Below are 56496 nucleotides of genomic sequence, written 5' to 3' on the forward strand. Positions count from 1 at the left end.
CCCGATGTCCTGTCGCTGTCCATCACCGTCAGCGGCGGCAACAACGCCGGCCAGGGCGGCTCGGTCGGCGTCGGCTCGCGCGCCATGAAGCTGGGCACCACGCACTACCTGCCCTACGAGGTCTACAGCGACGCCGGCATGACCAGCGCCTACCCCACCAGCGCCAGCGCCGTCGGCGTCACGCTGCCGGGCACGGGCGTGGCCCTGCCGCTGCCGATCTTCGGCCGCATCAACAAGACCAGCACCGCCGCGCTCACGTCTGGTACGTATACCGATGTGCTGCAGGTCACATTGAGCTGGTGACTTATCCACATATTCGGGCGATCCCCAGCACAAAAGTAAGCGAAACTGTTTCAAAATCTGCTCACTGCTGCAGAAGGAGATCCATGCGCTTCGCGGGTTTGCTGGCGACGCTGGTGTCCGGCACGGTCCTGGCACTGATGGGAAGCGGCGTGTCGCGCGCGGCTACCCAGGTGCCGACCACCGCCAATTTCCTGGTCAGCGCGACGGTGTCGTCGGGCTGCTGGGTGGTGGGCAACGTGTCGCAGACCAGCGGCATCGGCTTCGGCAAGCTCGACTTCGGCAGCCACCCGGCCGTCCAGGCCGGCAACTACGACGCGTCCATCGGCATGGCGGCCAGCCCTGCGCAGGTGCAATGCACGCCGGGCGCCACCGTGACCATGACCATCGACGGCGGCCAGAATGCCCAGGGCAGCCAGCGCCGCATGCGCTTCGGCAGCTACTACCTCCCCTACACGCTGACCACGCAGCCCGCTGGCGGCACCGTGGTCGCACCCGGCGTGGGCGTCTCGGTGGACGCCAGTGCCGGCCCCACGCTGGTGCCGGTCTACGGCCGCGCCACCGCGCCCGGCGCCGGGCTGCCGGCCGGGCAATACACCGACACCCTGCAGGTCGTCTTCAGCTGGTAGGAGAGCCGATGTTCCGTTCCATCCCCTTGCACAAGACGCTGGCACCGGCGCTGTTTTTGGCCGCCTGCCTGGCCGGCGGCGCCGTGCAGGCCCAGTCCTCGCTCATGATCTGGCCGCTCGACCCGGTGATCGAGGACGACCAGCGTGCCGCCGCACTGTGGCTGGAGAACCGCGGCACGCAGCCGATGTCGCTGCAGATCCGCGTGCTGGCCTGGAGCCAGAGCGACCGGACCGACGGCTACGCCAGCCAGGAAACCGTGGTGGCCAGCCCGCCCATGGCCGTGGTGCCGGCCGGCCAGCGCCAGCTGGTGCGCCTCATGAACACCCGGCCCGCACCCGAGGGCACCGAACTGGCCTACCGCGTGCTGGTGGACGAGCTGCCCAGCGCCGACGGCGCCGAGGACAGCCAGCGCCAGGGCAGCGCCATGGGCATCAAGCTGCAGATCCGCTACTCGGTGCCGCTGTTCGTCTCGGGCAAGGACCACTGGACCAAGCCGCGCGCCGACAAGCAGCGCGACAGCGCCAGCGCCGCCAGGCCCGAACTGCGCTGGCGCACCGAGCGCGGCATGGACGGCCACTACCTGTTCGTGCGCAACGACGGCCGCGCCCACGCGCGGCTCACGGCGGTGCAATGGGCGCGCGACAGCAACACGGTCACCATCAACCCCGGCCTGCTCGGCTACGTGCTGCCGGGTGCCGAGATGCGCTGGAAGCTCGAACAGCCGCCGCCGCCGGGCCATGTGCCGCAGGCGCGCGTCAACAACGCCGAGGCTGTGACCGTGTTCACGGCGCAGTAGCGGCGGAGCCGATGCATGTACTTTCGCCCTCCACCGTCCTGGCGGCCGTGGTGATGGCCTGCACCAGCGCATGGCCGCAGGGGCTGCCGCCCCCGCCGCTGCCCGGTGCGGCCGCCGCGCTGGGCGGTGCCACGCTGTACCTGGAACTGGTGGTCAACCAGCAGGCCACCGGCCAGGTGGTGCCCGTGCTGGTGAGGGACGGCAGCTACTACGTGGCCGCCGACACGCTGCGCGCGCTGCACGTGCGCACGCCGGCCACGGGCAGCCAGATGGTGGCGGTGGACCGCATCGAGGGCCTGGGCGTGCGCTACGACAGCGTGGCCCAGCGGCTCGAACTGATGCTGCCGCCGGCCTGGTTGCCCGACCAGCAGCTGGGCACGGGCGGCCCGGTCGGCCGGCTGCGCCCGCTGGTGGGCAGCGGCTTCCTGCTGAACTACGAGATCTACGCCAGCAACCCCGGCCGCGCGGAGGCCAGCACATCGCTGTGGACCGAGCAGCGCTGGTTCGGCGACTGGGGCCTGCTGTCCAACACCGGCGTGGCGCGCCACACGCGGTCCGGCGGCGGCGGTGCCGGCAGCGATGGCGCGGGCTTCGCCGGCAGCCAGGGCTACCTGCGCTACGACACCAGCTGGCGCTACTCCGACACCGACAACGTGCGCACCCTGACGGCCGGCGACCTGATCACGGCCACGCTGCCCTGGGGCAGCGCCGTGCGCATCGGCGGCATCCAGCTCGCGCGCAACTTCGCGATCCGGCCCGACCTCGTGCCCTACCCGCTACCCACCTTCTCGGGCCAGGCGGCCGTGCCCTCGGCCGTGGACCTGTTCATCAACGGCCAGCGCGCCGGCCGCGAGAACGTGCAGCCGGGGCCGTTCACGCTCAACACCATGCCCTTCATCACGGGCGCGGGCGAGGCCGCCGTGGTGACCACCGACGCGCTGGGCCGCCAGGTGCTGACCACGGTGCCGTTCTACGTGGCCAGCACGCTGCTCAAGACAGGCACCGACGACTACGCCGTGTCGGCCGGCGCGCTGCGGCGCGGCTACGGCGAGGACAACTTCGGCTACGGCCGCGCCGTGGCCAGCGGCAGCTGGCGCTACGGCTGGAGCGACGCGGTGACGCTGGAGGCGCGCGGCGAACTGGCGCGCGGCCTGGCCGTCGCCGGTGCCGGCGCGGTGGCCACCATGGGCCGCTACGGCGTGGTCAACGGCGCGCTCGCGCACGGCGGCGACGGCGTGCAGTGGACCGCCGGCTACCAGTACAACGCCCAGCGCTTCGGCCTGGCGCTGCAGCACACGCAGCGCACCGCCGGCTGGCGCGACCTCGCGCGGCTGGACCGCGGCGACAGCGCCGGCGGGTCCCGCAGCAACACCCAGGTGACCACCAGCCTGTCGCTGGGTGCGATCGGCGCCGTCGCCGTCGGCTACTTCGACGCGCAGACGCTGGACGGCACGCGCACCCGCGTGGCCACGGCCACCTACTCGCGCGCGCTCGGCAGCGACAGCTTCCTCTCTCTGAACCTGAACAAGGCCGTGGGCGGCGACGACTACCTGGTGCAGCTGCAGTGGACGCTGCTGCTCGGCGACCGCGGCGCCGTGAGCGTGGTGGGCACGCGCGACCGCAGCGGCTTCGGCCGCCAGCTGCAGTACAGCCGCACGCCGCCACCGGCCGGCGGCCTGGGCTGGAACCTCTCATACGCCAACAGCGCCGGCCCGGACGACTACCGCCAGGGCAGCATGACCTGGCGTGGCGACTACCTGCAGCTGCAGGGCGGCGCCTACGCGCAGGGCGGGCGCAGCTCCACCTGGGCCGGCGCCAGCGGCTCCATCGTGGCCATGGACGGGGGCTGGTTCGCGGCCAACCGCATCAACGACGCCTTCGCGCTGGTGTCCACCGGCGTGGGCGACGTGCCGGTGCGCTTCGAGAACCAGGTGATCGGCCGCACCAACGCGCGCGGCCACCTGCTGGTGCCCGGCGTGAACGCCTACTACCCGGCGCGCTTCGAGGTCGACATCCTGGACCTGCCCGAGGACATGCAGGTCGCGCAGTCCGAGCAGCGCGTGCTGCTGGGCGCCGGCAGCGGCGCGCTGTTGCGCTTTTCCATCCAGAAGGTGCGCGCGGCCAGCATCACGCTGGTGGACCAGGCCGGCCGGCCGCTGCCGGTGGGCCTGTCGGTGCAGCACCTGGGCTCGGGCCGCAGCGCCACGCTGGGCTGGGACGGGCAGGTCTACCTGGAAGGCCTGGCGCAGGACAACGAACTGCTGGTGCGCGGCCTGGGCTTCGAGAGCTGCCGCGCCCGCTTCACGCTGGCCGACACCGCATCGGGCGTTTCCCGCGTCGGCCCGCTGGTGTGCCAGCCCCTGCCCTCCACGGCGCTCGTCGGCCGCTGGCCCTAACCCTGTGCGCCCCACCATGCAACGCATCCTCCTTCCCACCCTGCTGGCGCTGGCCGGCCTCGCCCCGCTGGGCGCGCAGGCCTGCACCATGACCGAGACCGGCGGCCTGCTGACCAGCGTGGCCACCCAGCGCGTGGCGGGCGGCCCCACGGTCACGACCTCGGCCAACTTCAACTTCAGCTGCTCGGGCGTGGTGCTGGCGCTGGCGAACGGCACCCCCACGCTCAAGGGCCAGCTGCAGGCCAACACCACCGGCCTCACGCTCAAGAACACCACCAACAGCAGCCTGCAGATCCCCTACCAGATCTACAGCAACAGCGGCTACAGCACGGGCTACGCGAGCGGCGCGCTCGTGGTGGACCTGAACGGCGCCAACCTGGTCGGTCTGTTGACCACGGGCAGCAGCACCAACGTGCCGCTGTACATCGCCACCACGCCGGGGCCCAACATCCCGGCGGGCGTCTACACCGACACCGTGCAGGTCACGTGGACCTACGCCAACATCTGCGAGGGGTTGATCGGCGCGCTCGGCGCGTGCGTGGGCTTCCCCAACAACGGCACCACCACCAAGTCGGTGACGATCTCGCTGACCGTCAGCAACGACTGCACCATCACCGCGCCGCCGGTGAGCTTCGGCAGCGCGCCGCTGCTGGCCGGCTTTCCCACGGTGTCGCAGAACATCAGCCTGCAGTGCAGCCGCAACATGGTCTATACCGTGGGCCTGTCGGCGGGCAGCTATTCCAGCGGCGCGCGGCGCCGCATGGCCTCGGGCACCTCGCGCCTGGCCTACGACATCTTCAAGGCCGACAACACCGTCTGGGGCAGCGCCGGCACCGACCGCGCGCCCGGCCCGGCGCCGGCCACGGGCACCAGCGTGCAGACCATTCCCTACACCGCGCGCATCTACCAGGACCAGGCCAACCCGGCGCCGGGCACCTACACCGACAACGTGGTCGTGGATGTGAGCTTCTAGATGTCAACGCACGAAGAACAGCGCCACGCTGGCGCCCAGGCCCAGCACCCAGACCAGGCTGCGCAGCGTGCTGCGGTCGCGGATGTAGAGCGACACGTAGACCACGCGCAGCAGCACGTAGGCCAGGGCCAGCGCGTCGACGCGCGCCTGCGCGGCACCGAACTGGTGGGCGGCAAGCACGCCGGCCATGAACAGCGGCAGGCCCTCGAAGCCGTTGGCCTGCGCCGCCAGCGCGCGCGCACGCCAGCCGCCCTGGCGGGCCGCCCAGTCGCGCGGCGCGCTGTTGTCGCCGGGGCCGAAGGCACCGGCCTTGGCCACCCAGGCCGTGAAATAGGGCAGCGCGGCGGCGGCCAGCAGGCACCAGTAGGCCAGGGTCAGGTGGCTGGTATGCATCGTGCAGGTTCTCCGTGGGTTTCTGACGGCCCGCGATTGTGATCGCCCGGACCGGACGCACCGCCGCCATGACCGCCGACATCCGAATTTTTTGAGAGGGGGGACACATGCACATCGCCATCCTGGAAGACGATCCCGTGCAGCGCGAGCTGCTCACGCTGCTCGTGCAGCAGGGCCGCCACACCTGCAAGGGCTTCGAGACGGCCGCCGGCTTCCAGGCCGGCGTGCAGGCCGAGACCTTCGACATGGCGCTGATCGACTGGATGCTGCCCGACGGCAACGGCGGCGAGGTGCTGCAGTGGGTGCGCAAGACGGTGGGCTGGCAGCTGCCCTGCATCGTGATCACCGCGCGCGAGGAGGAACCCGTGACGGTGGCGGCACTGGAGGCCGGCGCCGACGACTACATCGTCAAGCCGGCCAAGCCGCTGGAGCTGCTGGCGCGCATCACCGCGGCATCGCGCCGCGCCCGCCCGGGCACGCTGCCGGTGCTGCGCGCGGGCGAGTACGAGATCGACATCACCCGCCAGCGACTGTCCATGGCCGGCCAGACGATGGAGCTGACGCAGAAGGAGTTCGACCTGGCGGTGTGCCTGTTCCAGAACATGGGCAAGCTGCTGTCGCGCGACTTCCTGCTCGACAAGGTCTGGGGCGTCTCGACCGAGGTCGACGCGCGCACCGTGGACACCCATGTCAGCCGGTTGCGGCGCAAGCTGCAACTGGACGGCACGCACGGCTGGAAGATGGTCTCGGTGTACGGCTTCGGCTACCGCTTCGAGCGCGTGGACGGCTGATCAACCCAGCCGCTGCGCGACGCCGGCGACCAGGGCGTCGAGCTCGGTCCGCAGCGCGGCCAGCGGGGCCTGCAGCTCGTCTTGCGGTGCGCCCTTGGCCAGTGCCGCCTCCATCGCCGCGCTCATCTCGCGCAGCCGGCCCGCGCCGATCATGCCGACGACGCCGCGCAGCCCGTGCAGCGCACGCGCCAGCCCGGCGCGGTCGCCCTCCTCCAGCAGCCGCGACAGCGTGGCGCCGGTGGCCGCATAGTGGGTCACGAACTGCTGCAGCACGCGCAGCAGGATGTCGCTCTGGCCGGCGGCGTACTCCAGCGCCTGCGGCAGGTCGATCAGCGCGGCCATGCGCGCCACGGTCTCGGCCGAACTCGCCGTCGCCGTTGCTCCCGCAGGTGCGGGCGCAGGCGTCGAGGTGGGTGCGGGTGCGGGGGCCAGGGCCGGCCGCGGCGCCGGCTCCGGCACCGCCGGCACCGCGGCCTGCGGCTGCCCCAGCGGGGCGGGCGGCCGGCTCTCGCCGAGGCGGGCGGGCAGCCAGCGCAGCAGCGCGGCATGCAGCTCGCGCGGGTCGACGGGCTTGGCCAGGTGCTCGTTCATGCCGGCATCCAGGCAGGCCTGGCGGTCCTCGGGAAAGGCGTTCGCGGTCATCGCGACGATGGGCAGCTGCGCCAGCGCGGGCTCGCGGCGGATGCGCCGCGTCGCCTCCAGGCCGTCCAGGTGCGGCATCTGCACGTCCATGAGCACCAGGTCGTAGGGCCGGCTGCGCACCATCTCCAACGCCTGCGCGCCATCGCCGGCCACCTCCACATGCACGCCCGCGGCGTGCAGCAGCTGCGTGGCCACCTCCTGGTTGACGAGGTTGTCCTCTGCCAGCAGCACGCGCGCGCCGGCCGTGCTGGCCAGCAGCGTCTGGGGCCGGGCCTGGGTGTCGACGGCGCCGGCGTCGGCCACCAGCCGCAGCAAGGTGTCGCGCAGCAGCCCGGCCGTGACGGGCTTGGCCAGCACCGCGCCGAAGCCGGCGTCGCGCGCCAGCTGGTGCAGCGAGGCGCGGTCGTGCGTGGCCAGCAGCACCATGGCGCGCGGCGGCGCGATGGCGGCCAGGCGGGTGCCGGCCTGCAGGCCGTCCATGCCGGGCATGGCGCTGTCCAGCAGCAGCAGGTCGTAGGGCCGGCCGGCCTGCAGCGCCTGCTGCGCCTGCGCCAGCGCCTGCGTGCCGTCGGGCGCGGTGTCGGCCGCCAGGCCCAGGCCGCGCAGCATCTCGGCCACCGTGTCGCGCGCCTCGGGCAGGTCGTCCACCACCAGCGCGCGCAGGCCCAACAGCGGCGTGGGCTGCGGCACCGGCACCGCCTGGGCGATGGGCAGGCGTGCCGTGAACCAGAAGCGGCTGCCACGGCCCGGCTCGCTCTCGGCCCCTGCCTCGCCGCCCATCTGCCCGGCGATGCTGCGCGTCAGCGCCAGGCCCAGGCCGCTGCCGCCGTGGCGCCGGGTGCTGGTGCCGTCGGCCTGGGCGAACGGCGTGAACAGCCGGCAGAGGTCTTCGGCGGCGATGCCGATGCCGGTGTCCTGCACGGCAAAGCGCAGCAGCAGCGCGCCGCCTTCCTGCGCCAGCAGCTCCACGCGCAGCATGACCACGCCGCGCTCGGTGAACTTCACGGCGTTGAACAGCAGGTTGAGCAGGGCCTGCAGCAGCCGTGCGGCGTCGCCGCGCAGCAGGTCGGGCACGGGCTCGGCGTGCAGCACGAGTTCGATGTCCTTCTCGCGCGCGGCGTCCACCACCGCGGCGCAGCTGCGCGCGAGCAGGCCGTCGAGCGAGAAGTCGGCCTGGTCCAGCCGCAGCTGGCCGGACTCGATGCGCGACAGGTCCAGGATGTCGTTGAGCTGCTGCAGCAGCTGGCTGGCCGCGCCGACGATGCGCACCAGCTGCTGCTGCTGCGCCGGGTCTTCGATCCCGCGGCGCAGCAGGTGGGCGAAGCCGAGGATGGCGTTGAGCGGCGTGCGGATCTCGTGGCTCATGTTGGCCAGGAAGATGGTCTTGGCCTGGTTGGCGGCGTTGGCGCGGTCGCGCGCCTGCTCCAGCTGCTCGTGGCGTTCGCGCAGCAGCTGCTCGGCCTGCTTGTCGCGCGTGATGTTGGTGGCCAGCACGACGAAGCCCTTGACCTCGCCCTCGCGCCGGTCGGGGATGTACTGCACGCGCGTGTCGGCGCGTTCGCCGCGCACGCTGTACTCGGTCTGCTCGAACTCCTGCGGCTCGCCGGCCAGCGCGGCCGCGACGCGCGGCAACACGCGCTCGGCGAAGGCCGCGCCGCGCACCTCGACCAGCGTGCGGCCGATCACGCCCTCGGCGGTCTCGCCGAACCATTCCCGCTGCGTGCGGTTGACGAAGCGGCAGCGCAGGCCGCTGTCCCAGTAGACCAGCCGGCCCGGCACGTTGTCGGCCACCAGGTGGGCGAAGCGCTCGGCCTCCTGGAGCTGCACGTTCAGGTCCTGCATGCGCTGTTCGGCCTCGGTGCGGGCCTGCAGCATGCCGCTCAGCTCGCGCGTGCGGGCCTGCACCTCGTGCTCGAGCTGCTCCAGCGCCTGGCGCTGGGTCTGCCGCTGCACGGTGACGTCGGTGAACGAGCAGACCACGGCGCTGACCGCACCGTCCGGGCCGCCGTGCACGGGCTCGGCGTTGACGCACAGCCACTGGCACCGGCCATGGCGGTCCGTGCGGGCCACCAGCACATCGCGGCGGGCCTGGCCGTCGGCCAGCACGCGCCTGGAGGGCGCTTGTTCGAGATCCAGCGGCTGGCCCTGCGTGTCGTGCAGCACCAGGTTCCACTGCTCCGGATGCGTGCCCAGCATGGAATCGGCCCGCAGGTCCAGCAGGCGCTCGGCTGCCGGGTTGACCGCGGTGACGAGGTGCTCGGCATCGAAGGCGATGACGCCCTCGTTGAGCGCTGCCAGCAGCGAGCGGTGGAACTGCTCGCTGCGCGCCACCGCCAGGCTGGCCTCGCGCGCATCGTGCACGTCGCTGCTGGTGCCGAACCAGCGCGTCGGCCGGCCCGCCGGGCTGCCCACCGCGCCGAAGCGCACGCTGCACCAGCGGTAGCTGCCGTCGGCGTGGCGCAGCCGGAAGTCGGACAGACGGTCGGTGCCGCTGGCCTGCAGCTCCCGCCATTCGCGCAGGACGGTCGGGTTGTCGTCCGGATGGATGAGCCCGAGCCAGCCCGAGCCGAGCAGTTCGCTCACGGGCTTGCCGCTGAACCGGGCCCAGCGTTCGTTGAGGTATTCGGATTGCGCGTCGGCATCGCAGATCCAGACCATCTGCGGCAGCAGGTCCAGCATGTGGCGGTGCTCGTCGGCGTCCGCGCGCAAGGCCGATTCGAGCTGGCGCCAGCGCCGGTCCCAGCGCCAGGCGGCGCCCAGGCCCAGCAGCAGCAGCCCGGCCAGCGCGAACCAGGCCAGCACATAGCTGCGCCGCTGGTACGCGCGCAGCTGCGCCAGCCGGGTTTCGCCCTGTGCATCCACGCGATCGGCCTCCGCCAGCAGCGCCGCCAGGGCCGCGCGGCCGGGGCCGGCGTCCTCGCCGCTCCAGGGGGAGCGGGCCAGGTCGGCGCCCGCCCACTGCGCATGGAGCGCCTGGGCCTGCTCAGCCAGCGCATTGGGCAGGTCCAACGGCGCGCCGGCCAGGCGCTGGCCCAGCACGTCCACGCGTTCCAGCGCGTGCAGCCATGCGGAGCGCTCGGCCGGGTCCTGCGGCGCACTGCGCTCGGCACTGCCCGCCTGCAGCCAGGGCGCCAGCTCGGCCCGCACCACGGCCAGCTGCCGCAGCGGGCGCATCTGCTGCTCGAAGCGGTCGGCCTGGAAGCGGTCGATCGCCGCCACGGCCAGGGAAGCCAGCGCTGCCACCAGCCACAGCGCCGCAGCCGCCCGCAACAGGCGCCGCGGTGTCGCGGGCGGCCGCACGCGGGCCAGCTCGGGAAACGGGCCGTGGGTACGAACGGACTGTGGCATGCGTGCAGAACCTCCAATGAGGGGATGCCGGATTGGGCCCGAGACCGGCGGCGCAAATGTGGCACAACTGTGTTGTGCCGGGCGCGGGTCCGGCCGGGGTGGCAGCGTGGGTGCGCCAGCCCGCGCCACCGGCTCGCCAGGCCGCCGTCCTGCGCAACCGCGATGGACCGGCGCCCTGGCGGCGGCGGCCGCGCCGCGTGCTACAAACCCACCCTTTTCCCACCACCCCAGACACGCCCGAGGCGCCCCCGCATGAAACTGAAGATGGCCGAAAACTCGCTGTTCGCGATCCTGCTGCGTTCGCGCTGGTGGATCAGCCTGGCGATCGCCTGCGGCTTCGTGCTGGTCAGCGCCGCACTGCTGCCGCGCGAATACGCGCTGGCCGGCGCGCTGGGCGGGGTGCCGTTCGCCATCATCGGCGCCATCGCGCTCAAGCGGCAGTGGGGCGCGCCGAGCGCCACGATGGTCGAGGCGCAGCTGGCGCGGGCCGCGGGCATGCCGTGGAACGAATTCGCCGCCGCGCTCGAATCGGCCTACCGCAAGGCCGGCTACACGGTGCAGCGCACCACGGGCGGTGCCGACTTCGTGCTGGAAAAAGGCGGGCGCACCACGCTGGTCAGCGCCAAGCGCTGGAAGGCCGCGCGCCAAGGCGTGGAGCCGCTGCGCGAACTGGACGCCGCGCGCCGCGCCAAGGACGCCGACGCCGCGGTGTTCCTCGCGCTCGGCGCACTCAGCGAGAACGCGGATGCGTTCGCCAGGCAGGCGCCGGTCCGCGTGGTCCAGGGCGCAGACCTGGCCGTGCTGCTGCAGGCCGCCTGAGCGCCGCGTCTAACCGCCCGCCGCGTCCGGAGCGTCGGCCGCGCCGCGCTGCGGCTGCTTCTTCTGCTTGCGCGCGGCCTGCTTGGCGGCCCGCTCCGCATCTGCCGCCTCGGCTTGCGCGCGCCAGGCGGCGAATTCCTCCAGCGTCTCCAGCGTCACGCGGCCCCAGGCGCCGCTGCGGAAGTCGTGGATGGCGATCTCGGCGGCCTTCTGCAGGTTGGGCCGACCGCCCGCCAGCAACGGCGCGCGCTTGCGGCCGATCTCGCCCAGCACGGCTTCGTCGTTGAAGCCGGAGATGTCGGCCAGCTTGTAGCGCTCGCGCAGCCGGTCCGGGTGGTGGGCCAGCATCTGCGTGAGCAGGGCCAGCGCCACCTCCTCGTCGTCGTAGGCGTTGCGGCCCACCGCGCCGCTGGCGGCCAGCAGCTCGCCGCTCTGCGCGATGGCGATGCGCGGCCACAGCATGCCGGGGGTGTCGTAGAGATAGAAGTCGTCCTCCAGCACGATGCGCTGCTCGGTCTTGGTGATGCCGGCCTCGTCGCCGGTCTTGGCGGCGCGCTTGCCGCGCAGGCTGTTGATCAGCGTGGACTTGCCCACGTTGGGAATGCCGCAGACCAGCACGCGCATCGGCTTGGCCATGCCGCCGCGGTTGGGCGCCAGTGCCCGGCAGGCCGGGGCCAGCGCGCGCACCGGCGCGGCCATGCCCGAATCCAGCGCGATGGCGTTGGTGCCGACCTGGGCCTGGTAATGGGCGAGCCAGCGCGCGGTCTGCTCCGGGTCGGCCAGGTCCTGCTTGGTCAGGAGTTTGAGCGCGGGCTTGCCCTGGGTCAGCTCGGCGATCAGCGGGTTGGCGCTGGAGCCCGGCAGGCGCGCGTCCAGCAACTCGATCACCACGTCGATCTCGGGCAGGCGCTCGAGGATGGCCTTGCGCGTCGAATGCATGTGACCGGGAAACCATTGGATGGACATGCGGGCGGACTCTCTCGGTGCGGATGGCGGGGCCGGATTGTCGGCCATTCGGATCGGCCGCTGCCCTGCCCGCCCAGCGTGCGCGCCATGCACGCCACGCACGCCCTTGGTGCGCAAACGCACCCGACCTGCGCCATGCGCCCCCGGAATCGCGGGTATTTGCCGATATTTCTGCTGGCACGGGATCTGCATGATGTCAGCTGTCGACAGATGACAGCCAACACTTCCGGAGAACCCGTGGAAACAGCAGAACGCATCGCCCCGGCCACCCCTGCCGCCGGCCGGCCCGCCAGCGCACCCGCCATGTCGGCGGCCGAACGCCAGGTCCGCAACGACCTCGCCGCCGCCTACCGGCTCGTCGCCCTGTACGGCATGGACGACAGCATCTACACCCACATCTCCGCGCGCGTGCCCGGCACCGAAGACCAGTTCCTGATCAACCCCTTCGGCATGCTGTTCCGCGACATCACGGCGTCCTCGCTCGTGAAGATCGACCTCGACGGCAACATCGTCGAGCCGGGCGATCACGACGTGAACCCGGCCGGCTTCACCATCCACAGCGCCGTGCACGCGGCCCGCCACGACGCCGTCTGCGTGCTGCACACCCACACCGTGGCGGGCGTGGCCGTGTCGTCGCTGGCCGGCGGCCTGCAGCCCTGCAACCAGTGGGCGCTGCAGTTCCACAACCGCGTCACCTACCACGCGTTCGAGGGCATCGCGCTGAACCTGCAAGAGCGCGAGCGCCTGGTCGCCGACCTGGGCCCCACCTCGCGCGCGATGGTCCTGCGCAACCACGGCCTGATCACGCTGGGCCGCACCATCTCCGAGGCCTTCATCCTCATGCACAACCTGGAGCGCGCCTGCCGCGTGCAGGTCGCCATCCAGAGCACGGGCCAGGCCATCCACCCGGTGCCCGAAGAGGTCTGCGAGCTGACCGCGCGCCAGTACGAAAGCGGCGACACCAACCGCCTGGCCGCCCAGCCCACCGACCCCTACGCCCGCGAGTGGCGCGCGCTGCTGCAGCGGCTGGAGCCGGCCAGCACGGCGTCCTTCCGCGACTGAGATCGCTCCCCTCCTCCCTGCTTCCCCGCCCTTCCCCACACATCGAAAGGTCTGCACCGATGAAACGCCGCCACCTGATCCAAGCCGTCCCCGCTGCCCTCGGCCTGTCCATCGCCGGGGTGCCCCTGCACAGCCTGGCCCAGGCCAAGAAAGGCGTCGTCAACGTGCTGGTCCAGCCCGAGCCGCCGGGCCTGATGATGGGCATCGTGCAGAACGGCCCCACGCAGCTGATCGCCGGCAACATCTACGAAGGCCTGCTGCGCTACGACGAGAAGCTGGCGCCCCAGCCGCAGCTGGCGACCTCCTGGACGGTGAGCCCGGACAGCAAGACCTACGTCTTCAAGCTCAAGCCGAACGTGAAGTGGCACGACGGCAAGCCCTTCACGGCCGACGACGTGGTGTTCTCGTGCGACGTGTTCCTGCGCAAGACGCATGCGCGCTTTCGCGCCAGCCTGGCGCATGTGGAATCGATCAAGGCGCTCGACCCGCTCACGGTGGAGTTCAAGCTCAAGCAGCCGTTCGGCCCCTTCCTGGGCATCTTCGAGAACGGCACCATGCCCATGGTGCCCAAGCACGTCTACGAAGGCACCGACTTCCTGACCAACCCAGCCAACGCCACGCCCATCGGCACCGGCCCGCTCAAGTTCAAGGAATGGGCCAAGGGCTCGTACATCCATCTCGTGGCCAACGAGAACTACCACCAGGCCGGCGCCGTCAGCGTGGAGAGCGTGTACTTCCATGTGATCCCGGACGCCGCGGCGCGCGCCGCCGCCTTCGAGTCCGGCAAGGTCGACATCGCCCCGGGCGGCACGGTGGAGTACTTCGACGTGGGCCGGCTGTCCAAGCTGCCGGGCACCGCCGTCACCACCAAGGGCTGGGAGTTCTTCGCGCCGCACAGCTGGCTGTGGATCAACAACCGCACCAAGCCGATGGACAACGTGAAGTTCCGCCAGGCCATCTGGTCCGCCATCGACCGCGAGGCCATGGCCAAGATCGCCTGGTACGGCTTCGCCAAACCGGCCACCGGCCCGTTCAACAGCCACATCGCGTTCGCCAGCGACGACGTGGCCAAGTACCCGCGCGACCTGGCCAAGGCCAAGAAGCTGCTGGCCGAATCGGGCTACAAGGGCGAGACGCTGCGCCTGCTGCCCCTGCCCTACGGCGAGTCCTGGCAGCGCCAGGCCGAGATCGTGCGCCAGAACCTCACGCAGGCCGGCGTCAAGATCGAGATGGTCGCCACCGACGTGGCCGGCTGGAACCAGCGCTGCAACGAGTGGGACTTCGACCTCGCCTTCACCTACGTCTACCAGTACGGCGACCCGGCACTCGGCGTGGGCCGCAACTACACCAGCGACAACATCGCCAAGGGTTCGCCGTTCAACAACGTGTCCGGCTACACCAACGCCAAGATCGACGAGCTGTTCGCCGCCGGCGCCAAGGAGGGCGATCCGGCCAAGCGCAAGGCCATCTACCTGGAAGCCCAGAAGATCCTGGTCGACGAGGTGCCCGTGGCCTGGCTGCACGAGATCAACTTCCCGACGCTGTACCGCAACAAGATCCAGAACGTCGTCAGCTCGGGCATCGGCCTGAACGACAGCCTGGGACGCGTGAAGCTGGCCTGACTTTCCCATCCCCGCATGCGGTGGCCTGGCCGGGCCGGGCCGCCGCATGCCCGAACCCGAGCTTGCGATGAAACGACTCCAGTTCATGTCCGTGCGCATCCTGCAAGGCCTGTTGGCCCTGCTGGTGATCGCGACCGCCAACTTCATGCTGGTGCGCGCCGCGCCGGGCGACCCGGTCTCCATCATGGCCGGCGAGGCCGGTGCGTCCGACCCGCAGTTCGTGGCCCAGCTGCGCGCGCAGTTCGGGCTCGACCAGCCGCTGCCCACGCAGCTGGCCAACTACCTGGGCCATGTGCTGCAGCTGGACCTGGGCTATTCCTACCGCCAGCAGCAGCCCGTGGTCGACCTGATCCTGGAGCGCCTGCCCGCCACGCTGCTGCTCACGGGCACCGCCTTCGGCCTGTCGCTGCTGTTCGGCATCGTGCTCGGTGCGCTGGCCAGCCGCAACGCCGGCAAGTGGCAGGACAGCCTGATCACCGTGGTGGCGCTGGTGTTCTACGCCACGCCGCTGTACTGGCTCGCGATGATGGCCGTGCTGCTGTTCACCGTGCAGCTGGACCTGCTGCCGGCCTTCGGCTTCTTCACCGTGGGCGCCGACCTCACCGGCATGGCCAAGGTGCTCGACATCGCCCAGCACCTGGTGCTGCCCGCCCTCACGCTGGCACTGTTCTACATGGCGGTCTATGCCCGCATGACGCGCGCCTCCATGCTGGAGGTCGCACAGATGGACTTCGTCAAGACCGCGCGCGCCAAGGGCGTGCACCCGGGCCGCATCCAGCGCAAGCACATCCTGCGCAACGCGCTGCTGCCCGTGGTCACGCTGGCCGGCATCCAGGCCGGCGGCATGATCGGCGGCGCCGTGCTGACCGAGACCGTGTTTGCCTGGCCCGGCATCGGCCGGCTGATGTTCGACGCGCTGCTGCAGCGCGACTACAACCTGCTGCTGGGCTGCTTCCTGTTCACCGCGGCCATGGCCGTGCTGTTCAACCTGATCACCGACTTCGTCTACACGCTGGTCGATCCCCGCATCGAGCTCGGCTGAGGAGCAACACACCATGAAAAGCAGTTTCTGGCGGCGCTACTGCCGCAACAAGGGCGCGGTCTTCGGCCTCGTCGTGCTGATGCTGGTGGCCCTGGTCACGGCGCTGGGCCCCTTCATCGCCCAGAACAACCCCTGGGACATGGTCGGCATGCCGTTCGCGGTGCCGATGGCCGAGCAAGGCCTGCCGCTGGGCACCGACACCATGGGGCGCGACATCTTCTCGGGCATCGTCGCCGGCGCGCGCGTGTCGCTGTTGATCGGCGTGGTCTCCACCGTGGTCTCGCTGCTGATCGGCGTGTCCATCGGCGCCATCGCGGGCTACTTCGGCGGCTGGGTCGACGCCACGCTGATGCGCTTCACCGAGCTGTTCCAGGCCGTGCCGAGCTTCGCGCTGGCCATTGTGCTGGTGGCGATCTTCGAGCCCTCGGTCGGCTCCATCGTGGCGGCCATCGCGGTGGTCTCCTGGCCGCCCGTGGCGCGCCTGGTGCGCAGCGAGTTCCTGACGCTGCGCCAGCGCGATTTCGTGGCGGCCGCCCAGCTCGCAGGCCAGTCCACGCCGCGCATCATCCTGACCCAGATCCTGCCCAACGCGGCCTCGCCCATCGTGGTCATGGCCTCGCTGATGGTGGCCACGGCCATCCTGCTCGAATCGTCCCTGAGCTTCCTCGGCCTGGGCGACCCGAACCAGATGAGCTGGGGCTACATGGTCGGCTCGGCCCGCACGGTGCTGCGCCAGGCCTGGTGGATGGCGGTGTTCCCGGGCCTGGCCATCCTGCTCACGGTGCTGGCGCTGAACCTGGTCGGCGAAGGCCTGAACGACGGACTCAACGCACGCGCCGATGGGAGGGGCAAATGAAAATGGAAAAGATGGAACTCCCCGTGCTGGACATCCAGGGCCTGGACATCCGCCTGCCCCGGGGCGCCGACCGTGAACTGGCCGTGCAGGGCGCCTCGCTGCAGCTGCTGCCGGGCCAGACGCTGTGCGTGGTGGGCGAGTCGGGCTCGGGCAAATCCATGATCGCCAACGCCATCATGGGCCTGCTGCCCCGCCCGCATGTGGAGCCCGTGGCCGGCAGGATCCTGTTCGACGGCCAGGACCTGCTGCAGCTCAGCGAAGCCCAGCTGCGCGAACTGCGCGGCCGGCGCATGGGCATGGTGTTCCAGGAACCCATGACGGCGCTGAACCCGGTCATGCGCATCGGCGAGCAGATCGCCGAGGTGTTCGATGCGCACGTCAGCCTGTCGGCCCACCAGAAGCGCCAGCGCATCCTCGCGGCGCTGGCCGACGTGGGCCTGCCCGAGCCCGAGCTGCTGATCGACAGCTACCCCTTCCGCCTGTCGGGCGGCCAGCGCCAGCGCGTGATGATCGCCTGCGCGCTGGTGCTGGAACCAGCCCTGCTGATCTGCGACGAACCCACGACCGCGCTCGACGTGACCACGCAGGCGCAGATCCTGAAGCTCATCCGCGAACTGCAGCAGCGCAAGGGCACGGCCGTGCTGTTCATCACGCACGACTTCGGCGTGGTCTCCGAGATCGCCGACCAGGTGGTGGTGATGCAGACCGGCCAGGTGGTCGAGGCCGGCCCGGCCGCCGCCGTGCTGGCCCGCCCGCAGCACGCCTACACGCGCAAGCTGATCGCCGCCATCCCGAACGGCCAGGTGCGCACCACCGCCGATGAACGCGAGGTGGAGCACGTGCTGCAGGTGCAGGACCTGCGCAAGACCTACGTCACGGGCGGCAGCCTGTTCAAGAAGGGCCGCCGCGTCGAGGCCGCCCGCGGCCTGTCGTTCGACGTGCGGCGCGGCGAGACGTTGGGCCTGGTGGGCGAGTCGGGTTCGGGCAAGTCCACCGTGGGCCGTTGCATCGTGGGCCTGGCGCCGTTCGACAGCGGGCGCATCCTGTTCAAGGGCCGCGCGCTGCAGGCGGGCGCGCAGTTCCGCCAGCAGACGCAGGGCAAGATCCAGATGGTGTTCCAGGACCCCTACGCCTCGCTGAACCCGCGCCACCGCATCGGCGCGGCGATTGCGCAGGGGCCCATCGCGCAGGGCTTGTCCAAGGAGAAAGCGCTGGCCCGTGCGGCCGAGCTGCTGCAGCTGGTGGGCCTGGGCCCCGAGGCGCTGGACCGCTTTCCGCACGAGTTCTCGGGCGGCCAGCGCCAGCGCATCGGCATCGCCCGCGCGCTGGCCATGGAGCCGCAGCTGCTGGTGGCCGACGAGCCCGTCTCCGCGCTCGACGTGTCGGTGCAGGCCCAGGTCTTGAAGCTGTTCGCCGAGGTGCGCGAGCGCTTCCAGCTGGCCATGGTCTTCATCACGCACGACCTGCGCGTGGCCGGAGAGATGTGCGACCACATCGCGGTGATGCAGCGCGGCCAGATCGTCGAATACGGCGAGACCGCCAAGGTGCTGGCGGATCCGCAGCACGCCTACACGCGCACGCTGATCGAGGCGCAGCCGCGCTTGTCGGCGGCTGCTGGCGAGGCGGTGGCGTGCAGCTGATGTTGCTCTCGCGCGCCTTCGCACAAGCACGCCGTGAGGCAGGTGGTGCTGACATGCGGGCGCAGGGGCCATTCGCGGCCCAGAGATGGCCCGCGCGCCACGCCATCGGCGAGCGTGCACCACGCGCTCCAGCAGCCGACGCCGCCCGCGAGCGTGCCCCGGAGAACGCGTGTCTGCGCCGCCTGCCGTCTGGGCCGCAACACCCATGCGGGAAGATCCAACCATGCCACTGAACATCGCCCTCGTCTCCGACCAGATCGCCATGGACTACCTGCGCCCCGCGTTCAGCGCGCGCTTCCCGCAGGCCAGGCTCCACCGCATCGACACCGAGGTGCAGGAGCTCGACGCCCTCGCCGACATCGACGCCGTGGTCTGCTGGTCCCCGCCCATCGGCCTGCTGGCCCGCATGCCCAGGCTGCGCCTGATCCAGTCGGTGGGCGCCGGCACCGACCACATCACGCGTGACACTTCTCTGCCCGACGTGCCCATCCGCCGCATCGTCGACGCCGAGATGGCCGCCGGCATGAACGCCTACGTGGCCTGGGCCGTGGTGCACGGCCAGCGCCACATGGGTGGCTTCATCGAGAGCCAGCGCCGTGCCGCGTGGGAAGAATCGCCGGTCGTGCCGCCGGGCCGGCACCGCGTGGGCATCGCCGGCCTGGGCGTGCTGGGCCAGTCGGCAGCGCGCGCGCTGCTGGCCATCGGCTACCCGGTGCGCGGCTGGAGCCGCAGCCCCAAGAGCGGGCTGCCCGAAGGCGTCGAGGCCTTCCATGGCGACGCCGCGCGGGCCGAATTCCTGGCCGGCTGCGACACGCTGGTCTGCCTGCTGCCGCTGACCGAGGACACGCAGAACATCCTGAACGCCGGGCTGTTCGCCCAGTTGCCACGCGGCGCGCGGCTCGTCAACGCCGGCCGCGGCGCCCAGCTCGTGCAGGATGACCTGCTCGCCGCACTGGAGAGCGGGCAGATCGCCTCGGCCGTGCTGGACGCCTTCGTCGAGGAACCGCTGCCGCCGGCGCACCCGTTCTGGCACCACCCGCGCATCACCGTCACGCCCCACATCGCCACGCGCACCGGCCCCGAGGCCATCGCGCGGCAGACCGAAGACAACCTGGCGCAACTGCGCTGACAACCACAAGAGGAGCCCCATGGCCAAAGACCTGAGCACCGGCGACAAGGATGTCGCCACCCACCTGCACTCCTACACCAACCTGGCCACGCTGCCGCAGACGCCGCCGCTCGTGATCGTCGGTGGCGACGGCATCCACGTCGTCGACGACCAGGGCAAGCGCTACGTCGAGGGCATGTCGGGCCTGTGGTGCGCCTCGCTGGGCTTCTCCAACAAGCGCCTGGCCGCTGCCGGCGCCAAGGCGCTGGACACGCTGCCCTACTACCACACGTTCAACCAGCGCACCAACGTGGCCGTGGCCGACCTGGCCGAGAAGCTGCTGGCGCTGGCGCCCGTGCCCATGGCCCGCGTGTTCTTCGCCAACTCGGGCTCGGAGGCCAACGACAGCGCGGTGAAGATGGTCTGGTACTACCACAACGCCATCGGAAAGCCTGAGAAGAAGAAGATCATCGCGCGGCGCAACGCCTACCACGGCGTGACCGTGGCCGCGGCCAGCCTGGGCGGGCTGGACGGCAACCACCGCGACTTCGACCTGCCGATCGCCACCGCGCCCGCCGCGCGCTTCCTGCACGTGGACTGCCCGCACCACTACCGCTACGCACAGGACGGCGAGACCGAGCAGGACTTCTCCACCCGCCTGGCCGCGCAGCTGGAAGAACGCATCCTGGCCGAGGGCCCGGAGACCGTGGCCGCCTTCATCGCCGAGCCCGTGATGGGCGCGGGCGGCGTGCTGGTGCCGCCGGCCGGCTACTTCGAGAAGGTGCAGGCAGTGCTGCGCAAGTACGACGTGCTCATGATCGCCGACGAGGTGATCTGCGGCTTCGGCCGCACCGGCAACATGTTCGGCTCGACAACGCTCGGCATCCAGCCCGACATCCTGTGCTGCGCCAAGGCGCTGTCGTCGGGCTACGTGCCGATCTCGGCCGTCATGGTCAACGACAAGGTGCACAGCGCCATCGCCGCCCACAGCGGCAAGCTGGGCAGCTTCGGCCACGGCTACACCTACTCGGGCCACCCGGTGGCCTGCGCCGTGGCGCTGGAGACGCTGCAGGTCTACGAGGACGAGAAGATCATCGACCACGTGCGCGCGCTGGCGCCCGCGTTCCAGGCCGGCCTGCGCGCCTTCGCCGAGCGCCGCTGGGTCGGCAACGTGCGCGGCGTGGGCTTGATCGGCGCCATCGAGCTCATGGCCGACAAGGCTTTGCGCCAGCCCTTCCCGGCCGACCGCAAGGCAGGCTACCGCTTCGCCGCGCTGGCACTGGAGCAGGGCCTGATCGTGCGGGCCATGGGCGACAGCATCGGCCTGTGCCCGCCGCTCATCATCACGGCGGCCGAGCTCGACGACCTGTTCGCACGCTTCACGCGCGCCATGGACCGCTTCGACGCCGAAATGGAGGCATGACCATGCAAGCCTTCTTCTCCGACGACCAGCTGCTGCACGACCCGCAGCAATACATGCGCGTGGGCCGCATCTGCAAGCCTGCCGACCTGCCCACGCGCGCCGAGGCGCTGATGGGCACCTTGGCCACGCGCGGCATCACCGTCACCGCGCCACCCGAGGCCGGCCGCCAGGCGCTGGAGCTCGTCCACGCCACCGACTACCTGGACTACCTGGAGACGGCGTTCGAGCGCTGGCAGAAGATCGCGTCGTTCGGCCTGGAGCCCGGCATCGAGGTGCTGCCCAACATGTCGCCGCACGGTCCGCGCGAGGGCGCGTGCCCCTCGCCTGCCATGCTCGCGCAGACCGGCTGGTACGTGGGCGACCTGTCCTGCCCCATCGGCCCGAACACCTGGCGTTCGGTGCTGCGCTCGGCCCATGCCGCACTGGCCGCGGCCCAGACGGTGCAGGGCGCGGGCGGCGTGGCCTATGCCCTGTGCCGGCCCTCCGGCCACCACGCCCAGCGCGCCCGCGCGGCCGGCTTCTGCTATGTGAACAACAGCGCCATCGCAGCCGCTACGCTGCGCCAGACGCATGCCCGCGTGGCCGTGCTCGACATCGACGCCCACCACGGCGACGGCACGCAGCAGATCTTCTACGGCCGCGGCGACGTGCTGACCATCTCCACGCACGCCGATCCCTCCAACTACTACCCCTGGTACACGGGCTACGCGCACGAGCGCGGCACCGGCGAAGGCGAGGGCTGCAACCTCAACCTGCCGCTGCCCCACGGCAGCGGCAACGCCGCGTTCGCCCAGGCGCTGGACCAGGCCGTGGCCGCCATCGAGCGCTTCCAGCCCCAGGCGCTGGTGCTGCCGCTGGGCTTCGACACCTACAAGGACGATCCCATCAGCGTGCTGCAGTTCGACATGGAGGCCTTCCGCCTGGCTGGTGCGCGCGTGCGTGCGCTGGGCCTGCCCACCGTGGTGGTGCAGGAAGGCGGCTACATGGTGGACGCCATCGGCGCGGCGCTGGACGCCTTCCTCGAAGGCCTGCAGGCATGACGGCATCGGCGGCATGCGCCTCGCCCGGCCGCCCAAAGAGCCGCGCGCCGCAGGCGCAGCCGAAGGCGCCCCGGTGAGCACGGCCCAGGCCACGGCCCCGCTGCCGCGCAGCGACAGCGCCGCCACCGGCATCGCGCTGTTCCTGGGCGCGCTGGTGCTGTTCGCGGCCTACGACGCGTTTGCCAAGCAGATGGTGGCGCACTACGCGCCGGCCGTCGTCAACCTGGGGCGCTACACCGCCATCGGCACGCTGGCCCTCGTGCTGCTGCTGCGCCATGGCGACCTCCGCCTGTGGCGCCAGCCGCACCAGAAGTTGCTGACGGCGCGCAGCGTGTCGCTGGCCATCGTGGCCACCTGCTTCATGACGGCGCTGGTCACCATGCCGCTGGCCGAGGCCACGGCCATCTACTTCACGGCGCCGCTGATCATGGTGGCGCTGTCGCCCTGGCTGCTGGGCGAACGCGTGGGCCGCGCGCAGTGGACGGCCGTGCTGCTGGGCTTCGCGGGCATGCTGTGCATCGTGCGACCGGGCGGCAGCCTGCCGCTGGTGGGCACCCTGCTGATGGCCGTGTCGGCCGTCTGCTATGCGGTGTTCCAGGTGCTCACGCGCCGGCTCTCGGGCCTGGTGCCCGGGCCCGTGCAGTTCGCGCACATGGCGCTGGCCTGCCTGGTCGTGACCAACATCCCGGTGCTGTTCATGCCGCATGTCACGCTGCCGCCCTGGCCCGAGATGGCGCTGCTGGTCGCGGGCGGCGCCGTGAGCGGCAGCGCCCAGCTGCTGCTGCTGGCCGCGTTCCGCCGCGTCGGCGCGGCCACGCTGGCACCGCTCAACTACGTCCAGCTGCTGCTGGCCGTGCTGATCAGCACGCTGTGGTTCCAGCGCCCGCCCGACGCCCTGGCGCTGGTGGGCATGGCGCTGATCGCCATTGCCGGGGTGTACCTCGCCAGGGCACGCCGGCCCGCATGATCCAGACAGACACAGCAAGAGACAAAGGGAGCACACCATGACATCCAGCCGGCTCGAGGCCGCCGCACCGCCCGCCTTCTCGTCGATCCAGGTGCCCGACCTGGTCGGCGTGGTCGAGGCGCAGCTGCAGGAGGCCATCCTGTCGGGCCGCATCGCGCCCGGCGACCGCATCGTCGAGGCCGAACTCGCGCGCCAGATGGGCGTGAGCCGCGCACCCGTGCGCGAAGCCGCGCGCCGCCTCGAAAGCCTGGGCCTGCTGGTCTCGCGCCCGCGCCACGGCTTCGCGGTGCGCACGGTCTCGTCCAAGCAGGTGAACGATCTCTACGAGGTGCGCATCCAGCTCGAACTGCTGGGCGCCGCGCTGGCCTGCCAGCACGCCAGCGATGCCGAACTGGCGCAGATGGAGGCACGCGTGGACGACATGGTGGCCCGTGCCGAGATCCTGGCCTCCAACGAACGCGTGGCGCTGGACCTGGACTTCCACTTCGCCATCAGCGCGCTGTCGGGCAACCACTACCTGCACCGCCTGTTCGACAACATGCAGACCGAGGTGCGCATGTTCCTCGCGCTGAGCGAGGACAGCTATGGCGACCTCAAGGCGCTGGCGGAGACGCACCGGCCGATTGCCCATGCGCTGGCCAAACGGGATGTGGACGCCGTGCAGCACGCGCTGCGCTTCCACCTCGAGGATGCGAAGGCGCATGCCAGCGGCCTGTTCAAGAACTGAGATGCGCGGTCCCACCACAAACATTGGCCGAGCGCACGAACACGCCCCCATCGCCATGGTCAGCGGTGGCACCCGCGGCATCGGCCTGGCCATCGCCCGCGAACTGCTGGCCCACGGCTGGCGCGTGAGCGTGGGCGCGCGCAGCGCCACCGACGCCTATGCCGGCTACAGCGCCAACCAGCTGCGCGTCTACCGCTTCGACGCCGAAGACAAGCAGAGCGAGACCGACTGGGTGGCCGCCACCGTGCGCGACTTCGGCGGCATCGACGCGCTCGTGCACAACGCAGGGATCCTCAGCACCCGCTCTGTCGTCGCGGCGGACGACGACGAGGTCGACCGGCTGCTGGAGGTCAACGTCAAGTCGCCGCTGCGCCTGACGCGCAAGGCCTGGCCACATCTGCTGGCGGCACGCGAAGGCAAGGTGCTGGTGATGGCCTCGCTGGCAGGCAAGCGCGTGCGCAATGCCGACGCCTCGCTCTACGCGTTGAGCAAGGCGGCCGTGCTCTCGCTGGCCCATGGCATCCGCCATTGCGGCGCCGAAGCGCGCGTACGCTGCACGGCGCTGTGCCCTGGCTTCGTCGCCACCGACATGGTGGCCGGCCTGCCGCTCGAACAGCAGCAGCAGGCCACGCGGCCCGAAGACATCGCGCGCATCGCGCGCATGGCGCTCGAACTGCCCGCCTCGGCCAGCGTGGCCGAGATCCCCATCAGCTGGACCGTCGAACCCCAATACTGAAAGACCTCCATGAAAGTCATCTACAGCGACCAGCACACCGGCCACGACCCGCAGCAGTTCATCGTGCGCGGCCGCATGAAGCGCAGCAACGAGCAACCCGAACGCGGCACGCTGCTGCTGAACGCCGCGCGCGCCCAGGGCCACGAAGTCATCTCGCCCGAGGACCACGGCCCCGGCCCGCGCGCCGCCATCCACACGCCGCAGTACCTGCGCTTCCTGGAGACTGCGTGGGAGCGCTGGCAGCAGCTCGAAGGCGCCTCCGAAGAGGTGATGCCCAACGTGCACCCGTTCCCGGGCCAGCCCTTCACCTACCCCGACAGCCTGGTCGGCCAGGCCGGCTACCACATGGGCGACATGGCCTGCTCCATCGGCCGCCACACCTGGCATGCCGCGACCTGGTCGGCCCACGTGGCCACGCACGCGGCCCAGCTGGTGCTGGACGGCGAACGCGCCGCCTACGCGCTGTGCCGCCCGCCTGGCCACCACGCCTACGCCGACCGCGCCAACGGCTTCACCTACCTCAACAACGCGGCCATCGCGGCCCAGCACCTGCGCCGCAAGCACGACCGCGTGGCGATCCTGGACATCGACGTGCACCACGGCAACGGCACGCAGGGCATCTTCTGGCGCCGCAAGGACGTGCTGACGGTCTCGCTGCACGGCGACCCCCACTTCTGCACGCCCTTCTTCACGGGCCATGCCCACGAGACCGGCGAAGGCGAAGGCCTGGGCTACAACCTCAACCTGCCACTGGCGCGCGGCACGCAGGACGAGGGCTTCCTGGCCGCCCTGGACACGGCCCTGTCCACCATCCGCGCCTACGCGCCGGGCGCGCTGGTCGTGGCCCTGGGCCTGGACGCCCACGAGCACGACCCCTACCAGATGCTGGCCGTCAGCACGGCGGGCTTCGGGCGCATCCTGGGCGAGGTCGCGCGCCTGGGCCTGCCCACCGTGCTGGTGCAGGAAGGCGGCTACCTGTCGGAAGACCTGGGGCCCAACCTGGCAAGCGCGCTGGGTGGGTTCGAGGGGGCGGCATGAGCGCACCTGGCGAGGGGCCCCGCGCAGCGGGGATCGACAGCAGCGCGCGTGCCGCCAGCCACCGGCAGCGCGACCTCGTTGCCACGCACGGCGGCACGGAGGTGGCGGCATGAGCGCACCTGGCGAGGGGCCCTGCGCAGCGGGGATCGACAGCAGCGCCCAGGCAGCGGCAGCGTGCATGCGTTCTCCGGCCCACGCTCGCGGAAACCGGCAATGGCTTGCGGGAAGCACGCCCTCGAACACCGCTGGCGCGCCAGATCGGTATCTCGCCATCGCGAATGGGACCTGCGCCCGCACGCCCACTGCCACCGCCCTCGGCCACAGCTGCTCACCAGGCGCGCACCGCTCGCGCGCCTTCGCATGCGCACGACGTGAGGCAGGTGGTGCTGACATGCGGGCGCAGGGGCCATTCGCGGCCCAGAGATGGCTGGCGAGGCACGCCGTTGGCGAGCGAGCACAACCCCCTTCAACAGCCACCGGTCGGCGCGAGCGTGCCCCGGAGAACGCGTGTCTGCGCCGCCTGCCGTTTGGGCCACAACGCTCGCGCACCGAAAACAAGGCAACGACATGAGCACCGAAGACCTCGACGCCGCCATCCGCGCAGCCCTGCCGGAAGCCGCAGTGCTGACCGCCCCGCCGGCCCCGGTCGCCACCGCTTGGGCAGCCGACCAACTACAGCGCCTCTACGGCATGCAAGGCCGGCTCAAGCCCCTCACCGGCGAGCGCGACGCCAACTTCCTGCTGGAACCGGCCGGCGGTGGCGCGCGCTGCATGCTCAAGCTTTCGCACCCCGACGAAGACCCACTCGTGGCGGACTTCCAGACCCAGGCGCTATTGCACGTCGCGCGCACCGATTCCGCCCTGCCCGTGCAGCGCCTGCTGCCCGACCTGCAAGGCGCGCCCTCGGTGCAGATCGAAGATGCCGAAGGCCGCACGCGCGTGGCCCGGGTCTTCATCTACCTCGAAGGCCTGCCCATGCCGCAGGCGCCGCGCTCGGCCGCGCAGCGCAGCAGCGTGGCGCGCATGCTGGCCCGGCTCGACAGCGCGCTGGCCAGCCTGGAGCACCCTGCCTCTGCGCGCGAACTGCCCTGGGACATCCAGCGCGCCGACCGCGTGCGCCCGCTGCTCGTGCACGTGGCCGACCCGGCCCGCCGCGCGCTGGCCGAGGCCGCACTCGACGGCTTCGCGCAGCGCACCAAGCCAAGGCTGGCCGATCTGCGCCGCCAGCCCATCCACAACGACTTCAACCTCTACAACCTGCTGGTCGACCCGGCCGATCCTGCCCGTGTCTCCGGCATCCTGGACTTCGGCGACATGGTGCACGCGCCGCTCGTGGACGACCTGGCCGTCGCGGCCTCGTACCACATCGACGAGCAAGGCGACGCGCTGGCCACCATCGCGCGGTTCGCGGCCGACTACCACGCGGTGTCGCCGCTGGCCGATGCCGAGACCCTGGCGCTGCTCGACCTCGTGCGCGCACGCCTGTCCATGGTGGTGGCGATCAGCGGCTGGCGCGCTGCCCGCCAACCGGACAACGCAGCCTATCTGATGCGCAACAACGCGGTGTCGTGGGCCAGGCTGCAGGCCTGCGCCGACCTGACGCCCGAACAGGTGCAGGACGCCATCCACGCCGCCTGCCGCATCCAGGAGACCACCCATGCCTGAGACCTCCACCGCCGACATGCTCGCGCGCCGCGCGCGCCTGCTGGGCCCGGCCTACCGGCTGTTCTACGAGGAACCCTTCCATCCCGTACGCGGCGAAGGCGTGTGGCTCTACGACCAGGCCGGCACGCCCTGGCTGGACGCCTACAACAACGTGGTGCCGCTGGGCCATGCGCGGCCCGAGGTGGTGGAGGCCATCGCGCGCCAGGCCTCCGTGCTCAACACCCATACGCGCTACCTGCACGAGGGCATCCTCGACTACGCCGAGCGCCTGCTGGCCACCATGCCCCCCGAACTCGGCCACGCCACCTTCACCTGCACGGGCAGCGAGGCCAACGACCTGGCCATGCGCATCGCCACGGCGCACACGGGCGGCACCGGCCTCATCGTGACGCGCTTCGCCTACCACGGCGTGACGGCGGCCATCGCCTGCGCCTCGCCCTCGCTGGGGCAGTACGTGCGCATCGGCGACAACGTGCGGCTGGTGGATGCACCCACGGGCGGCGATGCCGAGACCGGCAAGCGTTTCGCCGATGGCGTGCGCGCGGCCATCGCCGACCTGCAGGCGCATGGCCTGAAGCCCGCCGCGCTGCTCGTGGACACCGTGTTCTCGAGCGACGGCGTGTTCACGGCGCCGGCGGGCTTTCTGCGCGAGGCCGTGGAGGCCATCCACGCGGCCGGCGGCGTCTTCATCGCCGACGAGGTGCAGCCGGGCTTCGGCCGCACGGGCGAGGCCTTCTGGGGCTTTGAGCGCCACGGCGTGGTGCCCGACATGGTGACCATGGGCAAGCCCATGGGCAACGGCCACCCGGTGGCCGGCCTCACCGTGCGGCCCGAGGTCATGAAGGCTTTCGGCCAGGCCAGCCGCTACTTCAACACCTTCGGCGGCAACCCGGTCTCGATGGCCGCGGCCTCGGCCGTGCTCGACGTGATCCAGCAGAACGGCCTGCAGGCCAACGCGCTCCACGTGGGCAACTACCTGCGCGAGAAACTGGCAGCGCTGGGCCAGCGCCATGCCATCGTCGGCGAGGCACGCGGCGCCGGCCTGTTCGTGGGCCTGGAACTCGTGGCCGACCGCACCACGCGCGCGCCGGCCACGGCCCAGGCGGCCAAGGTCGTCAACGGCCTGCGCCAGCGCCAGGTGTTGCTGAGCGCGACCGGGCCGGACGCCAACGTGCTCAAGATCCGCCCGCCGCTGGTGTTCCAGCGCGAGCATGCGGACCTGCTGGTCGAGCGGCTGGACGAGGTGCTGGGCACGCTCTGAGCGCCGGCGGGCCAGGCGCTGGGCTATCCTTCGGCCCGCACCACCATGGGCCAAGCCTTCCAATCCCTGTCGATGCCGGCCGTCATGGCCTGGGGCCTGCTGTTCTTCGGCGGCATCTACCTCGTGTTCGGCGCGCTGAACTGGCTGCTCACGCGGCATCTGCTGCCCGCGCTGGGCATCGGCCGCGTGCTCGACCCGCGGCCGGTCACGTCCGAGCAACTGCGGCGCGAACTGCTGCAGTCGGGCGCCTCGGTGCTGATCTTCGGGCTGGGCATGGTCTTCCCCTGGGGCCTATTGCAGCTGGGCTGGGCCCGCTTCGCGGTCGACCCCAGCGGCTGGCGCATCGCGCTGGAGATCCTGGTGCTCGTGGTCTGGAACGACGTCCACTTCTGGATCAACCACCGGCTGCTGCACACGCGCTGGCTCAAGCGCTTCCATGGCCCGCACCACCGCTCCATGGTCAGCACGCCGTGGTCCACCTACAGCTTCCACCCGGTGGAGGCGGCCATGCTGGGCAACGTGATCCTGCTGCCCATGGTGCTGCACGACTTCAGCTTCTGGGCGCTGGCCTCGGTGCCGGTGTTCAGCCTGGTGCTCAACAACATCGGCCACGCCAACTACGACTTCTTCACGGGCGTGTCGTACGGCCACTGGTTCGCGGCCAGCCGGCGCCACCACCTGCACCATGCGGCGCATGCGGGCAACTACGGTTTTCAGTTCACATTCATGGATCGGTTGTTCCGTACGCGGCTGCCGGCCGATGCGGCCGATCCGCAGATCGCTGCCTGGCGGCGCAGGCAGGAGCGGCGTGCGCAGCAGGGCTGAGTTGCTGCCGCGGCTGCGCCACCGCAGCGACTGGCAGAGCCTGCTCTACCTGGCCGCACTGCCGGCCCTGGCCGCCTGGCAGTGGGTGCACGGCTTCAACGCCCTGCTCTACGCGCTGATGCTGTTCCTCACGCTGGGCATCGGCGTGATCCACCACAACCACACGCACCTGCGCATGTGGCGCGGGCGCCGCACCAACCGCGCCACCGACCTCTGGATCACGCTGCTGCAAGGCCACCCGAGCTTCGTGTTCTGGCCTGCCCATGTGGCCAACCACCACCGCCACCGGCATGGCCCCGAAGACGTGGCGCGCACCTACCGCTTCGGCGGCGACACCAACCACCTGCTGGGCTACCTGCTGCACCCGCTGCAGGCGGCCTGGGTGCTGTACCCGCTGTTCCTGCGCTGGCTGGCCAGGCTCCACCGCCACCAGCCAGGCGCCTTCCGCTACTGCATGGCGCAGTACGCCGTGTGGCTGGGGTCCTGGGCGCTGCTGCTGGCGCTGGACTGGAAAAAGGCGCTGCTGTTCGTGATCCTGCCGCAGCTGCACGGCCTGCACTGGCTGCTGGCCACCAACTACCTGCAGCACGCCCATGCCGACGGCAGCGCGGCCGGGCGCCAGCCTCAGGGCCAGCTCAACTACGCGCGCAACTTCGAGGGCTGGCTCAACCCGCTGCTGTTCAACATCGGCCTGCACACGGCCCACCACGAACACCCGCATGCGCACTGGTCGGCCCTGCGCGGCCTGCACCATGCGCACTACCGCGCGCGCGTGCACCCGGCCCTGAACGAAGGCGGGCTCGTGCCCTATATGCTGCGCGTCTTCGTGCTCGGCAGCCTGCTGCCGCGCTACCGCAGCCGCTCGCTGATGCCGGCCCACAACAACTGACCCATAACATGCCCGTCACCTTCGACCGCGTCTTCGTCCAGAGCGCCGGCTACTTCATGCCCGGCGAGCCCGTGGCCAATGCGCAGATGGACGCCTACATCGCGCCGCTCAACCGCATGTCCTCGCGCATCCAGCGCCGCATCCTGGCGGAGAACGGCATCCAGCAGCGCTACTACGCGATCGACACCGAGGGCCGCACCGTCTTCAGCAACGCCCAGATGGCGGCCCACGCCGTGCGCGACTGCCTGCAGCGCGCAGGCAGCACGCTTTCCGACGTCTCGCTGCTGGCCACCGGCAGTTCGGGCGGCGACACGCTGATGCCGGGCTTCGCCAACATGGTGCAGGGCGAGCTTGCCGCGCCGCCCATGGAGACGCTGTCGGTGCACGGCATCTGCGCGGCCGGTGTGTCGGCCATCCAGGCCGCCGCGCAGGGCGTGCAACTGGGCGCGCACCGCGCCGCGCTCGCGGTGGCGGCCGAGATGCCCTCGCGGCTGTTCAAGCGTTCGCGCTTCGCGGCGCGCGGCTACGAGACCGACTTCGACGCGCACTTCCTGCGCTGGATGCTGTCCGACGGCGCCGGCGCGCTGCTGCTCTCCGACAGCCAGGCCGCCCTGCCCCAGGCGCCCGGCCTGCGGCTGCAGCTCAAGTGGGTCCACCAGCGCGCGTTCTCGGGCGACTACCCGGTCTGCATGCAGCTGGGCCTGACCGAAGACCGCGCGCGCGGCCACCTGGATTTCGACTCCTGGACCGATGCCGAGGCGGCCGGCGCGCTCTCGCTGCGCCAGGACATCCGGCTGCTGCCGCACCTGTTCGACATCGGCATCCACGAGTACGCGCAGCTCGTGCACGGCGGCTGGCTCGACCCATCCAAGGTCGACCACTTCCTGTGCCACTACTCGTCGGAGAAGTTCATCCCCGTCGTCGAAGACCTCATGGACAAGGCGGGCCTGGCGATCCCGCGCGAGCGCTGGTACAGCAACCTGGCCTGGCGCGGCAACACGGGCGCGGCCTCCATCCTCGTGATGCTGGCCGAGTTCCTGCAGACGCGCGAACTCAAGGCCGGCCAGCAGCTGTTCTGCTACGTGCCCGAGTCGGGCCGCTTCATGGCGGCCTACATGCTGCTGGAGGTGCAGCAAGCCGATGCCCCGGTGCCAGCGCGCCCGCCTGCGCGCGTGGCGGCGCCGGACGAGGCCAGCATCGCCCAGCCGCACGACCCGGCGACCGCCCCGGCGCCGCTGCGCGACCTGCTGACCGAGCTGGCGTCCATCTGGCACGGCTACCGCTCCGACGTGTGGCGCACGCCGCTCGTGCGGCAGATCCGCGACAGGCGTTTCGGCGTTGCCGACTACCTCCACTGGATGGAGCACTGGGTTCCCCAGGTGCGCGAAGGCAGCCTGTGGATGCGCGAGGGCGCGGCCTCGCTGAGCGCGCCCTACCAGGGCCTGGCATCGTTGATCGGCCTGCATGCGGGCGAGGAGCAGAACGACTTCCGCATCCTGTTCGACAACTACCGCCGGGCGGGCGGCACCATCGCCGACATCGATGCGCTGCGCCGCAACCCGGGCGGCGAGGCGCTCAACGCCTACCTGCACCGGCTGGCCGCCACGCCCGACCCGTTCGGCCTGCTGGGCGCGATCTACATCATCGAGGGCACGGGCCAGCGCATCGTGCCGGCCTTGCTGCCGCTGCTGAGGGCCGGCCTGCCCCTGCCGCCCGATGCCTTCCGCTTCCTCGAATACCACGGCCACAACGACGAGAACCACCTCGCACGCTGGCTCATGGCGGTCGAGATGGTCATGGCGCTGGACGAGGATGGCCGCGCCGCGCAGCAGATCGTCTCAACGGCGCGCCACACGGCGGCGCTGTACCTGATGCAGTTCCAGCACGTGACCGAAGGTCGGACTGCACCATGAGCAAGAAGCCCCTGCCGGACTTCCTCGCGCGCGCCCACGACGACCGCGACCCCAGCCCTTGGCTGGCGCTGTGGCTGGACCAGAGCACACCGCTGCCCGACGACGTGAAGACGGCCTGGCTGGCGGACTCCAGCTCGGCCTCGCGCCAGTACCTGCTGCCCTTCCTGCGCCCGCTGGCACGCACCTGCATCGTGCTGCTGCAGGTGCTCAAGGTGTTCTTCCCGCGCAACTGGTCGCATTCGGGCGCGCTGCACGGGCTGCTGGTCTGGGGGCTCAAGCGCTTCGTGTCGCCCGAGGCGAACTGGCTGATCCTGCGGCACTTCCACCTGGGCTCGCAGGTGCTCAGCTTCATCGGCCGCAACTCGCCCGCGCCCGTGGCCACCAGCCCCCTGGAGCCGGCCGACATCGACGCGCTGCGCAACCACCTGTTCTTGAAGCACGACCTGAACCTGTTCAACTTCGTGATCCGGTTGAACCAGGCGTTGCGCGACCAGGGGCTGGAGCTGCGCAAGCCCGAACACCTGGACCTCGGCATGCTGCGCGACCCGGGCCTCAGGCTCGAGGACATGCCGCGCGGCCGGCTGAACTTCCTGGACCTGCAGAGCGCGATCGAGCTGTTCACCCCGCTCTACCAGTTGCTGCTGACCGACAACGACTTCTGGCGCGCCGCCAACTCGCTGCAGCTGGACGAGACCGTCGGCATCTACTGCGCCACGCTGCTGGCCGCGCCCGAGCACCTGGTGCTGGTCAACAACAAGCACCCGCTGGTGCCGCTCTCTACGCTGCGCGCCGGGCACCGGCTGGTGGTCCACGGCCTGTCGACCGAGATGCTGCACGCGCTGCTCATGCGCTTCCAGGCGGCGCAGGCCGCTGGCGAGGCCGTCAACACGACCAGCGGACCGGCGACGGCTCCTTAAGAGTGTGGCCGTGAACGACGTGATCGAGCCGCACGGCCTGCCGCTCGAGCGGCTGGACGAGGTGCCGGGAGCCATCGGCCAGGCCGGGCCAGGTCAGGCCGGCAACTGCGCCAGGTGCCGTGCGTTGCCCGCGGCGATGGCCCGGAAGCCTTCGGACACGCGCTCGTCCACCGCCGCCGCCTGCCAGAACGCCAAGGCCAGGGCCCTGGCCTCGCCCCAGCGCGGCAGCGTGGCAGCGGTGGGCTGCATGGGCCGCGCCGTGAAATCGCGCGCGACCAGCTCGTTGCCCACCGGCGCGTACAGCATGGGCAGCATGTCGTAGGCCGGGGCCAGCGCCCAGTCGCCGCGCGCGTCGATCAGCAGCGAGATGTTGCCGTAGTGCCGGTCGGTGTTGGCGATCAGCACGCCGTAGGCCTCCAGCAGACACAGCGTGTCGGCATCGGCGGCACGCAGCAGGTGGCGCGCCGCCATGCGCCGCGCGGTGGCGGCCCAGTTGTCCATCTCGCCCACGTATTCTGCGTCGTAGACCTGCAGCGACACCATGCCGATGCGACCGACCCGCCCGCCAGCGCCCGCAGGCACCGCGCGGTCGAAGCGCTCGGACTCCATGAATACGCGGCCGCCCGCGCGAAAGACCTGCGTGCGCGCCGCGGCGATGCCGGCGCCGGCCAGGGTGTGCAGCGCCAGGTGCTCGCAGACCAGAAGGTCGCGCAGGCGCTGGGCCACGGGCGTGTCGTCCGCCGGCGAGAACTTCACGAGCACCGGCCGGCCCGCGTTCAAGGTACAGAACTTGGGCTGCTCGCCGCCAGCCGACGAGCCCGGGTGCGTGCCCTGGATGGCCTGGTCCGCCAGGCGCGGGTACTCCGCGGCCGAATCCACGCGCGAGGCGCGCCCGGCCAGCATATGGAAGCGCTGGAACGCGGCCTCGCCCACGACCAGGTTGCCCGGCAGGTCGTCGCCGAACAGCGCCAGCGCACGCAGCACGTCGTCGTCGTTCCAATGGCGCGGGTCGTTGCCCAACTGCAGCTCGGGGTGCGCATGGGCGAAGGTACGGCCCATGAAGCCCTGCGGCCGCATGTCGTCCAGGAACCAGGGCAGGCCGTCATGCCGTGCGTGCACGCCATCGGCCTCGTCGATCCAGAACGCGCCGCCCTCCAGCGGCAGCATGCGCGCGAACGGCGACGGCCGCCCCTGGGCATCGATGCGCATGATGGGCACCTCGCGGCCCACGCCGGCCACCTCGCGCGGCAGCACGTAGCGCTGCGAGCGCGCGGCGCCGACCTTGCGCACTGTGCCGGCCTGCACCAACGGCGCCAGCGCGCGCGACATGGTGGGCTGGCTCACGCCCAGCGCGCGCTGCAACTCGGCACTGGTGGCCACGCTGCCGTGGCCGCGCAGCCAGGCGACGATCTGGTCGGACAGCGCGTCGCCGGATGCCATTGAATTTCAGATTGAATAGATAAATTCCAATCAATCTAACATGAAATCAATGGATTTTATCTCGCTGTGAATAGATACTTTGACGCTAGGCGTAACGACTCAGGCTCAGGCCTCCGGTGTCGATGGGCGGTTGGCGCCCCGCGATCCAGTCGGCCATGAGCCGGCCCGTGCCGGCCGCCATGGTCCAGCCCAGCGTGCCGTGGCCCGTCGACAGCCACAGCTTCGGGTAGCGCGTCGGCCCCAGGATGGGCGTGCCGTCCGGCGTCATGGGCCGCAGGCCGCACCAGAACTTGGCCTGCGACAGGTCGCCGCCGCGCGGGAACAGGTCGCTGACCACATGGTCCAGCGTGCGCCGGCGCACAGGCTTCAGGCTCAGGTCGAAGCCGCCCAGTTCGGCCGTGCCGCCCACGCGGATGCGGTCGCCCAGCCGTGTGACGGCGACCTTGTGCGTCTCGTCCATGACCGTGGATTCGGGCGCGCCGCTGGCGTCCGTGACGGGCAGCGTCAGCGAGTAGCCCTTGACCGGGTAGACCGGCAGCCGCAGGCCCAGTGGATGCAGCAGCAGCGGCGAGTAGCTGCCCAGCGCGACGAGGTAGCGGTCGGCCTGCAGCAGGCCGGCATCGGTGCGCACGCCCGCGATGTCGCCACCGGCCTGGTCGATGCCCTGGACGTGGACGCCCTGGCGGAACCGCACGCCCAGCCCCTCGGCGAGCCTGGCCAGGCGCTGCGTGAAGAGGAAGCAGTCGCCGGTCTCGTCGCCCGGCAGCCGCATGCCACCGACGAACTTCTGGCGCACGCCCTGCAGCGCGGGTTCGTGGCGCACGCAGCCGTCCATGTCCAGCACCTCGTAGGGCACGCCGTACTGCTTGAGCACCTCGATGTCGCCGGCCGTGCCGTCGAGCTGCTTCTGCTCGCGGAACAGCTGCAGGGTGCCCTGGCTGCGCTCGTCGTAGGCGATGCCGGTCTCGGCCCGCAGCGCCTGCAGGCAGTCGCGGCTGTACTCGGCCACGCGCACCATGCGCGCCTTGTTCACGCGGTAGCGCTCGGCCGTGCAGTTGCGCAGCATGGCGGCGCCCCAGCGCCACATGTCCGGGCTCAGCAGCGGCTGGATGACCAGCGGGCTGTGGTGCATCAGGAGCCACTTGACGGCCTTGGCCGGCACGCCCGGCCCGGCCCAGGGAGCCGAGTAGCCGGGCGAGACCTCGCCGGCGTTGGCGAAGCTGGTCTCCATGGCCGGGGCCGGCTGGCGGTCGACGACGGTGACCTCGTGCCCCTCGCGGGCCAGATAGAAGGCGGCCGTCGTGCCGATCACGCCGCTGCCCAACACCAGAACTTTCATGCCCGCCCTCCCGCGATTTCGTGTGGCGGGATTGTGGGATCGATTGCTGCGCCGCGGCAGGCCGCGGCAGCGATCCCATCGGCCATTAGCGGGGCTGATCGGCCGCGCGATCAGACCCCGCCGTGGGGGTGGGTCGGGTCCACCCACAGCACCGTGTCCGGCTTCTCCACCGGCGCGATGTCCAGGTTCACCGCCACCGCCTCGCCGTCGCTGCGGCACAGCACGCACTCCAGCGGCTCGGTTTCGCTGGCGTTGATCTCCTGGTGCGGCACGTAGGGCGGCACGTAGATGAAGTCGCCGGGCCCGGCCTCGGCCGTGAACTCCAGCCGCTCGCCCCAGCGCATGCGCGCACGGCCGCGCACCACGTAGATCACGCTCTCCAGGTGGCCATGGTGGTGCGCGCCGGTCTTGGCGTCGGGGTGGATGGTGACCGTGCCGGCCCACAGTTTGCTGGCGCCCACGCGCGCGAAGTTGATGGCGGCCTTGCGGTCCATGCCGGGCGTCTGTGCGGTGTTGCCGTCCAGCTGGTTGCCGGGCACCACGCGCACGCCGTCATGCTTCCAGCGGTCCTGCGGTTCCTGGCCGTGGTGGCGGTCGTGGTGGTCGTGGTCGTGCGCCATGGCGTTCTTTCTGTTCATTCGAAGGCAAAGGTCTTGAGCGCGCGGCGCTGGCGCTTGACGCTGTACATCGCGGCGTCGGCGTCCATCAGCACCTGCTCGGGGCTCTCCTGGCTGCCCACCAGCAGGCGGATGCCGATGCTGGCCGAGCAGCGGTGCGTGTCGCCGCGCAGGTGGTAGTCGCGCTCGATCGCGTCGAGGATCTTGTCGGCCACGGTGTTCACGTGGTCGGCCGCGGTCTTCTCGTCCACGCCGAGTTCTTCCAGCAGCACCACGAACTCGTCGCCGCCGAGCCGCGAGACGGTGTCGTGCTGGCGCACCGCGGCCTGCAGGCGCCGGCCGATCTCGATCAGCAGCTGGTCGCCCACCTCGTGGCCGAAGCCGTCGTTGACGCGCTTGAAGCCGTCCAGGTCGATGAACAGCACGCCGAAGTAGCTGCGCTGGCGGCTGCTGGACAGCTGGGCCTGGCGCAGCCGGTCCATGAGCAGGCGCCGGTTGGGCAGCCGCGTGAGCGGGTCGTTGAAGGCCATGGCGCGGATCTCGGCCTCCATCGCCTTGTGCTGGCTGATGTCGCGCGCGATCACCGAGATGCCGGCGATGCGCCCGCGCGCGTCCAGCACCGGCGAGACCGCCATCGACACATCGATCACCGTGCCGTCCTTGCGCAGGCGCTGGGTCTCGTAGGCCTGCAGGCTCTCGCCGCGCTGCACGCGCGCGGTCAGCACCGCGTCTTCGGCGCGCCGGTCCGGCGGGGCCAGCCGCACGGCCGACTGGCCCAGCATCTCGGCCTCGGTGTAGCCGAACATCTGCTGCGCGCCGCGGTTCCAGGTGGTGATGCGGCCCTGCAGCGTCTTGCTGACGATGCTGTCCGACGAGGTCTGCACGATGGCCTCGAAGCGGTTGTGCAGCGCCCGCAGCTGGCGGCGCGACCAGCGCACCTGCATGAGCCAGGCCCACAGCGTGAGCACGATGGTCAGTCCCGCCAAGGCGGCCACCATGCGCGTGTTGGCGCGCCAGCCGGCCATGGCGTCCAGCGTGGACCGGCCCACGATCACGTAGAACGGGTGGTCGCGCAGGCGCCGGTAGGCGTTGATGCGCTGGTGTCCGTCCATCGTGCCTGCGGCGTCGTACGCGCCTTCCATCGGCGCCCGCCGCACGGCCTCGCGCAGCTGCACCGAGACGCTGGCAGGCAGGCCCGTGGCCGACGGGTGGTAGTGCACGGCCCGCAGGTCTTCGGTCAGCAGCGCCGCCGCGCCGTGGCGGCCCAGGTCCACGCCCTCGAACAGCTGGTCGAACTGTGCGCCGGACATGTCTGCGAACACCACGCCTTGCAGGCTGCCCTGCGGATCGCGCACGGCGCGCGCGAACACCATGCGCGGCGCGCTGTCCGGTGCGTTCCTGACCGGCCCGACCACCACCAGCGCCGCGCGCGGCGCTGCCACGGCGCGCCGGAAGAACTCCTGCCCGCCGACATGCTCGGCGGGCCCGGGCGCCGATGCGCTGCGCAGCCGCACGGTGCCGCCGGCATCGGCGATGGCAACGCTGTCCAGCGCGATCCGGGCCAGCTGCGGCTGCTCGGCCGGCAGCGGGGCCGCAGTCCCGCCGGCGCCGCCCTGCAGCAGCGCGCCATGGCGCAGCGCGGTCAGCTGCAGGTAGACATCGATCTTGTCGAAGTTGTCGGACAGCTGCGCCTCGATCAGGCGCGCCAGGTTCTGCGTGCCCACCAGGGCACGCTCGCGGCTGCGTGCGCGGTCCGTGGCGACGGCCAGCGCCGCCAGTGCCAGCACCAGCACGATGATCAGCAGCGGACCCACGGCCGAAACCAGCCAGGGCGGCAGCGTGGGCAGGCGGGCGCGGGCACCTTCGTCAACGTTCATGCGAGTCGGTATGTGCGGGACGGAGCGGGCCATTCTAGGAGCCACTTCGGCGGGCTGGTCTTTGTCCGCCGACGCCGTGCTGCGTTAGTATTTGATTGCGCTCAACTACAAATTCTCCGAGAGATTAGAACAAAATATGCGCACATACGGAATGCGCCGGCGGCCTATATGACTGCGATCTGCACGCCTTGCGCCTTGCTGCGCCGCGTTCGTTCGCTGGCGCTGGCGGGCCTGCTGGCGCTGGCCGCGGCCGGCCCCGTGGTCGCCGGCCCCACGCTGGACGCGGTGCGCGCACGCGGGCAACTGGTGTGCGGCGTCAACACCACGCTGGTGGGTTTCTCCGCACCGGATGCGCAGGGCCGTTGGCAGGGTTTCGACGTGGACATCTGCCGCGCCGTGGCCGCCGCCGTGCTGGGCAGCGCCGAGAAGGTGCGCTTCGTGCCGCTGACGGCGCCGCAGCGCTTCGGCGTGCTGCAGTCCGGCGAGATCGACCTGCTGTCGCGCAACACCACGATCACGCTGGCGCGCGATGCGTCCATGGGCCTGCAGATGACGGCGATCGCCTTCTACGACGGCCAGGGCTTCATGGTGCCGGCCACGAGCAAGGTGCGCTCGGCGCTGGAGCTCAAGAACAAGTCCGTCTGCGTGCAGCAGGGCTCCACCACCATCCGCAGCCTCACCGAGTACGCCCGCGTGCACAAGCTCAACATCCGCCAGGTGGTGTTCGACCGCTTCGAGGATGCCAACGCCACCTACTTCGCGGGCAAGTGCGACGCCTACACCAGCGATGCCTCGCAGCTCGCGTCGCTGCGCGTGAAGTTCGCCGCCAACCCGGCCGACCACGTGATCCTGCCCGAGGTGATCGCCAAGGAGCCGCTGGGCCCGCTGGTGCGCCGCGGCGACGACGAGTGGGTCAGCATCGTGCGCTGGGTGCTCTACGGCCTGATCGAGGCCGAGGAACTGGGCGTGACGGCCGCCAACGTCGAGGCGCTCCAGCGCAGCGCGGACCCCACCGTGCTGCGTGTCGTCGGCGCGGGCGAAGACACCGGCAAGCTGCTCGGGCTGGACCGTGAATGGCTGGCGCGTGCGGTGCGCGCCACCGGCAACTACGGCGAGATCTTCGAGCGCAACCTGGGCCCCCGCACGCCCGTCGGGCTGCCGCGCGGCCTCAACAACCTGTGGAACAAGGGCGGGCTGCAGTACGCGCTGCCCGTGCGCTGAGCCACCCGTCACCGGAGGACCGACCATGCCCGAGCTGCCGTGCGTGCGCGCCGTGCCCCTGCGTCCTCTGATGCGAAGTCTGCTGCAACGCCTCCCGCGTCTTCCCCGCCTGCTCCGCCGGGCCGGCACCGCCGGCTGCCTGCTCGCCGCCGCCTGCTGGGCCGCCAGCGCGCAGGCCGGCGCCACGCTGGACGCGGTGCGCGCCCGCGGCCAGGTGGTGTGCGGCGTCGGCGACGATGCGCTGCTCGGCCTGTCGGCGCAGGCCGGCGACGGCCGCTGGGAGGGCCTGGACGTGGACATCTGCCGCGCCATCGCGGCCGCCGTGCTGGGCGATGGCGAGAAGGTGCGCTATGTGCCGCTGTCGCATACGGCGCGTTTCACCGCGCTGCAGGCCGGCGAGGTGGACGTGCTGTCGCGCAGCACCACCATCACGCTGGCGCGCGACGCGTCCATGGGCCTGCACATGACGGCCGTGGCCTTCTACGACACCCAGGGCTTCATGGTGCCGGCCAGGAGCCGCATCCGCTCGGCCCGCCAGCTCAAGGACAAGACCGTCTGCGTGCTGCAGGCCACCACCACCGTGCGCAACCTGGCCGAGTACTCGCGCAACAACCGGCTGGAACTCAAGACGCTGGCGTTCGACAGCCTGGCCGACGTCAACGCCGCCTACTTCGCCGGCCGCTGCGATGCCTACAGCGGCGACATGTCGCAACTGGCCTCGCTGCGCGCGCGCCTGGTGGCCTCTCCAGACATGCACGTGCTGCTGCCTGAGATCATCGCCAAGGAGCCGCTGGGCCCGATGGTCCGGCGTGGCGACACCGAGTGGACCACCATCGTGCGCTGGGTCGTCTACGGCCTCATCGAGGCCGAGGAGCTCGGCGTGACCCGGGCCAACCTGGAGCAGCTGCGCGCCAGCAGCCAGGAGCCGGCCGTGCAGCGCATCGTCGGCACCGGCGAGGACCTGGGCAGGCTGCTGGGCCTGGAGCGCGACTGGCTGGCGCGCGCCATCCGCGCCACGGGCAACTACGGCGAGATCTTCGAGCGCAACCTGGGCCGCGGCACGCCGCTGGCCCTGCCCCGCGGGCTCAACAGCCTGTGGAACAAGGGCGGGCTGCACTTCGCACCGCCGCTGCGCTGACCAGCGCCGCGCGCCACTCTGGTGCATCCATCTTGCATACCAGCAGGCACGCTTCCTGCTGAAGCAGGTGCATGGCCACCAGCGCATCCGAGATCAGCGAACGCATCATCCAGGCCGTCATGGCGCAGAAACTCGCCCCGGGCGCGCGCCTGGGCGAGCAGCCGCTGGCCATGCTCTTCGACTGCAGCCGCACCGTGGTGCGCGAGGCGCTCACACGGCTGGCCGCGCGCGGCATCGTCACCGTCAGCGCGCGGCGCGGCTGGTATGTGATCGAGCCCTCGGAGGACGACGCGCGCGAGGCCTTCGAGGCCCGCCGCGTGATCGAGACCGGCCTGATCCGCAGCCTCAAGACGGTGCGTCCGCCCGCACTGAAAAAGCTCAAGACGCACCTGGCGCGCGAGAAGGCGGCCGTGGCGGGCACGGACGTGGGCGCGCGCAGCTTCCTGCTCGGCGACTTCCATGTGTGCCTGGCCGAATGCCTGGGCAACACGCTGCTGGCCGACACGCTGCGCGACTACACGGCCCGCACCACGCTCATCGCCATGCTCTACCAGTCGCCCAATAACGCCGAGGCCTCATGCGAGGACCACGTGCAGATCGTCGCGGCGCTGGAGCGCGGCGACTTCGCCGGGGCCGAGGCCCTGATGCACCAGCACATCGGCGCCGTGCACGAGGCGCTGCGCCTGCCGGTGGACAACGACCCGCTAGCCCAGCTGCGCGATGCGCTCGCGCCGGTCGATGCGCCTGCGGCACAAGTCTTGCGTACAAGAACCCCGCCACGCCGCACCGCCCGGGCCGATGCACCAGCTTCGGGCGATGCGCCGGACGAACCATCCACCTACCTCGGAGCCTTGCTATGAACCGCCTCAGCCGCCGCCTCGCCCTCACTGCACTCACCGCCCTGCTCGGCGGCGCCGCCGTCGGCGCCCATGCCCAGAACGCGCTGGACAAGGTGATGGCGTCCAAAAAGATCACCATCGCCATCCCGACCGACTTCCCGCCCTACGGCTTCGTCGGCACCGACATGGCGCCCCAGGGCCTGGACATCGACACGGCGCGCTACATCGCCGACAAGCTGGGCGTGAAGGTCGAGCTGACGCCCGTCACCAGCGCCAACCGCATCCCCTACCTGCAAAGCGGCAAGGCCGAGCTGGTGATCTCCACGCTGGGCAAGAACCCCGAGCGCGAGAAGGTGATCGACTTCACCGTCGCCTACTCGCCCTTCTTCCAGGCCGTGTTCGCGCCCAAGGCCATGGCCATCAAGAGCTTCGCCGACCTGGGCGGCAAGAGCGTGGGCGTGACCCGCGGCGCCATCGAGGACCAGGAGCTGACCAAGCTCGCGCCGGCCGGCACCGACATCAAGCGCTTCGAGGACAACAACGCCACGGTCTCGTCCTTCGTCGCGGGGCAGGTGCAGCTGATCGCCACGGGTGCCTCGGTGGCCGGCAACATGATGGCCAAGAACCCGCAGCTGGGCACCGAGTACAAGCTGCTGCTCAAGGACTCGCCCAACTTCATCGGCGTGGCCAAGGGCGAGGACAAGCTGCGCCTGAAAATCAACGAGATCCTGGTCGCGGCCAAGGCCTCGGGCGACCTGGACAAGCTGGCGCAGAAGTGGCTCGGCCGCCCGGCCGGCGACCTGCCCCAGTAAGCCGACGCGAGGACCAGCGCCATGCGGATCGAACTCGACTTCGCGGCCGTGCTGTCCCAGTGGCCGCTGCTGGCCACCGGGATGCTCTGGACCATCGGGCTGACGGCAATCTCCGCGCTGCTGGGCGTGGCGCTGGGCGTGGTGTTCGCCTGGGTGCGCTCGCACGGCGCCGGATGGCTGCGCTGGGTGGTCGGCACCTATGTGGAGCTGATCCGCAACACGCCCTTCATCGTGCAGCTGTTCTTCATCTACTTCGGCCTGCCGGCCGCGGGCGTGAAGCTCAGCGCCGAGACCGCCTCGGTCATCGCCATGGTGGTCAACCTGTCGGCCTACGCCACCGAGATCGTCCGCGCCGGCATCGACGCCACGCCCAAGGGGCAGATCGAGGCCGCCGCCAGCCTGGCGCTCTCCCGCATGCAGACCTTCACGCGCGTGGTGCTGCCGCCGGCGCTCAAGAAGGTCTGGCCGGCGCTGGTCAGCCAGACCATCATCGTGATGCTGGGCTCGGCCGTGTGCGGGCAGATCTCCACGCCCGAACTGAGCTACGCCGCCAACCTGATCCAGAGCCGCAACTTCCGCGCGTTCGAGGCCTTCATCGTCGCCACGCTGCTGTACCTGGTGCTGGCCATGGCGCTGCGCCGGCTGCTGAACTGGGCCGGCCCCAAGTTCATCTACGGGAGGTGACATGAACCCACCCCGTTTGGATGTCTCACTTCGTGTAGACATCCCATACCCCTCCAGGGGCGCCGCCAGCGGCCTGGCAGGGCCAGTTCCGCGGCGTCTGCTGGCATGGCCTGCTCCGCGGCCGTCGGCCCCCCTACGTATCAGCCGGTGCCGTGGACTACGTGTCTCGCGCAGCGCCAAGGAGAACTGCGATGGTTGATTTCTCCCTCTGGGACATCCTGCGCAACCTGCTGCTCGCGCTGCGCTGGACGGTCGTGCTCTCGCTGATCGCCTTCGTCGGCGGCGGCCTCGTGGGCCTCGGCCTGCTGGTCGCGCGGCTGTCGGGCAAGCGCGGTGTCGAACCGCTCGTGGGCGGCTACGTGCAGCTGTTCCAAGGCACGCCGCTGCTCATGCAGCTGTTCCTGGCCTACTTCGGCATCGCGCTGTTCGGCATCCAGACCTCGGCCTGGGTCGCGGCCTCGGTGGCACTCACGCTGTACACCAGCGCCTTCCTCACGGAAATCTGGCGCGGCTGCGTGGCCGCCATCCCCAAGGGCCAGTGGGAGGCCGCCGACAGCCTGGCACTGTCCTTCGGCGAGAAGCTGCGCCACGTGGTGCTGCCGCAGGCCGTCAAGATCGCCGTGCCGCCCACCGTGGGCTTCCTGGTGCAGGTGGTCAAGGGCACGGCGCTCGCCTCGGTCATCGGCTTCATCGAGCTGACCAAGGCCGGCACCATGATCACCAACGCCACCTTCAAGCCCTTCGTGGTCTACAGCTGCGTGGCGCTGCTCTATTTCGTGCTGTGCTTCCCGATCAGCCTGTACGCCAAGACCCTCGAGAGGAAACTCCATGTCCGCACTGCCTGACGCCACCCTGGCCCCCATCGTCGAGATCCAGGGCCTGCGCAAGTCCTACGGCGCCAACGAGGTGCTCAAGGGCATCGACCTGCAGGTCCAGCCCGGCGAGGTCATCGCCATCATCGGCAAGAGCGGCTCGGGCAAGAGCACCCTCCTGCGCTGCATCAACGGGCTGGAGGTGTTCCAGAGCGGCAGCCTCACCGTCGACGGCAAGCCGCTGCTGCACGACGATGCCAACGCCATGCGCACGTTGCGCCAGCGCGTGGGCATGATCTTCCAGAGCTTCAACCTGTTCCCGCACCTGACCGTCGGCAAGAACGTGATGCTGGCGCCCAGCCTGGTCAAGAAGAAGGACGCCGCCGCCGGTGCCGAGCAGGCCAAAAAGTTGCTGGCCCGCGTGGGCCTGGCCGAGAAGTTCGACGCCTGGCCCGACCAGCTCTCGGGCGGCCAGCAGCAGCGCGTGGCCATCGCGCGCGCGCTGGCCATGGAGCCGGCTGTGCTGCTGTGCGACGAGATCACGAGCGCGCTGGACCCCGAACTCGTGGGCGAGGTGCTGCGCGTGGTTGAGAGCCTGGCCGAGGAAGGCATGACGCTGCTGATGGTCACGCACGAGATGAACTTCGCGCGCAAGGTCAGCGACCGGCTGATCTTCATGCACCAGGGCCGCGTGCACGAGATGGGGCCGCCGAACGAGCTGTTCGCGAATCCGCAGACGCCCGAGCTCAAGCAGTTCCTGTCCTCGCTGCACGGTTGACGGCAATGGCACTGGCATCCTGTCCGCCATTGGCGTATAAAATAGCCCATGGAGTTCATCGAGACCCCGACCTTCACGCGCCTGGTCACGGAGTTGCTGAGCGACGATGAATACCGCGCACTGCAGAACGTGCTGGTCGAAGACCCCGAGCGCGGTAACCTGGTCCGAGGCGGTGGCGGCATCCGCAAGTTGCGCCACGCGGTGCAAGGGCGGGGCAAGAGCGGTGGGGTGCGCGCGATCTACTACTGGATGAAGGACGAGCACCAGATCTACATGCTGGTGGTCTATCCAAAGTCCAGGAAGGACTCCCTGTCGGACAAGGAAGTGGCCATCCTGCGCGAACTGGTCAAGGAGCTGTGAGCATGGACAAGACACTGTTTGAAGACCTCGTCGGCAGCCTGCAGGAGGCCAAAGCCATCGCCCGTGGAACGGCAGCAGCGTCGCGGCGCTTTCACGTCACGGCGCCGGATGCCAGGGCCGTGCGCGACCGCATCGGCCTGTCGCAGAGCGAGTTCGCCAAGCTCATGCGGGTCAGCGTCAAGACCTTGCAGAACTGGGAACAACACCGCCGTCAGCCCACAGGTCCTGCTGCGGCACTGCTCACGATCGTGGCCGCAGCGCCGGACGTGGCTCTGAAGTCCTTGCATTCCTGAGCGGCAGGCCCCACCGCATGCAGGACGACCTGCACAGCCTGAGCCTGGCCGACCTGCGCCTGCTGGCGCTGCTGCTGGCCGAGCGCAGCATTACGCGCGTGGCCGAGGCCAGCGGCCAGGCCCAGCCCGCCGTGAGCCGCAAGCTGCAGCGCCTGCGCGAGCTGCTGGCCGACCCGCTGCTGGTGCGCAGCGGCGCGCGCATGGTGCTGACCGAGCGCGCCCAGACGCTGCGCGAACCCCTGCGCGAGATCATGGCCCAGGCCGCGCGGCTGGAGGCCGGCGGCAGCTTCGATCCGGCCAGGGCCGAGCGCGCCTTCCACATCGTCTGCTCCGACTGCCTGCCGCCCGACTTTTTGCCCGGCATCGTGGCGCGGCTGGCCGGCGCCGGCCCGCGCATCGCCGCCCACGTGCGGCCGGCCGACGCGGCCTTCGACCTGGCCCAGGCGCTGGACGAGGGCAGCGTGGACCTGGTCATCAACAACGACCCGCGCCCGCGCGAGGACCTGCGCATGGCCGTGCTGTTCTCCGACGAGATCGTCTGCCTCATGCGGCGCGGCCATCCGCTCGCGCAGGAGCGCCGCATCGCGCTGGCGCGCTACCTGCGCATGCGTCACCTGGCGCCGCACACCGGCGCGCAGCCGCGCACCGGCCCCATCGACGGCGAACTGGCCAAGACCGGCTACCAGCGCCAGATCGTCGCCACCGTGCCCGAATTCAACCTGGCGCCCTATGCGCTGCTGCAGAGCGACCTGGTGTTCACCACCGCCCGCCGCTTCGCCGCGCACTATGCGGCGCGGCTGCCACTGGTGATGGCGCCGGCACCTGCCGAGCTGCCGCCCATGCGCTTCTACCAGCTGTGGCACGAGCGCAGCCATGCCAGCGCGGCCAGCCGCTGGCTGCGCGCCCAGGTGCAGGCACAGGCCCAGGCCGAGGCCGCGCCGGCTGGCTGACGCTCCTGCCGACCTACAGCGGCGTCCGGCCCAGGCCGATCCCGGCGCGTGCGCGCGGCCGGTATGAATGGAACCTGGCACCTTGCCGCGGCCCTTGCCCGCGGGGCCAGACCCGGAGAGGGAGAGCATGCAGACAGCGCCAGCCAGCACCCAGGAACCGGAAGAACCGTCAGCGCCGCCCCAGGACGCCGAAGGCCTGGAGGCCATCCTGCGCATCGTGCGCCGCTACCTGGGCATGGACGTCGCGTTCGTGTCGCGCTTTCGCGAGCAGGACCGCCTGCTCGAACTGCTGGACGACGAGTCCGCCGGCCCGCTGCACCAGGGCCAGAGCATTCCGCTGACCGAGGGCTACTGCCTCAAGGTGGTGCGCGGCGAACTGCCGCAGTTCATCCCCGACACCTCGCGCGACGCCGTGGCCCGCCAGCTGCCGGCCACGGTGGAGATCCCGATCGGTTCGCACCTGAGCGTGCCCATCGTGCTGTCCGACGCGCATGTGTACGGCACGCTGTGCTGCTTCAGCTACGAGCCCAACCAGACCCTGGACGAGCGCGACGTGCAGCTGCTGCGCGCCTGCGCCGAGTTCATCGCGCTGCACTTCGAGGCCTCGGCCCGGCGCGAGCGCGACAAGGCCTACACCGCCGCCACCATGCGTGCCGTCATGGCGCAGGGCGCGCCGCGCATCGTGTTCCAGCCGGTCTACCACCTGCCCGACCTGCGGCTGCACGGCTTCGAATGCCTGTCGCGCTTCGACGCCGAGCCGCGGCGCCCGCCCGACCGCTGGTTCGCCGCCGCACACGACGCGGGCGTGGGCCTGGACCTGGAGTTCCAGGCCATCCGCAACGCGCTGGCCTACCTGGACCGCATTCCGGTCGGCCCATGCATGAACATCAACAGCTCGCCCGAGATGATCCTGTCGGGCCGCCTGCTGGCGCTGCGCGAGAGCGGCCACGACCTCTCGCGCGTGGTGCTGGAGATCACCGAGCACGCCGTGGTGCGCGACTATGCGGCGCTGTCGCAGGCACTCAAGCCTCTGCGCGCCGAAGGTGTCACGCTGGCCGTGGACGATGCCGGCGCCGGCTACTCCAGCATGCGCCACATCCTGAGCCTGGAGCCCGACATCATCAAGCTGGACATGGAGCTAACGCACGGGATCGACGCCGACCCCAAGCGCAAGGCGCTGGCCAAGGGCCTGACCAGCTTCGCGCACGAGATCGGCTCGCTGGTCGTGGCCGAGGGCGTGGAGACCCAGGCCGAGCTGCTCGCGCTGGCCCGGCTGGGCGTGGACTGCGCCCAGGGCTACCACCTGGACAAGCCGCTGGACCTCGCGCAGGCACTGGAGCGCTGCCGCGGGCCGATCGAGCACGGCCGCTGCGGCTGAACGTGCCCAGGCTCAGTGCTTGTGTTGCCCGGCCGGCGCGGCGCTGGCGTTGACGGCGCGCACGGGCGCCTGCACCTGCACCGTCTCGCGCTGGCCGTCCTTGCCTTCGAACACCAGCGTCAGCGGCACGGTCTCGCCGGCCTTCACCTGCGCGGGCAGGTCCATCAGCATCACGTGGTAGCCGCCGGGCTTGAGGTCCACGGTCTTGCCGGCCGGCAGTTCCAGGCCGGGCACCGGCCGCATGCGCATCACGTTGTCCTGCAGCGCCATCTCGTGCACCTCGACGATGGGCGCGGCCGGCGAGCTGGCGGACACCAGCCGCACGTCCTTGGCCGAACGCAGCTGCATGAAGGCGCCGGTGCCCTTTTGCTGCGGCACGGTGGCGCGCACCCAGGCGTCCTGTACGGTGACCTGGGCGTGGGCGATGCCGGCGACCAGGGTGCCGGCGGCGAGGAGGATGCGGAGCGTGGATTGCATGGAAGCCTTCTTTGCAATGGGAGTGGAGGGGGCCAGGCCGGCAGGCGGCGCTGGCCCGGGTCGCGTACGGCGAACCATACACGCTGGACGGGGCCGGGGCGCAGGCCCGGCGCGCGCACCGGTGCGCACCGGTGCATACCGGTGCATGGGCCTTGCGTCAGTCGGTGCGTGACCCGGTGCGCGCCGGGCGCAGCTTGAACCCCAGGCGGCGCCAGCCGACCACGACGCCCGTCACGCTCAGCAGCGTGCCGCCCAGGCTCAGCGCGATGAGCACGGCGTCCCACAGCGGGCGGCGTTCCAGCAGCGGCAGCCAGTCCCAGCTGTGCAGCATGGCGAACAGCCAGCGGCTGGTGCGCCGGCCGCTGTCGGTGCGGCCCAGCACGGCGCCGGTGTGCGGGTCCAGGTGCACCCAGGTGGCATGGGCGTCGTCGAACACCAGGCGCCAGACGGGCAGCGGCTTGTCGCCACCGCCGGTCATGGTGTGCGGCGCGCGGTCGTAGTAGTGCAGGTCGTAGGCCGTCAGCCGTTCCACGCGCGCCAGCGGCGCGTCCACCAGGCCGGCGGCCGCCGCGCGCAGCGCGTCGGGGTCCAGCCGCCGGGGCTGGGCGCTGCGGCTGCCGAGCAGCACCGGGCGGCCGGTGGCGCCCTGCGCGAGCACGGTGGCCTGGCCCAGCGTCCGCGCCCAGCGCAGCTCGCGCACGTCGCCCACCGCGGCATGGGCGGCGGCCAGCAGCGCGGCGGGTGCGGCGTCCTCGCTGCCGATGGCCAGCGGGCCACCCTGCAGCGCGGCGGTGCGCAGCGGCGGCGCGCCGGTGTCGAAGATGCGCCAGGGGTTCATGGACATCAGGCCGCTGAAGATCCAGGCGATGGTGACCAGCGCGAACAGCAGGCCGCTGACGTGGTGCCAGCGCATCATGCGGCCCGGGTAAGGCGAGCGCGAGCCGCTGCGGTACGGCCGGCCGAAGCGCCAGCGCAGCACCCCCACCACCGTGCCGGCCAGCGCCATGGCGATGCCCAGGATCGACAGCCCGTTCACGATGTCGGCCCAGTACGCGTCGAACACATTGCCGCGCAGCGGGTACAGCCAGTGGATCCAGGCGCCAGCGTAGTTCCACAGCCGCTCGGTGCGCGTCGCGTCGCGCACCACCTCGCCGGTGCGGCCCGAGATGTAGAGCAGCGTGCGGTCGGCGTCGGCCAGCTGCACCTTGTGCAGGGGGCGGTGCGCGTCCAGCGCGCGCGAATGCGTGAAGGCATCCTCGTCCACCGAGCCCGCGTACTGCAGGCCCGCCGCGCCGGCCGCGTAGGCGGCGGCGCTGGCCAGGGCCAGGGCCGGGTCCACGCCCTGCAGGCGCTGCCCGGTGGCCGCGTCCACGACCACCACGCCGGTGCCGCGCGGCGGCGGGCGCTGGCCGGCCGGCGCCGCTGCGCCGGTGTCGGGCACCGCCAGGTAGACCGCCTGGCCGCCGCGTGCGGCAGCCAGCCGCAGTTCCCGCAGCGGGCCGGCGATGCCGGCGGCATCCAGCGCCTGCCGCGGGGTCAGCAGCGCTGCGCCGGCCGGCAGCGGCGGCAGGTGGGCCAGCCGCTCGGCATCGGTCAGCCTGGGGTAGCCCACGTACATCATCACCATGCCGGAGACGAACCACATGGCGAAGAAGGTGCAGGCCACGATGCCCAGCCACCGGTGGGTGAGGAACAGCCAGCGCCGCAAGCGGGTCTTCATGGCGTCAGAAGCTGAGCTGCAGCGCCATGTCGGCCGTGCGCGGCGCGCCCAGGTAGGCCATGGTGCCCACGTTGGCCGCGTACACGCGGTCGGTGGCGTTGCGGATGCGGCCCACCAGCGCGGTGCGGCGGTCGATCTGCCAGGCCAGCGCCAGGTCGACCAGCGTGTAGCCGGGCCAGGCCTGGGTGTTGGCCGCGTCCGCATGGACCTTGCCGACGCGGCGCACGCCCGCGCTGCCCTTCAGGGCCGGCGTGAAGGCATGGGACACCCACAGGTTGGCCACCGTCCCCGGCGTGTTGGTCGGCGTCCTGCCCGCGAGCGAGACACCGCCCTGGCGGTAGGTCTCGTACTGCGCATCGACGACGGTGACGTTGCCCTGCACCGCCCACCGCGGCGTGGGCTGCAGCCCCAGCGCCAGCTCCACGCCCTGGGACGACTGCTCGCCCACCAGCACGGTCAGCGTGCTGTCGTTGGGGTCCTGGGTGGCGATGTTGCGGCGCGTGATCCGGTAGGCCGCCACGGTGGCCGTGCCCCTGCCCTGCCAGAAGTCCAGCTTGGTACCGACCTCGACCTGCCGGCCCGTGGTCAGCGCGCTGTTGTTGCGCACGTCGGCGAACGATGCGGTGGACAGCACGCCCGAGGGCGGGTCGGCCGCCGTGGCGTACTGCACATAGGCCATGGCGCCGGGCGCGAAGTCCCAGGCCAGGCCGACGCGGCCCGTGGTGGGCCGGTACCTGCGCGTGAAGCTGGCCGGGTTGGCGGCCGTGACCTCGCGCCGGTTCGTGAGGTCCAGCGCGATGCGCTCGTGGCGCAGCGCGGTCAGCAGGTTCAGCCCGGGCACCAGCGCCGTGCGGTTCTCCAGGTAGAGCGCGGCCGTCGTGACCTCGTTGTCGCGGTCGGGCCGCAGGCCCGGCGCCATGCCCGGGATGTCGAAGAAGTTCTCGGTGCCGAAGCGGTAGGGGTCCACCGTGCTCACCGTGGCCGGCAGGCTGTTCGGAAAGCGCGTCTGCCGGTTCACGCTCACGTCCAGGCCGCCGGCCCAGTCGCTGCGGCGGCCGGCGATGGCGCCCGCGTAGCCGGCCTCGATGCGGTCGCCGACGAGGCGCTGGTCGTGCCGCTGCAGCAGCGCGGCCGAGCGCACCACGGCGGTGTTGCCGGCATTGAAGCGGTAGGTCTCCACGTTGCGGTAGTCGCGCAGCGCGTCGTAGACGTAGAAGGTGTTCTTGAGCTTCAGCGCCTCGTTCACGCGCCAGTCGGCGATGGAGCGCAGCCACTGCACGCGCTGGCCGTAGAAGCCGTCGGCGCTGTTGTAGTTCCTGCCGACGGTGCCCTCGTCCACGCGCAACGTGCCGCCCAGGGGAGTCAGCAGCGGTGTGCCCCAGTAGGGCCGGTCGACCTGCTCGCGCTGGTACTCGTAGGCCAGCGTGTGCGTGAAGCCGCCGCCCAGGTCGGACCGCAGCGAGGTCGCCAGCTGGGTGGCGCGCCGGTCCGTGCCGTCGGTCCAGGCGCCGCCGCGGCTGTGGTTCAGGTCGATGCGCGCGTAGTGGCTGCCGGCGCCCATGCCGTCGCCGGCGATGCGCCGGTTCAGGCCGAACGACGCCTCCTGGAGACTGTCGCTGCCCAGGCGCAGCCGCGCCTCGGAGATGTCGCGGCGCTCGGCCAGCTTGGTGATGACGTTGATCGTGCCGCCCACGCCGCCGGCGCCATAGAGGAAGCTGGACGCGCCGCCGATGGCCTCGACGCGGTCGACGATCCAGCTGTCCACCGGTCGGGCGGCGATGGCGTATTGCACGTGGATGCCGTTGAACAGCTGCGACAGCGAGCCCGCGCCAAAGCCGCGGTAGCTCACGCCGATGCTGCCGGGTGCGTCGTGGGCGGTCACGCCGGGGATGGCGCGCAGGATCTCCTGCGTGTTCTGCGCGCCGCGGGCGTCGATGGCCGTGCGGTCCACCACGGTCACGCTGGCCGGCGTCTCGCGCGGCGTCAGGCCCAGGCGGCTGGCGGTGTCCGAGGGCGTGTCGAGGTTGAGCGTGCCATTGGCATCGGGCACGGTGGCGCTCACGCGCACGGCGGGCAAGCTGGCGGCCGCGGTCTGCGCTTGGGCGGGCGCCGCCAGCGCGGCCAAGGCGCTGGACAGGCCCAGGGCCAGCGCACGGCGGCGCGACGGTGGGGAGGTGTGGAACATGGAAATCGTCTCTCTCTGGATGCCGGCGCGCGGCGCGGTGTCTGCCTGGCGTGGCCGTTCGCAGCGGTGGCGGGCGGCGGCCATGCGGACCGGCGCCCTGCGGCCACCGCGCGACTGGCCCCGCACGAAGTCGCCGCGGCGTGGGCCTGCGGCGACGGACGGGCGCGCGCGCCCGTGCGGGCGTCACGCGTGTCGAGCGGAATCAGGCCAGGGAGGGAGGGCCGCGCGGCGGCAGCGGCGCGCCGGCCAGCGCCGCGATGTGGGCCGCCACCGCGGGCCGCAGCGCATGGGCCAGCGGCTGCGGGGGCGCGCAGTCGGCCCGGTGCGGCGCCGGCGGCAGCGTGGCCGCCAGGCACATCGGGCAGTCGAGGGTGTGGTGCACGGCGGCGGCATCCTGCTCGCCCGCGCTGCCCAGCGGGATCAGCTTCACGCCACCACTGGCCGAGCAGACCAGCTCCATGGCCTGGGGCTGCACCATCGGCGACGCGACGGCCACGCCCACGGCCAGCACGAACCACGCCAGGACGAGGCGGGCCAGCAGCGTGGAGCGGCGCAGCAGATGCATGGGCGGCGATGATACGTGCGGCCTGCGGGCGGCGCCCCTGGGCAATTTGCCCCAGGCCCCGCGTTGCGCCGCAGCGCGCTGGCTATACTCGCCGCGCCCTGCGGAACTCCTTCCCGGGGCATCCGTGCGACAGGTGTCCGCATGCCCTGCATGCGGAGTAAACGGGAACGGGGTGAAGGCCGCAGCCACAGCGAGGCGCGCGCCCATGCCCCGGCTGCCCCCGCAACGGTAAGCAAGCGACAACGCCGTTCGTCCGCCAGGCTGATCCCTCAGCCGGGCGGGCCGTCACTGGGCTCCCACGTGGTCTGCGACAGCAGATGCGCGGCGGGCCTGGGAAGACGCGGCGCCGGCAGGGCCCAGCGCCCTGCCCCTTGCGAGCCCGGAGACCGGCCTGGCGCGTTCGTGCATGCCCAGCATGCGAAAGCCAGCCGTCTGCGGGGTGCAGACAGCGGCGCGACGCCGCACGCGCGCATGGCCGCGGCGGCCCGCGTTGCTGTCGCTGCGGGCGGCCCACCGGGAGTCCCGCATGCACATCGAACCCGGCGTCGTCGACGGCGCCAAGATCGTCCTGAGCTACGCCACGGCCGCGGCCGCCCTCGGCCTCGCGGCCTGGATGGCGCGCCAGGATGCGCGCGCCGACGCCCGGCGCGGCGGCTGGCCCGCGCTGCTGGCGCGCAGCGTGCTGACCAGCCTGGCGGTGTTCTGCTTCTTCGAGGTGTTGCCGCACGAGCCGGTGGGCGTGTCCGAGGTGCACCTGATCCTGGGCTCCACGCTGTTGCTGCTGTTCGGCGCGGGTGCCACCGCCATCGGGCTGGCGGCGGGCCTGCTGGCCCAGGGCCTGTTCTTCGCGCCGGCCGACCTGCCGCAGTACGGCATGAACGTCACCACGCTGCTGGTGCCGCTGTACGCCATCGCGCAGCTGGCCCGGCGCATCGTCCCGGCGCGCACGGCCTACGTGGACATCCGCTACCGCCAGGCGTTGGCGCTGTCGCTGGCCTACCAGGGCGGCATCGTGCTGTGGGTGGCGTTCTGGGCGCTGTACGGGCACGGCGTGGGCGCGGCCACGCTGGCCGAGGTCGGCCGCTTCGGCCTCGCCTACATGGGCGTGGTGCTGCTGGAGCCGCTGATCGACCTGGGCGCGCTGTGGGTGGCCAAGACGCTTTGCGGCCTCACGCGCGGCCGCCTGTTCACGGCGCGGCTGCACGCGGCCGCCACGCCGGCCTGACCGTGCTCGCGCGCCCGCCGGCCGCCCTGCTGATCGCGCTGCTGTTCCAGGGCGGCCCGGGCGCCGTTCCGGCCTTCGCGGCGCCCGCTGCCGACCTGCCACCGCGCCCCGCCAGGGCCGCACCGGCCACGGCCTGGCGCATCGTCTCGCTGCAGCCCTCGCTGACCGAGACGGTCTGCGCGCTCGACGCCTGCGACCGCCTGGTCGCCATCGACCGCTACTCCGACTGGCCGCCGAGCGTGCAGCCGCTGCCGCGCGTGGGCGGTCTGGCCGATGCCGACATCGAGCGCATCCTCGCGGCCCGGCCCGACCTCGTGCTGCTGCGCCCGCGCAACCGCGTGGCCGAGCGGCTGCGCGAGCTGGGCCTGAACGTGCTGACGCTGGACGGCAAGTCCCACGCCGACATGCGCCGCAACATGGAGACCGTGGCCCAGGCCATCGGCCAGCCCGGCGCGGGCGAGGCGCTGTGGGCGCGCACCGACGCCCGCCTGGACGCGCTGCGCCAGCGGCTGCCGCCGCACTGGCAGGGCAAGCGGGTGTACTTCGAGCTGCACGGCGGCGTGGTCGCGGCCGGCGAGGCCTCGTTCATCGGCGAGACCTTGGCCCGCCTGGGCCTGCGCAACGTGGTGCCGGCCAGCCTGGGCGCGTTCCCCAAGCTGGGGCCGGAGTACGTGCTGCGCGCCGACCCCGACCTGCTGATCGTGCACGACATGCCCGGCGCGCCGCCGCTGGAGGCCCGGCCGGGCTGGCATGCGATGCGGGCCGTGCGCGAGGGCCGGTATTGCCGGATCGCCGAGCCGCGCTTCGACGTGCTGGTGCGGCCGGGGCCGCGCATCGACGAGGCCGCGCAGGAGGTGCTGGCCTGCCTGGCGGCGGTGGACCGGCGCGTGGCGACCCCGTCACCGAACTCGTGCAGCGCGGCCGCGCACTCGACCCACAGGACCGCGAACGCCTGGTGGACCAGTTGCTGGAGTCGCTCAACGAACCTGCGGCCGCGCAACTGGACGCGGCGTGGGAGGCCGAGATCGGGCGGCGCCTTGCCGAGTACGACCGCGGCGAAGTGACGGCCGTCGACGCCGAAGAGGTGTTCGCCAAGGCCCGGCGTCTGGCGCAGTGACCAGAGTCCGGTTCCTGCCGGCGGCAGAGATCGAACTCCTGCGCGAAGTCGCCTACTACTCGAAAGCCCGCTCCGGAACGGGCGTGCGCTTCAACGCAGCTGTCCTGGCTGCCGTGTCACGCATTGCCCACCACCCACGTGGCGGCGCGCCCTCCTACCTGGGCACACGAAGCACCTTGGTCAAGGGTTTCCCGTTCTCGATCGTATACCGGGTAGCGGACGGCGACGTGCTGGTCGTCGCTATCGCACCCCACCGCATGCGCCCGGACTATTGGGCTTCGCGGGTGACGTAGCACCAGCGCGCGGCTTCCTGGTGCTTCAGGCGGATGCGGACCGTCTTTAAGGCAGCGTTCAGCACGTCGCTCGGAACAGCCGAACCGCTGTGAGCTTGCGCTCATCCGCGAGCCCATCCACGGTCTATGCAGCCCCATTGCCCCCGGGCCCTTGAGCCTGACGTCGACCTGCAAATCGTGCACGACATGCCCGGCGCGCCACCGGTGAAGGCACGGCCCGGCTGGCATTCGCCTTTACCATCCCGCGCCTGCTGCAACCCACTGTGGAGATGTCACTTGTCACTGTACGAACTCAACGGCGGAGCGCTGACGCCCATCGCGAGCACGACTTTCACGACCCTGGGCTTGCGTGAGCGTTCCCAGCTCCAGGCCGCCCTTCGACACCACATATCCGCAATCACACCGGGCATCCGCACGATGGTGATCTGTGAGGAGTTCGGCGACTGGATTGATGCAAGCCGTCGCATTGACCTCCTCTGCCTGGATGAGGACGGCTGCCTTGTCGTTGTTGAACTGAAGAGAGACAACAGCGGCCACATGGAGCTTCAGGCTCTTCGCTATGCCGCCATGGTCTCAGCAATGACATTCGATCAAGCTGTGGAGGCACATCGGAGCTACCTGCGAAAGATTCAATCCGATGCAGATCCGGAGAGCGCCATCAGAGAGTTTCTGGAGGTGGAGGAAGGCCCCGTCGCGTTCTCCGACACAGTCCGGATCGTTCTGGCGGCATTGGACTATTCGACCGAGCTCACCACTGCCGTCTTGTGGCTGAACAAGCAAGGACGACTCGACATCCGCTGCGTTCAGATGCGGCCGCACAGTTTTGGCGGACGGACCGTTCTGGACATCCAACAAGTGATTCCTTTGCCGGCAGCTCGGGAATATCAAGTTGCACTTCGTCAGAAGACGATCCAGCAAGAGGCCGTCGCCCGTAGCCAAACCCGCGACATGACGCGATATGACCTGAGCGTTGGAGACACCGATTTCACGCACCTTCCGAAGCGCCGATTGATGTACCAGGTCGTCAAGGAAGCAATGAGCCGGGGAATTGCGCCGGCGCTGCTGGCGCAGGCTGCCCAACTCAGCGCAGATGCCATGTTCGTTTCCGCAGATGGCATTCTCGATGCTGACAGCCTGAGAAGCGCCGCGAGCAAGTCTCTGGATAGGTTCTACGCCAAGTCAGCAGATCTCCTGCGATTCAGTGGCAGGACGTACGCGCTTTCGCGGCAGTGGGGCAACGGCACCATCGACGCCGTGAATAGGATCATCGACCTGCTGCCTGGCGGCCCAGTCGTGGGCTTCGCCCCGACTTCAGGCATTACAGAAGAAGTCGCGTACGAGGGCTACACCATCACGCGGCGCGCCAGCGGCACCATCGAGGTGGAAAAGGACGGCGAGATCGTCCTGCCCGCCAAGCCAGCGCTGCGCCTTCTCGCAGAAAAGTTGGACATCAGCCCACTCAATGGGAATGGAAACGACCTGAACACGCGACAACTCGGAGCGGAAGTCATCAAAGCAATTGCAGCACTTTAGCTTCGAGTCGACAGCTTCAAGCGCTTTGCAGTGCTTGAGTTAGTTTTGGGCAGTCAAT

The 56496-nt window shown here is 71.0% G+C and carries 51 protein-coding genes, 1 pseudogene and 1 riboswitch; of the genes and pseudogenes, 41 read left to right on the forward strand and 11 right to left on the reverse strand.

Annotation, left to right across the window (positions count from 1 at the left end):
• From ASF44_RS13375 to ASF44_RS13395, 5 genes are all read left to right on the forward strand, one after another.
• Window positions 1-303, forward strand: a 303-nt coding sequence (locus tag ASF44_RS13375) for a spore coat protein U domain-containing protein (protein ID WP_156374488.1), incomplete at its 5' end; no start/stop codon positions are given.
• A gap of 83 nt (window positions 304-386) precedes the next feature.
• Complete coding sequence (locus ASF44_RS13380; protein ID WP_056899729.1) at window positions 387-929, forward strand: spore coat U domain-containing protein; 543 nt, start codon at window positions 387-389, stop codon at window positions 927-929.
• 8 nt (window positions 930-937) lie between these two features.
• Window positions 938-1726 carry a molecular chaperone gene (locus tag ASF44_RS13385; RefSeq protein ID WP_056899730.1) on the forward strand — a complete coding sequence of 263 codons (789 nt, stop codon included), beginning with the start codon at window positions 938-940 and terminating at the stop codon, window positions 1724-1726.
• 11 nt (window positions 1727-1737) lie between these two features.
• A complete protein-coding gene (locus tag ASF44_RS13390) occupies window positions 1738-4122 on the forward strand; it encodes a fimbria/pilus outer membrane usher protein (RefSeq protein WP_056899731.1) in 2385 nt (794 codons plus the stop codon).
• A gap of 16 nt (window positions 4123-4138) precedes the next feature.
• A complete protein-coding gene (locus ASF44_RS13395; protein ID WP_056899809.1) occupies window positions 4139-5095 on the forward strand; it encodes a spore coat protein U domain-containing protein in 957 nt (318 codons plus the stop codon).
• Between the two features lie 3 nt (window positions 5096-5098).
• Here ASF44_RS13395 and ASF44_RS13400 read toward each other — a convergent pair whose 3' ends face one another.
• Window positions 5099-5488, reverse strand: coding sequence for an MAPEG family protein (locus tag ASF44_RS13400; RefSeq protein WP_056899732.1), 390 nt, complete (start codon window positions 5486-5488; stop codon window positions 5099-5101).
• A 107-nt stretch (window positions 5489-5595) separates the two neighbouring features.
• On the opposite strand from ASF44_RS13400, the gene ASF44_RS13405 reads away from it, so the two are divergent.
• Window positions 5596-6279, forward strand: a complete 684-nt coding sequence (locus ASF44_RS13405) for a response regulator transcription factor (RefSeq protein ID WP_056899733.1) — start codon at window positions 5596-5598, stop codon at window positions 6277-6279.
• Here the strand turns inward: ASF44_RS13405 and ASF44_RS13410 are convergent, their stop codons facing one another.
• Window positions 6280-10269, reverse strand: a complete 3990-nt coding sequence (locus ASF44_RS13410) for a response regulator (protein ID WP_156374490.1) — start codon at window positions 10267-10269, stop codon at window positions 6280-6282. It lies immediately after the preceding gene.
• Window positions 10270-10521: 252 nt separating this feature from the next.
• On the opposite strand from ASF44_RS13410, the gene ASF44_RS13415 reads away from it, so the two are divergent.
• Complete coding sequence (locus tag ASF44_RS13415; RefSeq protein ID WP_082524752.1) at window positions 10522-11088, forward strand: restriction endonuclease; 567 nt, start codon at window positions 10522-10524, stop codon at window positions 11086-11088.
• 9 nt (window positions 11089-11097) lie between these two features.
• Here the strand turns inward: ASF44_RS13415 and ylqF are convergent, their stop codons facing one another.
• Window positions 11098-12054 (reverse strand): ribosome biogenesis GTPase YlqF, encoded by a 957-nt coding sequence (gene ylqF, locus ASF44_RS13420; protein ID WP_056899735.1) that lies wholly within the window; start codon window positions 12052-12054, stop codon window positions 11098-11100.
• Between the two features lie 303 nt (window positions 12055-12357).
• Here ylqF and ASF44_RS13425 point away from each other — a divergent pair, with 303 nt between their 5' ends.
• From ASF44_RS13425 to ASF44_RS13510, 18 genes are all read left to right on the forward strand, one after another.
• Window positions 12358-13116, forward strand: coding sequence for a class II aldolase/adducin family protein (locus ASF44_RS13425; RefSeq protein WP_156374496.1), 759 nt, complete (start codon window positions 12358-12360; stop codon window positions 13114-13116).
• Between the two features lie 59 nt (window positions 13117-13175).
• Window positions 13176-14738, forward strand: coding sequence for an ABC transporter substrate-binding protein (locus tag ASF44_RS13430; RefSeq protein WP_056899737.1), 1563 nt, complete (start codon window positions 13176-13178; stop codon window positions 14736-14738).
• 67 nt (window positions 14739-14805) lie between these two features.
• The gene (locus ASF44_RS13435) at window positions 14806-15780 is read left to right on the forward strand and encodes an ABC transporter permease (protein ID WP_056899811.1); all 975 of its coding nucleotides are present in this window, start codon (window positions 14806-14808) and stop codon (window positions 15778-15780) included.
• A gap of 13 nt (window positions 15781-15793) precedes the next feature.
• On the forward strand, window positions 15794-16636 hold the full coding sequence (locus ASF44_RS13440) for an ABC transporter permease (RefSeq protein WP_056899738.1): 843 nt from the start codon (window positions 15794-15796) through the stop codon (window positions 16634-16636).
• A 2-nt stretch (window positions 16637-16638) separates the two neighbouring features.
• Complete coding sequence (locus tag ASF44_RS13445) at window positions 16639-18276, forward strand: ABC transporter ATP-binding protein (RefSeq protein WP_082524753.1); 1638 nt, start codon at window positions 16639-16641, stop codon at window positions 18274-18276.
• Window positions 18277-18499: 223 nt separating this feature from the next.
• Entirely contained in the window at window positions 18500-19405 is a 906-nt protein-coding gene (locus ASF44_RS13450; protein ID WP_056899739.1) for a glyoxylate/hydroxypyruvate reductase A, read from the forward strand.
• Between the two features lie 19 nt (window positions 19406-19424).
• Window positions 19425-20807, forward strand: a complete 1383-nt coding sequence (locus ASF44_RS13455; RefSeq protein WP_056899740.1) for an aspartate aminotransferase family protein — start codon at window positions 19425-19427, stop codon at window positions 20805-20807.
• A 2-nt stretch (window positions 20808-20809) separates the two neighbouring features.
• Window positions 20810-21847, forward strand: a complete 1038-nt coding sequence (locus tag ASF44_RS13460; protein ID WP_056899741.1) for a histone deacetylase family protein — start codon at window positions 20810-20812, stop codon at window positions 21845-21847.
• Window positions 21848-21920: 73 nt separating this feature from the next.
• A complete protein-coding gene (locus ASF44_RS13465) occupies window positions 21921-22814 on the forward strand; it encodes a DMT family transporter (RefSeq protein WP_056899813.1) in 894 nt (297 codons plus the stop codon).
• Between the two features lie 37 nt (window positions 22815-22851).
• Complete coding sequence (locus ASF44_RS13470) at window positions 22852-23541, forward strand: GntR family transcriptional regulator (RefSeq protein ID WP_056899742.1); 690 nt, start codon at window positions 22852-22854, stop codon at window positions 23539-23541.
• A 55-nt stretch (window positions 23542-23596) separates the two neighbouring features.
• Complete coding sequence (locus ASF44_RS13475; RefSeq protein WP_056899743.1) at window positions 23597-24277, forward strand: SDR family NAD(P)-dependent oxidoreductase; 681 nt, start codon at window positions 23597-23599, stop codon at window positions 24275-24277.
• Window positions 24278-24286: 9 nt separating this feature from the next.
• A complete protein-coding gene (locus tag ASF44_RS13480) occupies window positions 24287-25315 on the forward strand; it encodes a histone deacetylase family protein (protein ID WP_056899744.1) in 1029 nt (342 codons plus the stop codon).
• Between the two features lie 567 nt (window positions 25316-25882).
• Entirely contained in the window at window positions 25883-26980 is a 1098-nt protein-coding gene (locus ASF44_RS13485; protein WP_056899745.1) for a phosphotransferase, read from the forward strand.
• Entirely contained in the window at window positions 26973-28241 is a 1269-nt protein-coding gene (locus ASF44_RS13490; protein ID WP_056899746.1) for an aspartate aminotransferase family protein, read from the forward strand. The genes ASF44_RS13485 and ASF44_RS13490 overlap by 8 nt, the downstream gene beginning before the upstream one ends.
• Window positions 28242-28286: 45 nt before the next feature.
• Window positions 28287-29066: a sterol desaturase family protein gene (locus ASF44_RS13495; RefSeq protein ID WP_056899747.1), complete on the forward strand. Its 780-nt coding sequence runs from the start codon at window positions 28287-28289 to the stop codon at window positions 29064-29066.
• A complete protein-coding gene (locus ASF44_RS13500; protein WP_056899748.1) occupies window positions 29050-29955 on the forward strand; it encodes a fatty acid desaturase in 906 nt (301 codons plus the stop codon). Before ASF44_RS13495 ends, ASF44_RS13500 begins: the two co-directional genes overlap by 17 nt.
• Window positions 29956-29963: 8 nt before the next feature.
• Complete coding sequence (locus ASF44_RS13505) at window positions 29964-31868, forward strand: StlD/DarB family beta-ketosynthase (protein ID WP_056899749.1); 1905 nt, start codon at window positions 29964-29966, stop codon at window positions 31866-31868.
• On the forward strand, window positions 31865-32785 hold the full coding sequence (locus tag ASF44_RS13510; protein WP_056899750.1) for a hypothetical protein: 921 nt from the start codon (window positions 31865-31867) through the stop codon (window positions 32783-32785). The genes ASF44_RS13505 and ASF44_RS13510 overlap by 4 nt, the downstream gene beginning before the upstream one ends.
• Before the next feature lie 93 nt (window positions 32786-32878).
• Here ASF44_RS13510 and yjjJ read toward each other — a convergent pair whose 3' ends face one another.
• From yjjJ to ASF44_RS13530, 4 genes are all read right to left on the reverse strand, one after another.
• Window positions 32879-34225, reverse strand: a complete 1347-nt coding sequence (yjjJ, locus tag ASF44_RS13515; RefSeq protein ID WP_056899751.1) for a type II toxin-antitoxin system HipA family toxin YjjJ — start codon at window positions 34223-34225, stop codon at window positions 32879-32881.
• Between the two features lie 85 nt (window positions 34226-34310).
• Window positions 34311-35564, reverse strand: a complete 1254-nt coding sequence (locus tag ASF44_RS13520) for a D-amino acid dehydrogenase (RefSeq protein WP_056899752.1) — start codon at window positions 35562-35564, stop codon at window positions 34311-34313.
• 110 nt (window positions 35565-35674) lie between these two features.
• Entirely contained in the window at window positions 35675-36184 is a 510-nt protein-coding gene (locus ASF44_RS13525) for a cupin domain-containing protein (RefSeq protein ID WP_056899753.1), read from the reverse strand.
• A 14-nt stretch (window positions 36185-36198) separates the two neighbouring features.
• A complete protein-coding gene (locus ASF44_RS13530; RefSeq protein WP_056899754.1) occupies window positions 36199-38058 on the reverse strand; it encodes a diguanylate cyclase domain-containing protein in 1860 nt (619 codons plus the stop codon).
• Window positions 38059-38226: 168 nt separating this feature from the next.
• On the opposite strand from ASF44_RS13530, the gene ASF44_RS13535 reads away from it, so the two are divergent.
• The 11 genes from ASF44_RS13535 to ASF44_RS13585 all read left to right on the forward strand — a co-directional run bounded on the left by ASF44_RS13535 (window position 38227) and on the right by ASF44_RS13585 (window position 47323).
• Complete coding sequence (locus tag ASF44_RS13535) at window positions 38227-39279, forward strand: amino acid ABC transporter substrate-binding protein (RefSeq protein WP_056899755.1); 1053 nt, start codon at window positions 38227-38229, stop codon at window positions 39277-39279.
• A gap of 25 nt (window positions 39280-39304) precedes the next feature.
• Window positions 39305-40417 (forward strand): amino acid ABC transporter substrate-binding protein, encoded by a 1113-nt coding sequence (locus ASF44_RS13540; RefSeq protein ID WP_235579214.1) that lies wholly within the window; start codon window positions 39305-39307, stop codon window positions 40415-40417.
• Between the two features lie 71 nt (window positions 40418-40488).
• Entirely contained in the window at window positions 40489-41277 is a 789-nt protein-coding gene (locus ASF44_RS13545) for a GntR family transcriptional regulator (protein ID WP_056899756.1), read from the forward strand.
• Window positions 41274-42068, forward strand: a complete 795-nt coding sequence (locus ASF44_RS13550; protein WP_056899757.1) for a transporter substrate-binding domain-containing protein — start codon at window positions 41274-41276, stop codon at window positions 42066-42068. Before ASF44_RS13545 ends, ASF44_RS13550 begins: the two co-directional genes overlap by 4 nt.
• 21 nt (window positions 42069-42089) lie before the next feature.
• Window positions 42090-42752, forward strand: a complete 663-nt coding sequence (locus tag ASF44_RS13555) for an amino acid ABC transporter permease (RefSeq protein ID WP_056899758.1) — start codon at window positions 42090-42092, stop codon at window positions 42750-42752.
• A gap of 191 nt (window positions 42753-42943) precedes the next feature.
• Window positions 42944-43597, forward strand: coding sequence for an amino acid ABC transporter permease (locus ASF44_RS13560; protein ID WP_056899759.1), 654 nt, complete (start codon window positions 42944-42946; stop codon window positions 43595-43597).
• The gene (locus ASF44_RS13565; RefSeq protein WP_056899760.1) at window positions 43581-44342 is read left to right on the forward strand and encodes an amino acid ABC transporter ATP-binding protein; all 762 of its coding nucleotides are present in this window, start codon (window positions 43581-43583) and stop codon (window positions 44340-44342) included. The genes ASF44_RS13560 and ASF44_RS13565 overlap by 17 nt, the downstream gene beginning before the upstream one ends.
• A 48-nt stretch (window positions 44343-44390) precedes the next feature.
• Window positions 44391-44702, forward strand: a complete 312-nt coding sequence (locus ASF44_RS13570; protein WP_056899761.1) for a type II toxin-antitoxin system RelE/ParE family toxin — start codon at window positions 44391-44393, stop codon at window positions 44700-44702.
• A gap of 2 nt (window positions 44703-44704) precedes the next feature.
• Window positions 44705-44995: a NadS family protein gene (gene nadS, locus ASF44_RS13575; RefSeq protein WP_056899762.1), complete on the forward strand. Its 291-nt coding sequence runs from the start codon at window positions 44705-44707 to the stop codon at window positions 44993-44995.
• A 17-nt stretch (window positions 44996-45012) separates the two neighbouring features.
• On the forward strand, window positions 45013-45945 hold the full coding sequence (locus ASF44_RS13580; RefSeq protein WP_056899763.1) for a LysR family transcriptional regulator: 933 nt from the start codon (window positions 45013-45015) through the stop codon (window positions 45943-45945).
• Between the two features lie 127 nt (window positions 45946-46072).
• Complete coding sequence (locus ASF44_RS13585; protein WP_056899764.1) at window positions 46073-47323, forward strand: EAL domain-containing protein; 1251 nt, start codon at window positions 46073-46075, stop codon at window positions 47321-47323.
• Window positions 47324-47335: 12 nt separating this feature from the next.
• Here the strand turns inward: ASF44_RS13585 and ASF44_RS13590 are convergent, their stop codons facing one another.
• From ASF44_RS13590 to ASF44_RS13605, 4 genes are all read right to left on the reverse strand, one after another.
• Window positions 47336-47800 (reverse strand): copper chaperone PCu(A)C, encoded by a 465-nt coding sequence (locus ASF44_RS13590; RefSeq protein ID WP_056899765.1) that lies wholly within the window; start codon window positions 47798-47800, stop codon window positions 47336-47338.
• A gap of 157 nt (window positions 47801-47957) precedes the next feature.
• Window positions 47958-49520, reverse strand: a complete 1563-nt coding sequence (locus ASF44_RS13595) for a PepSY domain-containing protein (RefSeq protein ID WP_056899766.1) — start codon at window positions 49518-49520, stop codon at window positions 47958-47960.
• A gap of 4 nt (window positions 49521-49524) precedes the next feature.
• A complete protein-coding gene (locus ASF44_RS13600; RefSeq protein ID WP_056899767.1) occupies window positions 49525-51705 on the reverse strand; it encodes a TonB-dependent siderophore receptor in 2181 nt (726 codons plus the stop codon).
• 202 nt (window positions 51706-51907) lie between these two features.
• Complete coding sequence (locus ASF44_RS13605) at window positions 51908-52270, reverse strand: DUF2946 family protein (RefSeq protein ID WP_056899768.1); 363 nt, start codon at window positions 52268-52270, stop codon at window positions 51908-51910.
• 114 nt (window positions 52271-52384) lie between these two features.
• Window positions 52385-52680, forward strand: a riboswitch (cobalamin riboswitch).
• Between the two features lie 116 nt (window positions 52681-52796).
• Between ASF44_RS13605 and ASF44_RS13610 the strand changes: the two genes are divergently transcribed.
• The 5 genes and pseudogenes from ASF44_RS13610 (at window position 52797) to ASF44_RS13620 (ending at window position 56438) form a co-directional block, all read left to right on the forward strand.
• Window positions 52797-53495 carry an energy-coupling factor ABC transporter permease gene (locus ASF44_RS13610; RefSeq protein ID WP_056899815.1) on the forward strand — a complete coding sequence of 233 codons (699 nt, stop codon included), beginning with the start codon at window positions 52797-52799 and terminating at the stop codon, window positions 53493-53495.
• A 2-nt stretch (window positions 53496-53497) separates the two neighbouring features.
• Window positions 53498-54262 (forward strand): annotated as a pseudogene (locus tag ASF44_RS13615) (ABC transporter substrate-binding protein); the annotation flags it as partial.
• Window positions 54263-54450: 188 nt separating this feature from the next.
• Entirely contained in the window at window positions 54451-54612 is a 162-nt protein-coding gene (locus ASF44_RS31040; RefSeq protein ID WP_235579215.1) for an addiction module protein, read from the forward strand.
• Window positions 54609-54905 (forward strand): type II toxin-antitoxin system RelE/ParE family toxin, encoded by a 297-nt coding sequence (locus ASF44_RS31045; RefSeq protein WP_082524757.1) that lies wholly within the window; start codon window positions 54609-54611, stop codon window positions 54903-54905. Before ASF44_RS31040 ends, ASF44_RS31045 begins: the two co-directional genes overlap by 4 nt.
• A gap of 276 nt (window positions 54906-55181) precedes the next feature.
• The gene (locus ASF44_RS13620) at window positions 55182-56438 is read left to right on the forward strand and encodes a hypothetical protein (RefSeq protein WP_056899769.1); all 1257 of its coding nucleotides are present in this window, start codon (window positions 55182-55184) and stop codon (window positions 56436-56438) included.
• The last annotated feature ends 58 nt before the right edge of the window (window positions 56439-56496 follow it).

Origin of the sequence: Pseudorhodoferax sp. Leaf274, assembly GCF_001422445.1 — a bacterium.
Lineage (GTDB): Bacteria > Pseudomonadota > Gammaproteobacteria > Burkholderiales > Burkholderiaceae_C > Pseudorhodoferax.

Coding starts and splice junctions, on each gene's coding strand:
- ASF44_RS13380 (WP_056899729.1), top strand. CDS start 387: ATGCGCTTCGCGGGTTTGCTGGCGACGCTGGTGTCCGGCACGGTCCTG.
- ASF44_RS13385 (WP_056899730.1), top strand. CDS start 938: ATGTTCCGTTCCATCCCCTTGCACAAGACGCTGGCACCGGCGCTGTTT.
- ASF44_RS13390 (WP_056899731.1), top strand. CDS start 1,738: ATGCATGTACTTTCGCCCTCCACCGTCCTGGCGGCCGTGGTGATGGCC.
- ASF44_RS13395 (WP_056899809.1), top strand. CDS start 4,139: ATGCAACGCATCCTCCTTCCCACCCTGCTGGCGCTGGCCGGCCTCGCC.
- ASF44_RS13400 (WP_056899732.1), bottom strand. CDS start 5,488: ATGCATACCAGCCACCTGACCCTGGCCTACTGGTGCCTGCTGGCCGCC.
- ASF44_RS13405 (WP_056899733.1), top strand. CDS start 5,596: ATGCACATCGCCATCCTGGAAGACGATCCCGTGCAGCGCGAGCTGCTC.
- ASF44_RS13410 (WP_156374490.1), bottom strand. CDS start 10,269: ATGCCACAGTCCGTTCGTACCCACGGCCCGTTTCCCGAGCTGGCCCGC.
- ASF44_RS13415 (WP_082524752.1), top strand. CDS start 10,522: ATGAAACTGAAGATGGCCGAAAACTCGCTGTTCGCGATCCTGCTGCGT.
- ylqF (WP_056899735.1), bottom strand. CDS start 12,054: ATGTCCATCCAATGGTTTCCCGGTCACATGCATTCGACGCGCAAGGCC.
- ASF44_RS13425 (WP_156374496.1), top strand. CDS start 12,358: ATGTCGGCGGCCGAACGCCAGGTCCGCAACGACCTCGCCGCCGCCTAC.
- ASF44_RS13430 (WP_056899737.1), top strand. CDS start 13,176: ATGAAACGCCGCCACCTGATCCAAGCCGTCCCCGCTGCCCTCGGCCTG.
- ASF44_RS13435 (WP_056899811.1), top strand. CDS start 14,806: ATGAAACGACTCCAGTTCATGTCCGTGCGCATCCTGCAAGGCCTGTTG.
- ASF44_RS13440 (WP_056899738.1), top strand. CDS start 15,794: ATGAAAAGCAGTTTCTGGCGGCGCTACTGCCGCAACAAGGGCGCGGTC.
- ASF44_RS13445 (WP_082524753.1), top strand. CDS start 16,639: ATGGAAAAGATGGAACTCCCCGTGCTGGACATCCAGGGCCTGGACATC.
- ASF44_RS13450 (WP_056899739.1), top strand. CDS start 18,500: ATGCCACTGAACATCGCCCTCGTCTCCGACCAGATCGCCATGGACTAC.
- ASF44_RS13455 (WP_056899740.1), top strand. CDS start 19,425: ATGGCCAAAGACCTGAGCACCGGCGACAAGGATGTCGCCACCCACCTG.
- ASF44_RS13460 (WP_056899741.1), top strand. CDS start 20,810: ATGCAAGCCTTCTTCTCCGACGACCAGCTGCTGCACGACCCGCAGCAA.
- ASF44_RS13470 (WP_056899742.1), top strand. CDS start 22,852: ATGACATCCAGCCGGCTCGAGGCCGCCGCACCGCCCGCCTTCTCGTCG.
- ASF44_RS13475 (WP_056899743.1), top strand. CDS start 23,597: ATGGTCAGCGGTGGCACCCGCGGCATCGGCCTGGCCATCGCCCGCGAA.
- ASF44_RS13480 (WP_056899744.1), top strand. CDS start 24,287: ATGAAAGTCATCTACAGCGACCAGCACACCGGCCACGACCCGCAGCAG.
- ASF44_RS13485 (WP_056899745.1), top strand. CDS start 25,883: ATGAGCACCGAAGACCTCGACGCCGCCATCCGCGCAGCCCTGCCGGAA.
- ASF44_RS13490 (WP_056899746.1), top strand. CDS start 26,973: ATGCCTGAGACCTCCACCGCCGACATGCTCGCGCGCCGCGCGCGCCTG.
- ASF44_RS13495 (WP_056899747.1), top strand. CDS start 28,287: ATGGGCCAAGCCTTCCAATCCCTGTCGATGCCGGCCGTCATGGCCTGG.
- ASF44_RS13505 (WP_056899749.1), top strand. CDS start 29,964: ATGCCCGTCACCTTCGACCGCGTCTTCGTCCAGAGCGCCGGCTACTTC.
- ASF44_RS13510 (WP_056899750.1), top strand. CDS start 31,865: ATGAGCAAGAAGCCCCTGCCGGACTTCCTCGCGCGCGCCCACGACGAC.
- yjjJ (WP_056899751.1), bottom strand. CDS start 34,225: ATGGCATCCGGCGACGCGCTGTCCGACCAGATCGTCGCCTGGCTGCGC.
- ASF44_RS13520 (WP_056899752.1), bottom strand. CDS start 35,564: ATGAAAGTTCTGGTGTTGGGCAGCGGCGTGATCGGCACGACGGCCGCC.
- ASF44_RS13525 (WP_056899753.1), bottom strand. CDS start 36,184: ATGGCGCACGACCACGACCACCACGACCGCCACCACGGCCAGGAACCG.
- ASF44_RS13530 (WP_056899754.1), bottom strand. CDS start 38,058: ATGAACGTTGACGAAGGTGCCCGCGCCCGCCTGCCCACGCTGCCGCCC.
- ASF44_RS13535 (WP_056899755.1), top strand. CDS start 38,227: ATGACTGCGATCTGCACGCCTTGCGCCTTGCTGCGCCGCGTTCGTTCG.
- ASF44_RS13540 (WP_235579214.1), top strand. CDS start 39,305: ATGCCCGAGCTGCCGTGCGTGCGCGCCGTGCCCCTGCGTCCTCTGATG.
- ASF44_RS13545 (WP_056899756.1), top strand. CDS start 40,489: ATGGCCACCAGCGCATCCGAGATCAGCGAACGCATCATCCAGGCCGTC.
- ASF44_RS13550 (WP_056899757.1), top strand. CDS start 41,274: ATGAACCGCCTCAGCCGCCGCCTCGCCCTCACTGCACTCACCGCCCTG.
- ASF44_RS13555 (WP_056899758.1), top strand. CDS start 42,090: ATGCGGATCGAACTCGACTTCGCGGCCGTGCTGTCCCAGTGGCCGCTG.
- ASF44_RS13560 (WP_056899759.1), top strand. CDS start 42,944: ATGGTTGATTTCTCCCTCTGGGACATCCTGCGCAACCTGCTGCTCGCG.
- ASF44_RS13565 (WP_056899760.1), top strand. CDS start 43,581: ATGTCCGCACTGCCTGACGCCACCCTGGCCCCCATCGTCGAGATCCAG.
- ASF44_RS13570 (WP_056899761.1), top strand. CDS start 44,391: ATGGAGTTCATCGAGACCCCGACCTTCACGCGCCTGGTCACGGAGTTG.
- nadS (WP_056899762.1), top strand. CDS start 44,705: ATGGACAAGACACTGTTTGAAGACCTCGTCGGCAGCCTGCAGGAGGCC.
- ASF44_RS13580 (WP_056899763.1), top strand. CDS start 45,013: ATGCAGGACGACCTGCACAGCCTGAGCCTGGCCGACCTGCGCCTGCTG.
- ASF44_RS13585 (WP_056899764.1), top strand. CDS start 46,073: ATGCAGACAGCGCCAGCCAGCACCCAGGAACCGGAAGAACCGTCAGCG.
- ASF44_RS13590 (WP_056899765.1), bottom strand. CDS start 47,800: ATGCAATCCACGCTCCGCATCCTCCTCGCCGCCGGCACCCTGGTCGCC.
- ASF44_RS13595 (WP_056899766.1), bottom strand. CDS start 49,520: ATGAAGACCCGCTTGCGGCGCTGGCTGTTCCTCACCCACCGGTGGCTG.
- ASF44_RS13600 (WP_056899767.1), bottom strand. CDS start 51,705: ATGTTCCACACCTCCCCACCGTCGCGCCGCCGTGCGCTGGCCCTGGGC.
- ASF44_RS13605 (WP_056899768.1), bottom strand. CDS start 52,270: ATGCATCTGCTGCGCCGCTCCACGCTGCTGGCCCGCCTCGTCCTGGCG.
- ASF44_RS13610 (WP_056899815.1), top strand. CDS start 52,797: ATGCACATCGAACCCGGCGTCGTCGACGGCGCCAAGATCGTCCTGAGC.